Here is a 57,671-nt window from a genome sequence, read left to right as displayed (position 1 = left end):
AGCTGGAGATCGTCGGACGCCTGGGCGGCCGTGGTGGTGGTCGCGGTGCTCATGCCGCCCCCTTCTTGTCGGTCAGGGCGAGGAAGACCTCGTCCAGGCTGGGCTGTCCCAGTGCGAAGTTGTCGACGGTGATGCCGGCGCGGGCCAGCTCGGCGAGGCCCCGGGCCGCCTGCTCGGCCGCGCCCTGCTCGGTGCCGTGGCCGTCGACCCGGGCGGTCAGGGCGACCGGGTCGGGGTCGAGCAGCACCTCGGACCGCAGCGCCGCGGCGAGCACCCGCTCGGCCTCGGGCCGCTGGGCGGCGTCGCGCAGCCGCAGATGGATAGCGCCCGAGCCGACCGACGCCTTCAGCTCGCCCTTGGTGCCCTCGGCGATCACCCGGCCGTGGTCGATGACCGCGATCCGGGAGGCGAGCTGATCGGCCTCGTCCAGATACTGCGTGGTCAGCAGCACGGTGGTGCCGTGGGCGACGACCGCGCGCACGATGTCCCACACCTGATTGCGGCTGCGCGGGTCGAGTCCCGTGGTCGGCTCGTCCAGGAAGAGCAGATCGGGCGTGTTGAGGATGGAGGCGGCGATGTCGATGCGCCGCCGCATGCCGCCCGAGTAGTTCTTCACCTGGCGGCCGGCGGCCTCGGTCAGCCCGAAGGCGTCGAGCAGCTGCTCGGCGCGCTGGGCGGAGGCCCGCTTGGAGTGCCCCAGGAGCCGTCCCAGCAGGATCAGATTCTCGGTGCCGGTGAGGTCCTCGTCCACCGAGGCGTACTGGCCGGTGAGGCTGATCCGGCCGCGGACCTCGGCCGCGTGCCGCTGGACGTCCTTGCCGAAGACCCGTGCCTCGCCGCCGTCCGGCCGCAGCAGGGTGGCGAGCATCTTCACGGTGGTGGTCTTGCCCGCGCCGTTGGGGCCGAGGACTCCGTAGACGGAGCCGGTGGGCACGGTGAGATCGACGCCGTCGACCGCCCGGTTCTCACCGAAGACCTTCACCAGGCCTCGGGTCTCGATTGCTGGTTCTGTACTCATTCAGCCAATTTTCCTTCGAACGGATCTTCGGTATTCACGTCGTGGTGGGTCGACTCCGCCCGTCGGCGAAACTCATCGGACCCGGAGCGGGCGATCTCGGCGCACCCGCGCGGGCGGCCGCCCCCGGGAGCGGCCGCGTGGTCGTCGCCCTCAGGAGACATAGGGCCGCACGGCGCGTGCCTCCCGCAGCGCGAGGCCCCACCAGCCGAGCTGGTCGAGCAGCAGCCGGACGGAGCTCTCCCGCTCCTCCCAGCCGTCTTCGAGGAGATTGAGGCCCACGGCGTTGCGGAGGGGCACGGTGTGCAGCTCGGTGAAGACCGAGCGCAGCTGCTCGACCGCGTACAGCCCCCGGGAGCCGTGGCCGTAGCTCACGAAGGCGACCGGCTTGGCCTGCCACTCGTCGTAGGCGTAGTCGATGGCCTGCTTGAGGGAGGCGGGGAAGGAACGATTGTACTCGGGGGTGACGACGACGAAGGCGTCCGCGCGGGCCACCCGGTCGGCGAAGTCGGACATATGTTCGGTAGGGCGGTCGGGATAGCGGGCGGGGAAGTCGAAGTCGATCAGATCGACGAGCGACAGCTCCAGCTCCGTCCGTCCGCCGGCCTCGGCGGTGAACCAGCGGGCGACCTCGCCGCCCGCGCGCCCCTCCCGCGTACTCCCCACGATGACGGCGACGCGCAGCGGCGGGCAGCGCTCCGGCGGCTCCGGCAGCTCCGGCCCGCCCGACCCGCCCGACCGGTTCGACCCGGCGGGTCCGGGCCGCCCGCCCGGTCCGGACCGCCCGTCGCTCCGCTCGCGCATCGCAACCGCCTCCCGCATCACAACCGCCCCCCGTCGCGGCGGGCTCCCCCGCCGTCATGGAGAAGGCGCGAGACCGTCTCGCGCGGCCGCCAGATTCGATCTCGCGACCGCGCGGGGAGGGGCTGCGGGGCGGGGCGCGGGCGTCTCCCGAGGGGCCCGGGGGCCGGGGCCTGGCTTCCCGGGCCCGGTCCGGCCCGGCTCAGGTCTCCCGGGTGTAGAAGGCGTAGAACGAGACCACCAGCATGGCCGCGGCGAAGAAGAGCCCCATCCCCACCGAGCGCAGCACGCTGGCCCCGGTCAGGCTGTGCAGAAAGCCGATCGCCACCCCGCACAGCGCGGCGTACGCGCCGGCGCGCAGCTCGCGCGGCAGGGCCCCCTGGATCCTGCCCAGCCCGAAGGCGAGCGCGATGAAGATCAGACCGGCGACCACTCCGTACAGGACGTCCCCCCAGCCGACGGCCTCGCCGGTGCGGCGGAGGAATCCCGCGTAGAAGCCGAAGAGTGCGCCCAGGGCGACCGGTATCGCCCAGCCGAGTGAACCGTGCGCCCGTGCGGGCGTCGTCGCGTGAACGGCCATGGCCGGGGCTCCTTCCTCTCGTCCTTCCTCCCAGGGCACACCCCGGGGAGGGCCCCGGCAACTCGGCGGGGTGGCTCCGCCCGCCCGGTCGGCGCACAGCGCTCGCGCCCGCGCCGGGGCGCGCGTTCCCTTGGAGACGTGCGGAGACTTCTCTCAGCGGTGTCGGCGGTGCTGATCGCGCTCGTGGCCGTGCTGACGCCGCTGAGCGTGCTCGCCGTATGGGCCGAGCGGGAGATCGGCGACACGGACGGCTATGTCACCGCCATGGCCCCGCTCGCCGGGGACGCGGCCGTCCGGGGCGCGGTCGCGGACCGGATCACCGACGAGGTGATGGGCCAGGTCGACGCGGGGCCGCTGACGGGGGGCGTACGGGACCTGGTGCGCGAGGCGGTGGTGTCGTTCGCCGGGACGGAGGCGTACCGGACCGCCTGGGACACGGTCAACCGGGCCGCGCACACCGCCGTGGAACAGTCGCTGACCAGCGACGAGGGGGACACCGCGAGTATCGATCTCGCACCCGTGAGCGAGCAGGTGAAACGGCAGCTGAGTCTGGAGGGGGTGCCGCTCGCGGACCAGATCCCGGTGGTGGGGACGAGCATCACGGTGGTGGAGTCCGGGCGGCTGGGGGCGGCCCGTGAGGTGTTCGACGCCCTTCAGGTCGCCGGGGTGTGGCTGCCGGCGGGGACGCTGCTGGTGGCCGCCGTCGCGCTGCCGCTCGCCCGGCGGAAGGCTCGCGCGCTGACCGGGCTGGGGCTGGCGTTCGCGGCGGGCGGGGCCCTGCTCTTCCTGACCGTGCTCCTCGGCCGCGCCCCGGCCCTCGCCGATCTGCCCCCCGATGTGGACCACCGGGCGGCCGGAGCGGTCTTCGACGCCCTCACCACGACCCTCCGCCAGGCCTCCGGATGGCTCGTCGCACTGGGCCTCGCCCTCGCCCTCACCGCCCTGCGCGCCCACCGCCGCGACGAGACCCGGAGCCCGGTCCCGGCCCTCCCGCCGGGGCCCGGGGAGGAGCCGCCGGGGCCGGAGGCGCGGATCGCGTCCGAGAAGGAGGAGGAGTGGGCGGCGGTGGAAGAGGAGGCGCGGTCTGCGGAAGGGTCGCTCCGGTACGGGGAGGAGCCGCCGGGGTCCGCGGGAGACCCGGGCCCGGCGCAGCCCGTGCGTCCCGCCCGTCCCACGGGTGACGCCTCGCCCACAAGCCGCTGAATCGATTCCGTACCCGCCCGGAGGAGCGGTCAGCGCATGGCGCGCGCCCTCCCCGGTGAGCCGCGCGAACTCCTCCGCGTCGTGCGAGGAGAAGATCCGGACCGCCCTCGGATTCGCCCGGAGCAGCTCCCGCAGCCGTTCCAGCCGGTCGAGCCGCTGCCCGTGGTCGGCGGCGGACATCCGCTGCCGCGGCGCCACCGCGCGCGGGCGGTGCGGCCGGTCCGGGTCGAGTTCGCCGTGGAAGCCGTACGCGTCTCCCGTGTGCAGCAGCCGGCGCCCGGCCGCTGGACGGCCGCGGCGCAGTGCCCCCGGGTGGGTCCGGGCAGCGGGATCAGCAGGACGTCGGGGGAGGGGTACGGCCCGGGTCGCGGCCCCGGAGCGGGGCCGCGACCGGAGGTCTCGGGAGGGGCCTTGGCCAGGGCATACGGCCGGGGCTGTTCCGGTTATGGCGAGTTGACGCCACGGCGGCAGGGGCCGGAACGATCGTGAGGGGAGCGACGTCATGTCAGTGAGGCGTCCCGGCCGGGGCTCCTCACCGACCAATCCGACCGACCGACCGGCCCGACCGGCCCGACCGGCTTGGCCGAGCGGCTCGACCGACCGATCCGACCGGCTCGACCAGCTCGACCAGCCCGACCTGTCTGACCTGTCTGACCTGTCTGACCTGTCTGACCTGTCCGACCGACCAGCCCGACCGGTTCGCCCGACCCGACCCGCCCGACCCATCTATCTGACCGACCCGACGCGACCGGTTCGAACCGGTGGGCGTCCACCTCACGCACGGAGGCAGTTTTGGACAGCGCGACCTCGACCGCGGCTCCGGCCGCCGGGCCGGAGGCCCCCGCGCGCCGCCCGGGCCGCAGCCGCGGCGCCGTCTCGCTCGGCGTGCTGCTGCTGATCGTGCCCACGGCGGTCGCGGCCTGCCGGGTCGCCGACGTCGACGCGATCACCCCCTTCCCCCAGCTGCTCGCCTTCCTCCCGTGGCTGCTGCTGCCCGCCGGAGCCGCGCTGCTGGTGGCGTTCCTGGGGCGCTGGCGGGCGGGGATGGCGTGGGCGGCGGCGGTGCTCGCGGTCACCGGCTGGTTCGTCCGGCCGTACGACACCGGTCTCGCCGACACCCCCTCCGGCCACGTGACGGCCCAGCTCGAAGTGCTCACCTCCAATGTGGAGTTCGGCCAGGCGGCCGACGGTCTGGTGGCGGCGGTCCGGCGCGAGAAGCCGGATCTGGTCTTCGTCCAGGAGTGCGCGGCCCGCTGCTCGGACGCGCTCGCCAAACGACTGCCCCGCGCCGACTATCCGTACCGCAATGTGGTCGAGGGCGAGATGGCCTCGGGATCGGCGATCCTCAGCAAGTACCCGCTGCGCGACACCCTGGGGATCGACAGCACCCTCGCGATGCCGGGCGCGGTCGCGGAGATAGCGGGCGAGGAAATCCACCTCCAGCTCGCGCACCCGCTGCCGCCCATCCCCGGCGGAGTGGACGCGTGGCAGCGCGAGCTGGGCCTGATGCGCGAGTACGCGGCGAAGGTGAAGGACGCCCCCGCCATCGTCGCCGGCGACTTCAACGCCACCCCGGACCACGCCGCCTTCCGCCGAATACTGGACGCGGGAGCCCTGCGCAACAGCGCCGACCTCGGCGGAGCCTCCCGCACCCCGTCCTGGCCGACGATGGTGGGCGCACCGCTGGGCGCCCAGATCGACCATGTGCTGGTGAGCCCGGAGTTCTCGGTCCGCGAGGCCCGCTTCCTGGAGCTGGGCGACACCGATCACCGCTCCCTGCTGGTCGGTCTGGACCTGCACGACGCCCGCTGACGCCCCTGGACCGACCGGATACGTCGCACCCGCCCCGGGCGGGAGGCGACTTGCCCCCGTACGCCCCGATGAGGCATGTGTGGACCATGGAGACCCGATCGGGACGACTGTCCCCACCCGAGTGGCTGCTCAACACGCTGCGCCCGCGCTCCGCCCCCGTCCCCTGGGCGGCGGTCGCCCGCGCCGGGCTGGCGCTCTCCGCGCCGCTCGCGGCGGGCATCGCGCTGGGCCGCCCGGAGTACGGGGCGCTGGTCTCCATGGGCGCGCTGAACGGGGTCATCGGCGACACCGCCGACGCCTACCGGATGCGGATCTTCAATATCGCGGTGCCCCAGCTCTTCGGAGCGATCGGAGTCACCCTCGGGACCCTGGTGTACGGGGACGGCCGGCTCGCGGTCCTGGTGCTGGGCCTGGTCGCGCTGGCCTCCGGAATGATCTCGTCGATCGGCGCGGTCGCCTCCGTCTCCGGACTGCTGCTCCTGCTCAACGCGGTGGTGGGCGCGGGCCTTCCGATGCCCCAGCCGCTGTGGATGCCCGCGCTGCTGCTCTCCCTCGGCGGGCTGCTCGTCCTGGTGCTCACCCTGCTGGGGTGGCCGCTGCGCGGCCGGATGCCGGAACGGGCGGCGGTGGCCGGCGCGTACCGCAGCGTCGCCGAACTCCTGGCGGCGGCGGGCACACCCGAGTACGGCGTGAGACGCCAGGCCGTCACCGACTCGCTCAACAACGCCTATGACCTGATTCTCGCCCTGCGCACCCGGGACCACGGCCGGCGCAGCCCGCTGGTGCGGCTGCTGGCCCAGCTCAATGTGCTGATCCCGCTGCTGGAGGCGGCCGCGGCGGCGCATCTGTACGGCAGGGCGTCCCGCCGCCCGCCGATCGCCGCCGCCGTCCGGGACATGGCGGACGCGGTCGCCGTGCGCGGGGGCCGGGAGATCGTCGATCTGTCGGGGCTGCCCGAGCCGGAGGGCCCGGCGGACCGGGCCGTGGACACGGCGCTGCGGCACGCGGCGGCCGTGGTGCACCATCCGGACCTCGATCCCTACCAGGGGGACGACGCCCTCGGCCGTCCGGCGGCGCTGCGGGTCCGGTTCCGGACGACGGCCCGGGCCGTGCTGCTCTCGGGAGCGTCCTGGCGGTACGGCGTACGGCTGGCGCTCTGCGTGGGGCTCGCGCAGGCGCTGGTCTCCCTGGTGGAGGTGCCCCGTTCGTACTGGGTCGCGCTCACGGTCACCTTCGTCATGAAGCCCGACTTCGGCTCGGTGTTCTCCCGCGCGGTGCTGCGCGCGCTCGGCACGGCGGCCGGTCTGCTGATCGCCGCCCCCGTTCTCGCCGCCCTGCCGCGCGGCTGGTGGGACATCCCGGTGATGGCGCTGCTCGCGGCGCTGATCCCCTGGTTCTCCGCCAAGGGGTACGCCTTCCAGACGGCGGCGATCACCCCGGTGATCCTGCTGCTCTCGGACACGCTCAACCACGAGGGCTTCGATCTGGTGCTGCCCCGGCTGATGGACAGTCTGATCGGCTGCGCCATCGCGCTGATCGCCGGGTATCTGCTCTGGCCGGAGAGCTGGCACACCCGGATCGGCGACCGGCTGGCCACGGCGGTGGACGAGATCGCCGGGTATGTGGGCTGCGCCTTCGACGCGGAGGCGGACCCGGGGGAGCAGGTGCGCGGCCGCCGCCGGATCTACCGGGAACTCTCCTCGGTGCGCTCCGAGTTCCAGCGGGCGCTGACGGAGCCGCCGCCGACGGGAGCGCGGGCGGCGGCCTGGTGGCCCCTGGTGGTCGCGGTCGAACGGATCGTGGACGCCACCACGGCGGCCAGGGTCCGTGTCACCCACGGCGCGAGCCCGCCCTCCCCCGACGAGGTGTCCGGCGTCGAGCGGGAGCTGCGCGAGCTGGCGGTGAATCTGCGCAGCAGCGATGTGCTGGTGGAGGTGCGCACGGCGCTGGAGGGCGATGAGGACGGCGTCCTCGCCCCGCTCCGCCGCGAGGTGACGGCCGCCCGGGCGATCGCCTCCCCGGCGGGGCGGGAGCGGTGACCTCCCGCGGGGGTCACCGCCCGGGGGTTCCCCGCCGGGGCGGGCGGGCTGCGGCCGGCCGGGCGCGGTCACAGGTCACCGGTCACCGGTCACCGGTCGCGCGCGGCGTCCGCCGTCAGGCAGGGCCTACTCGGGGCGTCCACCGCCGGATGTCGTCACCCGCACCCATGCCCACACCCACGCCATGCCCACGCGCCGGATCGGCTGTTCGGGATCCGGAAACACGACGTACGCGCGGCGATCCGGTCCGGGGGGAACGTGGTGAGGCCGGTCGCGAAGTGTGTGGGTAGCCGGAACATTCCCCATCAGCCTCTCACCCTCCGGTATAACGTGGACACGTTCCGTGAGGCATGGAGTTGCGGGGGTGACCACCGTGCGACAGACCAGCGGCGGCGAGGACGGCGAGGGCCGGCCGGACCACGGCGCGCCAGGACGAGGAGCGGGACCCGGCGGCGGGCGCACCGGCCCCGGGAGCCGCGACGAAGAGGAGACCCCGGAGCCCCGGCGGCGTTCCTGGATCCGCCGTCATGGGCCCGAGTCACTGCTCGGCGCGCTGATCGTGGCCGTCGCGGCGGCCCTCGTGCCGCTGCTCGTCTCCACGCTGCTGGAGGGCGACGACTCCTCGGCGTCCGGCAAGCCGTCGACCTCGGCGGTGGACTCCGTCTCCGCCTCCGCCGACACCCCTCCCTCCTGCAAGGGCGAGACCTGCGACGGACTCGACCCCGAGAAGGCCGGCTGCACCCGGGGCACGGTGACGCTGCGGGACGACTGGGCGGGTCTGATGCGTCTGGAGATCCGCTACAACCCCCGGTGCGAGACGGTGTGGGCCAAGCTGACCGGAGCCCGGCCCGGCGACACGGTGTCGATCACCACCTCGCCGGGGCGGCGGCAGTCGACGTCGGTGGAGTGGGGCAGGACCCAGTACACCTCGATGCTCGCCGCGTCCCGCGCCGACTTCTCGGCGCAGGCCACCGCGGTCTCGGTCAAGGGCGTCCCGGAGCAGGAGATCCCGAAGGGGTACGAGCTGCGCATCGGAGCGAACGCGAGCCATCTGCCGTCCCCGGCTCCGACCGCCGCCCGCACCTCGTCCTGACCGCCCTGACCGGCCGGGCCGCCCTGACCGGCCGGACCGACGGCACCGCCGCCGGGCCGGACGGCGTGCGGCTCACTGGCCCGTGCGCTGCTGGAGCCGTTCCAGATCCCTGCGGTCGCGCTTGGTGGGGCGGCCCGCGCCCCGGTCGCGCACCGCCGCCGGGGCGGTGAACTCCTTCGGCGGGGGCGGCGGGCTGTGGTCGACGTAGCACTGGACCGCGACCGGCGCGCCCACCCGTTTGCGGACGATCCGGGAGACGACCACCACACGCTCACGGCCCGCGTGGAAGAGCCGTACCTGATCGCCCGCGTGCAGGGTGTGCGCGGGCTTGACCCGGGCGCCGTTGACCCGGACATGGCCTGCCTTGCACGCCGCCGCGGCCTGCGAGCGGGTCTTGGTCAGCCGGACCGACCACATCCAGGCGTCGACCCGTACCGACCCTTCTGCCCCTTCGGTATCCATGCGTCCGACTCTACGGCTCCGCCGCCGCCGGCACCGGAGAGATTTCCGGCGCCGACGGCGGCGTGAGCGGGAGTACGACTTGGGCGGGCCGGGCCCGTCGAGCCGGGTCGGATCAGGTCGATCAGGGCCGGATCAGGTCGACCGGGGCCGGGCCGGGGTCAGACGCCGATGGGGCCGCCGTCCTTGCGCCAGACCGCGACGACGGACGGGCGCACCAGCCGGCCCGGTCCGTCGGGCCAGGTGCTCGCGGGCTTCTCCACCGTGGCCCCGTCGACCTCGCCCGGGTGCTGCACGGCGACCAGGACGCGCCGGTCCTGGATGACCGGGCCGCAGGTCTCGGCCCCGGTCGGGACGGTGAGGAACTGCTTCAGCTCCCCGCGCCGCTCACCGTGGACGGCGACCCCGAACAGCCCGTCATGGGTGCCGAGCTTGTTGCCGTCGGTGGAGATCCACAGATTGCCGTGCGGGTCGAACGCCACATTGTCCGGGCAGGAGATCGGGCTGACCCGCTCCTTCGGGAAGCCCGCGAAGTAGGTGGACGGGTCCTTGGGGTCGCCCGCGACCAGGAAGAGCCGCCAGGCGAAGCCGTCGCCCGCCGGGTCGTCCCAGTTCTCCGCGAGTTCCAGGATCTGGCCGTGCTTGTTGCCGTTGCGCGGATTGGACTCGTCCGCGCCCGGCTTGCCGGGCTTGCCCCGGTCGGTGTTGTTGGTGAGCGCCACATACACCCGGCCGGTGCGCGGCGAGGGCTCGACGTCCTCGGGGCGGTCCATCTTGGTCGCGCCGACCTTGTCCCCCGCGATCCGGGTGAAGACATAGACCTCGTCGGCGGTCATCCCCGGGACATGGGAGACGTCGCCGGTGGCGAGCGGGATCCAGACGCCGGAGCCGTCGAACTCGCCGTCGTTCGGCAGCTTTCCGGTGCCGTCGACGTCCTGGGGGCTGTCGCCGCTCAGCTTGGCGACGTACAGCGTGCCCTCGTCCAGCAGCGTGCGGTTGTGCTCCCGGGCGGCCCGGGAGTTCCCCTGCTTCATCCGCTTGGACGAGACGAACTTGTAGAAGTAGTCGAAACGCTCGTCGTCGCCCATGTAGACGACGGGACGGCCGTCGGCGGTCAGCCGGGGCTGGGCGGCCTCGTGCTTGAAGCGGCCGAGCGCGGTGCGCTTGCGGGGCGTGAAGTCGGGGTCGTACGGGTCCAGCTCGACCACCCAGCCGAAGCGGTGGGACTCGTTCGGCTCGCGCGCCACGTCGAAGCGCCGGTCGAACCGCTCCCACTTGCGCTCGGTGGGCCCGTCGGCGATGCCGTAGCGCTTGTCGGTCTCGCTCGTGCCGTTGGCGAAGTACTGGTTGAAGTTCTCCTCGCCGTGGAGCGTGGTGCCCCAGGGGGTGGTGCCGCCCGCGCAGTTGTTGAGCGTGCCGCGCACCCGTACGCCGCTGCGGTCGGCGGAGGTCCGCAACAGCGGGCTGCCCGCGGCCGGGCCGGTGACCTCGAAGAGGCTGGTCGCCGTGAGCCGGCGGTTGAGGTGGTGGCGGGTGACGGGGGTGAGCCTGCCGTTGCCGCGCTCCTCCTGGACCACGACGACGGAGAGCCCGTGCGCGGCCCAGGCGATCTCGACCTGCTCGCGGGTCGGGTTCTCCGGGTCGTAGTTCCGGAACATCAGCATCTCGTCGGTGTACTCGTGGTTGGCGACGAGGACTTGCCGGCCGCGCTCGCCCCGCAGGGGGAGGAGGGAGAGGAAGTCGTTGTTGTAGCCGAACTGGCCCGCCTGGGCCTTGGCGCTCTGCCGGTCCGCCTTGAAGGCGGGCGCGCCGCGCAGGATCGGGTCGCCCCAGCGGATGACCACGTTCTGGCCGTAGCCGGTGGGGATGGTGACCTTGTCGCGCACGTTCGGGGCGACCGGGGCGAAGCGCAGACCGCGCGCTCCGTCGGTCCGGCCGTGGCCGCCGCGCCGGTCGGGCAGGGCGGCGGGGGCGGCGTGCGCCTGGCCGCCGCCGCCCGACGCCGCCACGGCCGCGGTCCCGGCGGCGGCCGCCACCGTCACCACGGCGGTGGCCCGCACCATCGACCGGCGGGAGAGGGCCCCGGCGATGATGTCGCCCGCGTACTCGTTGTCGCTGGTGTTCGGCACCTCCTGGAAACAGGCGTCGCCACAGCGGTAGCGGCAGGTCAGCGCCGAACGTCCGCCCGCGTGCGGCTTGGTGCTCAAGAGCGGCAGCAGTCTGCGCACTTTGTCCTCCTCCGGCGCACACCGCGCCGACAGTCTGTCGGAATCTCTCCGGGCCCGACGTTAGGGGGGAAGCCGTGCGCGGCGGCGGACACCGAGTGAACGGCCGATGAACCCGGGGAGTGGGGCGGGGATTACCGGCCAGGGGCCGGCCGGGGCGGACGGCGCGGCGGCGGGTCGTGAACACGCCGTGGACGACTCGTGGGCACGGCGCGGACAGTGCGCCGCCGGGCCGCCCCCGCAGGGGTGCGCGCCAGGTGGCGGCTAACCTTACGTGTCCGCCCTGGCCAGGACATATCACGGACAACCTGGCCCAAAAGCGGAGGAATACTCCACCCAACTCATGCGAAAGGCCTCGCACATGGGCATTCGGAGCCTGCTGCGCAAGATGTTCGGTCGCGATCGTTCGGAGCCCAGCGAGTCGGCGGCCGCACCCTCCGTACCGCCCCAGTCCGAACGCACGGAACCGGCCACCACCACCACGACGGAGCCGGCCGTCACTCCCACCGTCCCGCCGCCGGCCGAGGCCGAGGCAGAGGTCACGACGAAGGCGGAGGCCGAGATCGAGGCCGAGGCCCCGGCGAAGGTGCCGGCGACGTCGGCGCCGACGCCGACGCCGACGCCCGAGGTGCGGGCGACGGATCTGGTGTCGGCCGCGTTCGACAACCCCCAGTCCCGCCCGCAGACGGCCACGGTGCCGTCCCAGACGCGCACCGAACCGGAACCGGAATCGAAGTCGAAGTCGAAGTCGGAACCGGAATCGGAACCGGAGTCCGCCGCGGTCGCCGGGACGGCGTCGGAGAAGGAGCCCGCCCCGGCGGAGCCGAAGCCCGAGGCGGCCGTGACGGTCGTCGACCGGGACGCGGACAAGGACGCGGACACGGACACGGACACGAGTGCGGACGCTGTCGCGGAGACGGAGACCGTCACGAAGGCCGTCGCCGAGCCGGAGCCGCAGTCGGAGCCCGCCGCGTCGGGCGAGGCCGCGCAGCCCGCCGCCCCGGCCGAGGCGATCGAGCCCCCGGCGGCCCCGGAGCCGGACCGGGCCCAGGACACTGCCCCGGCCCCCGTCACCGTCGCGGAGGAGCCCCCGGCGGCGACGCCCGCGGCCCAGGAAGACCCCGTCGTGGCCGACGAGCCCGCCGAGACCCCGGCGGCCGCTCCGGCGCAGGAGCCGGAGCAGGTCGACGCCGCCCCCGCGCCGGTGGCCACTCCGGACGAGATCCCGGCCGCCGCCGAGACCGAGCCGTTCACCACCGTCACCGCCGTCACCGCCGTCGCCGACGAACCGGCCGCTGCCGATGCGGGGTCCGGGTCCGTGGCAGAGCCCGCGACTGCCGAGACCGCTTCCGAGCCGGTCGCCGAGACCGTCGCCGAGGTAGAGGTCCCGGACACCGCCCCCGACACCGACGCCCCCAAGGCCGAGGCGCCCGCCGAACCGGTCATCGAGACCGCCGACGCGACGCCCGCGGCCCAGGAAGACCCCGTCGCGACCACCACCGAACCCACCGAGACCCCGGCCGTCGAGCCGGTGGCCGCCCCCGACGAGACCCCGCTCGCGGAGACGGTCGAACCGGTCACCGCCGTCGCCGACCCGGTCGAGGAGCCCGTGGCCCTGGAAGACCCCGTCGTGGCCGCCGCCGAAACGACCGAACCGACCGAACCGACCGAGACCCCGGCGGCCCCCGAGGCGAACGCGGCAACGGCCCTGGACACCCCCGACACGGCCCCGGTCGCCGAACGGGAAGAGCCCGCGGCTGCCGAGACCTCTCCCGAGCCGGTCGCCGAGACCGTCGCCGAGGTCGAGGTCCCGGACACCGCCCCCGACACCGAAGCCCCCCAGGCCGAGGCGCCCGCCGAGCCGGTCACCCCCGTCGCCGACGCGGTCGAGGAGCCCGTGGCCCTGGAAGACCCCGTCGTGGCCGCCGCCGAAACGACCGAACCGACCGAGACCCCGGCGGCCCCCGAGCCGGTCGCCGAGACCGTCGCCGAGGTCGAGGTCCCGGACGCCGAAGCCCCCCAGGCCGAGGCACCCGCCGAACCGGTCACCCCGGCCGCCCCGGCCGCCGCCCCTGTGGCCGCCGCCCCGGAGAAGGCCGCCGAGGCCGAGACCCGCGTCACCACCCACCACACCGCCGCGCGGGACGCGGTGGCGCGGGCCGGGCTCGGGGAGGCGCGGGCGCGGGTCTATCTCGTACTGGACCGGTCCGGATCGATGCGGCCGTACTTCAAGGACGGCAGCGCGCAGCGCCTCGGGGAGCGGACCCTCGCCCTCGCCGCGCAGCTCCAGGACGACCCGAAGGTCACCGTGGTGTTCTTCTCGACGGAGATCGACGGAACCGGAGAGCTGACCCCGGAGACGTACGAGGGCCGGATCGACGAGCTGCACGGCTCGCTCGGGCGGATGGGGCGGACCAACTACCACCTCGCCGTCGAGGAGGTCCTCTCCCTCCACGCGGCCTCCGCCCCCGGGGCCCCCGCGCTGGTCGTCTTCCAGACCGACGGCGCTCCCGAGTCCAAGACCGCCGCCACCGCCGCGCTGACGGCCGCGGCGGCCTCGAACCGGAACGTCTTCTGGCAGTTCGTCGCGTTCGGTGAGCACGACGCGAAGGCGTTCGACTACCTCCGCAAGCTCTCCGCCGACAACGCCGCCTTCTTCCACGCCGGGCCGGCGCCCAGCGACCTGTCCGACGACGCGTTCTACGACGGGGTGCTCACGACCTGGCGGCCGTGAGGGACACCGGCAGCGACACGGTGACGGTCAGGCCGCCCTCCGGGCCCGGCCCGGCCGTCACCCCGCCGTCGTGGGCCAGCGCGATCGAGCGCACGATCGAGAGCCCCAGCCCCGCGCCGGCCCCCATCCGGTCCCGCCCCTCGCCCCGCCGGAACGGCTCGAAGAGCGCCGGAATCTCCTCCTCCGGGATCACCGGCCCGGTGTTCTCGACCGTCAGCACCCCGTCCTCGACCCGGACGGAGACGGTCCCTCCCGGCACGTTGTAGGCCACCGCGTTCGCCACCAGATTGCCCACCAGCCGGTCCAGCAGCGGCCGGTTGCCCCGGACCAGCGAGCACCCGGTCACCTCGGCGGTCACCGAGTGCCGCCGGGCCTCCTCCACCGCGACCTCGCCCAGATCGACGTCGTCGCGCCGCTCCAGTCCCCGCTCCCCGCGCGCCAGCGTCAGCAGGCCCTCGATGAGCCGCTCGCTGTGGCGATTGCTCTCCAGCAGGATCTCCCGGGTGGCCGCCACCTCCGCCTCGGCGCACCCCTCGGCCAGCCCCACCTGGATCGCGGTGCGCTGGGTGGCCAGCGGGGTCCGCAGCTCGTGCGAGGCGTTGGCGATGAAGCGCCGCTGGCTGTCGAAGGCCTTCTCCAGCCGTGCCAGCAGCGCGTCCAGGGTGTCCCCCAGCTCCTTCAGCTCGTCGTCCGGCCCGCTCGCGGAGATCCGCTCGTGCAGCGTCCGCTCCGACAGCTTCCGGGCCTTCGCCGTCATCGCGTGCACCGGACGCAGCAGCCGTCCCGCGATCCACCACCCCACCAGCACCGCGAACAGGGCCGTGACCAGCAGCGCGGTGAAGGACCAGAAGAGCAGGATCTCGGAGGCGGCGTCGCTGACATGGCCGGTGATCAAGGACGCGCTGAGCTGCTCGGCGTCCTCCCCGTATCCGGCCGCCGGCTCCGGGAACGACTGCCGGGCGATCTCCGCCGCCTTGGACTCCGTGGCGTCGGTGGAGAGCAGATAGACCACCCCGAGCAGCACGCCGCCCAGGATCATGAAGACCGCCCCGTAGACCAGGGCGATCCGGATCCGGATGGTGGATCCGGGCCCCAGCCGCCCGGGCCCCATGTGCACGGCCCGCCCCGGCCGCGCCGCCCCCACCGCCCCGGAGTCCAGCAAAGCTCCGGAGCCTCCGGAGCCTCCAGAGCCGCCGGAGCCCCCGACCACCCCTGACGCCCCCACCGCCCCCGCACCCCCATCGCTCACAGCGCGTACCCCACGCCCTGCACCGTACGGATCAGCGCCGGCTCCCCCAGCTTCCCCCGCAACTTGCTCATACAGACCCGCACCGCCCCCGTGAACGGGTCCGCGTGCGCGTCCCACGCCCGCTCCAGCAGCTCCTCCGCCGAGACCGCGGCCCCGTCCGCCTCCAGCAGGATCTGGAGCACGGAGAACTCCTTGGGCGACAGCTCCAGCCCCCGCCCGTCCCGCTCGGCCAGCCTGCGCACACTGTCCAGCCGCACCCCGCACCGCTCCAGCAGCGGCGGCACCGGCCGGGCGCTGCGCCGCCGCAGCGCGCGGACCCGGGAGACCAGCTCGGGGAAGTCGAAGGGCTTGCCCAGATAGTCGTCGGCCCCCAGGTCGAGCCCCTCCACCCGGTCCTCCGCGGCCGCCGAGGCGGTCAGCATCAGAATCCGGGTGCGCGCGGCGGCGGCGACCAGGGTGCGCGCCACCTCGTCGCCGTGGACCCCCGGCAGATCGCGGTCGAGGACGACCACGTCGTAGTCGTACAGCTCCAGCCGGACGAGCGCGTCGTCCCCGCCGTGGACGGTGTCCACGGCGAATCCGGCCCGCCGCAGACCGGTGGCGACCAGCTCGGCCAGGACCCGTTCGTCCTCGGCGACCAGTACTCGCATGGCGTTCTCTCCTCCCGCCCGCCGCGTCCGGCGGGTCACCCCAGGTCCCCATACCTACGCCATACGGTGTTTCGCCGGGATCTCCGCCCGGCCCGGCCCGCGCATATCGCGGTGAGAAGGGCATCCCCGGGCCAGTAGGATTTCGCCATGGCGGCCACTGGATCCGAGAAGCAGGGGGCGGCGGCGTACTACGTCTCGACCCCCATTTACTACGTCAACGACGCTCCTCACCTGGGCCACGCCTACACGACCGTCGCAGGCGACGTGCTCACCCGCTGGCACCGTCAGCGCGGCGAGAAGGTGTGGTACCTCACCGGCACGGACGAGCACGGTCAGAAGATCATGCGCACTGCCGAGGCGAACGGAGTCACTCCCCAGGAGTGGTGCGACAAGCTCGTGGAAGAGGCGTGGAAGCCCCTCTGGGAGCATTTGAACATCGCGAACGACGATTTCATCCGCACCACCGAGAAGCGGCACACGGACCGGGTGAAGGAATTCGTCCAGGATCTCCACGACAAGGGCGAGATCTACAAGGGCGGATACGAGGGCCCGTACTGCGTGGGCTGTGAGGAGTACAAACTCCCCGGCGATCTGATCGACGGCGAGGGCGAGTACGCCGGGCAGAAGCTCTGCCCCATTCACAAGAAGCCGGTGGAACTCCTCAAGGAGGAGAACTACTTCTTCAAGCTGAGCGCGTACGGTCCCAAGCTGCTGGAGCTGTACGAGGCCGACCCCGGCTTCATCCAGCCCGAGTCGGCCCGCAACGAGGTCGTGAACTTCGTCAAGCAGGGCCTTCAGGACCTGTCGATCTCCCGGTCCACCTTCGACTGGGGCGTGAAGGTGCCGTGGGACGAGAAGCACGTGATCTACGTGTGGATCGACGCGCTGCTCAATTACGCCACCGCCGTCGGCTACAACGAGAACCCGGCGAAGTTCGACGAGACCTTCCCCGCCAATGTGCATCTCGTGGGCAAGGACATTCTGCGCTTCCACGCGATCATCTGGCCGGCGATGCTGATGGCGAACGGGCTGCCGGTGCCCGGCCGCGTCGCCGCCAACGGCTGGCTGATGGTCGGCGGCGAGAAGATGTCGAAGTCGAATCTGACCGGCATCAAGCCGCAGGATCTGACCTCGCACTTCGGCGTCGACGCCTATCGCTGGTACTTCCTGCGCGCGATCGCGTTCGGGCAGGACGGCTCCTTCTCGTGGGAGGACTTCACCGCCCGCTACACCAGCGAGCTGGCGAACGACTACGGCAATCTCGCCTCCCGGGTCGCCGCGATGGTCGGCAAGTACTTCGGCGGCGCGCTGCCGGAGGCGACCGCGTCCGGCGACGCCGAGACGGCGGTGCGGGAGGGTCTGGCGCAGGCCGCCGCGACGGCGGACCGGAAGATCGGCGACGAGCTGGACTTCCAGGGCGGCATCCTGGCGATCTTCGACTTCGTGAAGCAGGTCAACGGCTATCTGACCGAGCAGGAGCCGTGGAAGGTCGCCAAGGACGACTCCCCGGAGGGTCAGGCCCGGCTGGCGACCATCCTCTACACGGCCGCCGAGGCGCTGCGCGGTGTCGCGGTGCTGCTGAACTCGGTGATGCCGGAGACCTCGCAGGCGCTGTGGGACTCGCTGGGCGCTGACGCCGCGCTCGGCGCGCTCGCCGACCAGCGGGTGCAGGACGCCGGGACCTGGGGTCTGCTGCCGGCGGGCTCGACGGTCACCAAGGGCGCGGTGCTCTTCCCGCGTCTCGAGGAGAAGAAGGACCAGTAGGTCCCCGCGGACGGCCACGACACGGGCCGCCGGCTCCCCGAGGGGAGCCGGCGGCCCGTGCGCGTACCGGCAGCGGCGCCTGTCCGTCCCGGCGACGGCGCGCCGGGGCCGGGCGCGCACCCGCCGCGCGTGTCCGTGCCGTACCGCCCGTGCGCGTACCGTACGGGCCGACGCGGGTGCGGGCCGGCGGCCCGGGCGCGTGCCGAACGGGCCGCTCAGCGGGCCAGCGTCGCCTCGGGCCCCATCGCCACCACCGGGCGCGCCCGCGGGTCCAGGCGCTTCAGCAGTTCGGCGACCCGGGGTCTGGCCAGCCCCACGCAGCCCTGTGTCGCGCCGCCGTGGTCCACGTGGATCCAAATGCCGCCGCCCTTCGCCTCGCCGAGCGGGCGCGTCCAGTCCAGCGGGGTCCGGCCGGGCTCGCGGTTGTAGTTGACCGCGACCACGTGGTCGAACGCGCCCTCCAGGGACTCCCCGTCGAAGTTGCGCCCCTGGGCGGTGAACGCCGGACCCCGGTCGTACGGCAGCTCGGTGCCCGGGTCGGCCAGCCGGCCGCCCGCGTCGGTGAGTCCGTACACCCCGCTCGGGGTGCGCAGATCGCCCAGTCGGTGATCGTCGGTCCAGCCCTTCAGACCGTTGCGGGCGGGCCAGGGGCCGACGGCGCGCCGCCAGCCGCCGTCCGCGCCGCGTTCGTAGAGCGCCGCCGTGCCGCGGTTGGCGTCGGCCCCGCCGCCGGTCACCACGAAGACCTGGCGGGTACGGGAGTCGATCTTCGCCCGGGTCTTCGGTCCGAGGCCGGGGATCTCGCGCGGCGTCTCGGGCCGGGCCTCCTGCGACCGCGCCCCGGCGGGGGTCGCGGTCGCCGGGGCCTTGGCGTCGGCGGCGGGCCCGGCGTCCGCGGCGCAGCCGGTGAGGAGCGCGCCGAGAGCGAGCGCGGCCACGGGAAGGGCCGGGGCCCGGCCGGCGCGCGCGGAGGCACGGACCGGGACGCGGGTGCCGACGCGGGCACAGATACGGAGACGGGTACGGACAAGGACGCCGATACGGGTCATCGAGGGGCCTTTCACCGCGAGGCGCGGGGGCGCTGCTGCTCGGCCAGTTCGGCCGGCAGGGGGGCGGCGGGCGCGGGCAGGTCGGAGAACCCGGCGCTGTCGAGGATCTGCTGTGCCGTCTTGAGGGTCTTCTCGGAGACGCCACCGGCGACGCAGACGGTGAAGGCGGTCCGCGGGTCCGGGGCCTTGACCTGGCGCGAGACGGAGCCGCCGACCAGCTCGCAGAAGCCGTTCACGGCGGAGACCGGGTTCGGGCCGCGGACGGCGGCGTCCGTCGTCTTCTGTCCGGCGCTCAGTCTGATCAGCACATCGCCCGGCCCCAGCTTCTTCACCGGGGCGCAGTCGATGGGCTTGGCGGATCCGCAGGGACGGACGAAGCCGGTGAACTTCTGGGTGCCCGCGAATCCGAGCGCGGGCGACTTCAGGGCGGCGTCGGCCGGCACGGCCACCACACCCCAGGAGCGGGGCAGGGCGATCTCCACGCCCCCCAGCCCCGGGAAGCCCACGGAGCTGACGTTCCCGTCCAGGGGCGCGGGGGAGGGCGTGGCGTGGGCGGGGGGCCCCGACTCGCGCACGGGGGCCGACGCGGCGGGCGGGACCGGCCCCGGGCTCTCGTTCCGCAGCGCGGCGGGCAGCACCGTCGTCCCGGCGACCGCCAGCGCGCTCACGGTGAGCACGGCCGCCCCGGTCCTGCGCCGTCGGCGGCGCAGGACCCGCAGCCGTACCTCCCGCAGCCGTCCCTCCGGCGCGGCGAGCCTCGGCGTCGCCCGCTCCAGCAGGACGCGCAGCTCCTCCTCGCCGTGGTCAGCAGGCTTGCGCATGAAGATCACTCCCATACCTCCGGTGCTCCGGGAGCAGCTCCCGCAGGGTGCGCAGGGCCTTGGCCGACTGGCTCTTCACGGTGCCCGGCGCACAGCCGAGGGTGGCCGCGGTCTCCTCGACGCTCAGATCCTCGAAAAAGCGCAGCACCACGACCGCGCGCTGCCGCACCGGGAGCGCCCTGACGGCGGCGGCGAGCGACTGTTCCAGATCGACACTGGCGTACGCGTCCCGGGAGGCGGTCGTGTCCGGCAGTTCGCCGTGCGGCAGCTCGCCGCGCCAGCGTCTGCGCCACCAGGAGGCGTGGGTGTGCACCAGGGCCTTGCGGATGTACGCCTCGGGATGGTCCTCGGCGATCTTGCGCCACTTGGGCCAGACCTTCGCCAGCACGGTCTGGAGCAGATCCTCCGCGAGGTGCGCGTCGCCCGTGAGCAGCCAGGCCATCCTCAGCAGGCGCGGGCCGCGCGCGGCGACGAACGCCTCGAAGTCGCCTTCGTCTGCCCCGGAGCCCATCTCGCCGATCCCGTCCTCGAATTCCGTCGTCCACGCCAGTGGAACGCTCCGGGTCCGGGTTCTGGTTGCCCCGGGGCGGTGACCGGCGCGAGAGGGCCCGGTACGCGATGGCGTACCGGGCCCTCTCGGCGGTGGATCGGCTGCGGTGGATCGGCTGCGCGGGACGACGCCCGGCGCGGGGCGCACGGCGCACAGGCGGCGCGGGGCGCGTCCCGGCCGGCTATTCGGCCGGCTTGGCCACCGGCTTCCGCAGCTGGATGTTCAGCTCGCGCAGCCGGGTCTCGTCCAGCTCGGACGGCGCGCCCATCATCAGGTCCTGCGCGTTGCCGTTGAGCGGGAAGGCGATGGTCTCGCGGATGTTGGGCTCGTCGGCGAGCAGCATCACGATGCGGTCGACGCCCGGGGCGATGCCGCCGTGCGGCGGGGCGCCGAGGCGGAAGGCGCGGAGCATGCCCGCGAACTCCTGCTCGACGGTCTCGCGCTCGTACCCGGCGATCTCGAAGGCGCGGAGCATGATCTCGGGCTCGTGGTTCCGGATCGCGCCGGAGGACAGCTCGATGCCGTTGCAGACGATGTCGTACTGCCAGGCCAGGATGTCCAGCGGGTCCTTCTCCTCCAGGTCCCGCATCCCGCCCTGCGGCATGGAGAAGGGGTTGTGAGAGAAGTCGATCTTGCCGGTCTCCTCGTCCCGCTCGTACATCGGGAAGTCGACGATCCAGCAGAAGCGGAACTCGCCGTCGACGAAGTGGCCGGCGCGCTTGGCGGCCTCGACGCGGACCCCGCCCATGATCTTGGAGACCTCGTCGAACTCGCCCGCGCCGAAGAAGACGCCGTGCCCGGCGGCCAGGCCCAGACGCTCGGTGAGGACCTTGACGTCGTCCTCGGTGAGGAACTTGGCGATCGGGCCGGTGAGCGAACCGTCCTCGGCCACCCGGACCCAGGCCAGGCCCTTCGCGCCGAGCGAGACGGCGAAGTCGCCGAGGCCGTCGAAGAACTTCCGGGACTGGCCCGCGACGTCCGGCACCGGCAGCGCGCGCACGTGCTTGCCCGCGAACGCCTTGAACTCCGAGCCCTCGAAGACGTCGGTGATGTCGACCAGCTCCAGCTCGGCCCGCAGATCCGGCTTGTCGCTGCCGTACTTCAGCATCGACTCGCGGAACGGGATGCGCGGGAACGGCGAGGTGACGTGGCGGCCGCCGCCGAACTCCTCGAACAGCTCGGTCATGAGCTTCTCGATCGGCCGGAAGACGTCCTCCTGCTCGACGAAGCTCATCTCGACGTCGAGCTGGTAGAACTCGCCGGGCGAGCGGTCGGCGCGGGCGTCCTCGTCGCGGAAGCAGGGCGCGATCTGGAAGTAGCGGTCGAAGCCGGAGATCATCAGCAGCTGCTTGAACTGCTGCGGGGCCTGCGGCAGCGCGTAGAACTTGCCCGGGTTCAGCCGGGAGGGGACCACGAAGTCCCGGGCGCCCTCGGGGGAGGTCGCGGCCAGGATCGGGGTCGCCATCTCGTTGAAGCCGAGGGCGGTCATCTTGTGCCGGATCGCGGAGATCACGGCGGTGCGCAGCATGATGTTGCGGTGCATGCGCTCACGGCGCAGGTCGAGGAAGCGGTACTCCAGCCGTCGCTCCTCGTTGACCCCGTCATCCGTGTTGATGGTGAACGGGATCTGGGCGGCCGCGCCCAGCACCTCGACGTCGGAGACCTCGATCTCGATCTCACCGGTGGGCAGCTCGGGGTTGACGTTGTCCGCGCCCCGGCTGACGACCGAGCCGTCGATCCGGACGACGGTCTCCTTGGTCAGGTGGCTCAGCGCCTCGTTGGCGGCGGTGCCGGGCCGGGCGACCAGCTGGGTGATGCCGTAGTGGTCGCGCAGATCGATGAAGAGGATGCCGCCCAGGTCTCGGCGATTGTGCAGCCAGCCGCTCAGCCGGACGTCGGTGGAGACGTCAGAGGCGCGGAGCTCGCCGCACGTGTGTGACCTGTACCGATGCATCGTCGTTCATCCAGTCTTGGTGATTTTGGGATGGGGCGGGCCCGTCAAGGTTACCGCCCGGACCTCCTAAACCTCATTGGCATAGACACGCCACCGTTTGTCCCCCGGTAGTGGTCTCGCGGCATTCGGGTGCCACGGATCGGAATAAAGTGAGGCAATGCGCACCGAGGAAGTCCTGGCCGCCATCGCCACCGGCCTGTGGCGATGGGACAACGCGGCGGGCACCGTCACCCTCGACTCCGAGGCCGCCCGACTGCTCGAACTGCCTCCCACCACCCGCACCTTCCCCGAGTCCGTCGTCCGCGCCCGCTTCCACCCCGTCGACTGGAACGAGATCAACGGGGTGGTCTCGCTGGCGATCGCCGAGGGCACGCTCGCCGAGGGCCGGCTGCGGGTCGTGGACGACGAGGGCCGGGTCCTCCGTACGGTGCGGAGCCGGTCCAAGCCGGTCCTCTTCAACGGGGCGTATCTGCTGGACGGGATGCTCCAGCAGGTCGCCGAGCCGACCGAGGGGACGGCGGCGCGCACCCCGATCACCGGTGACTGGCGGCGCTCGCGCGAGGCGTTTCTGCTGGACGCGGGGCGGGCGCTGGCCGAGGCGCGGTCCACCGCCGAGGTGCTGCGGGTGGCCGCGTCGCTCTCCATGCCCGGATTCTCGCCGGACGGGCTCGCGGTCTTCGGCGCGGCGGGCGAACGGCTGACGATCATCGGCCACCACGGACACCAGAGCGCGGGCGACGATCCCTTCAGCGATATGCGGCTGGACACCGACCATCCGGCGGCGGAGGTGGTGCGCGGCGGGCGGGCGGTGTATCTGCCGAGCCCGGAGGAGTACTGCCGGCGCTATCCGACCAGCTGGCCGCTGGCCCAGCCGCTGGGACGGCAGTCCTGGGCCTATCTGCCGCTGATCGTCGCCGGGCGCACGATGGGCGCGTGGATGGCGGCTTTCCGGCATCCGGTGGCCTTCACCCCCGACGAGCGCTCGGTGCTGACGACGGTCGCCCGGATGCTGGCGCAGGCGCTCACCCGGGCCGGGGTCGCCGAGTCGGAGCGCGAGCTGTCGCTCGGGCTCCAGCGGTCGATGATGCCGGTGCTGGGGCCCGCGATCCCGGGGATGACGGTGGCGGCGCGGTATGTGCCCACCGGCGGCGGCCTCCAGGTCGGCGGCGACTGGTACGACATGATCCCGCTGCCGACCGGACGGATCGCCCTGGTCATCGGCGACGTCCAGGGCCACGATGTGCGGGCCGCCGGGCTGATGGGCCAGCTGCGGATCGCACTGCGGGCGTACGCGTCGGAGGGGCACCGGCCCGACGCGGTGCTCTCCCGGGCCTCGCGCTTCCTGCACGGGATCACCGACACGTACGAGAAGGCCGACTACTCCAGCCCGCGGTTCGCGACCTGTCTCTATCTGGAGGTCGACCCGGTCGGCGGCGGGATCGAGCTGGCCCGGGCCGGTCATCCGGAGCCCGCGGTGCGGACGGCCGACGGCACGGTCCTGATGCGGCCCACCGAGGGCGGGCTGCCGCTGGGCATCGACCCCGACTCGGACTATCCGACGACCCGGCTCACCCTGGAGCCCGGCGAGACGATGATGCTCTGCACCGACGGGCTGCTGGAGACCGGCGGGCACGATCTGGACACCGGGTGGGCGCGGCTGCGCGAGGTCCTGGAGGACCACACCGACCAGGGCTCGCTGGAGGAGCTGGCGGACTCCCTCGTCCAGGCCGTGCACGGTCCGGTGTCCCACTACACCACCGGCCCGCTGGCCGACCGGCGCGAGGACGATGTGGCCCTGGTGCTGCTCGCCCGGGACGGCGCCGCCGCGCGGGAGGCCCCGAGGCGTACGGCGATGACGGTGGCCCAGGCCGAGCCGGAGCGGATCTCGGCCGCCCGCCGGCAGGTGCGGGAGCTGCTGCACGACTGGGCCGACGCCGAGCAGGTCGACTCGGCCGTGCTCATGGTCTCCGAGATGGTGACCAATGTCCTGGTCCACACCGACGGCCACGCCCTCCTCGCCGCCGAGGTGACCTGTCCCGGCGGCAAGGGACCGCGCCGGCTGCGCGTCGAGGTCGCCGACTCCAGCGACGACCTCCCCCACAAGCGCCGCCCGGGCGAGATGGCCTCCTCCGGACGCGGCCTGATGCTCATGGAGATGCTCGCCGACGCGTGGGGCGTCGATCCCCGCGGCGAGGGCAAGTCCATCTGGTTCACCCTCCACGAGCCCGGCAAGCCCATCGACGACTCCCTCGACTCCCTCGACTCCGGCCCCGACTCCGACTCCGGCCTCGACGGCTGAACGGCGCTCGGTCTCTCCCGCCGTAGCGCCTGCTCTCGCCCTCGCCCTCGCCCTCGCCCTCGCCGGACCGGCGGTGCGGCGGTGAGCCGGTGAGCGAGGCCGAAGCGGCCTCGGCGTATCGGCGCCGGTTCGACCACGAGGAGGGGGCCGCGAGCCGCGGGGATCCCGGCGTCTTCGTTCCAGGACCGTGCTGTCGCAGACGGCTGACACGATCACGAAGCGGGAGGCCCCGGCCACTGCTCAGGGCCCCGGGCTCCCGGGCTCCCGCGCTCAGGGACCGGCCGCGCCCGACGCGCCCTTGGCGCCGTCCGGCCCCGCGCCCGCGCTCCCGTACCGCGCCCTCAGCTCGCCGATCACCCCGAACGCCGCCGCCACCACCGGCACCGCCAGCAGCATCCCCAGAATCCCCGCCACTCCCGCCCCGGCCGTGATCGCCAGCATCACCACCGCCGGATGCATCTGCACCGTCCTGCTCTGGATCACCGGCTGGAGCACATGCCCCTCCAGCACCTGCACCGCCAGCACCACGCCCAGCGCCCAGAGCGCGATCACCCACCCCCGGTCCGCGAACGCCACCAGGACCGCCACCGCGCCGGAGAGAAAGGCCCCGAGGTACGGGATGTACGCGCCGACGAAGACCAGCGCGCCCAGTCCGACCGCGCCGGGCACCCGCAGGATCAGCAGGCCGACGGTGATGCAGACGGCGTCGATCAGCGCGATGAAGGTGGTGCCGCGCATAAAGCCCTCGACGGCCTCGAAGGCCCGCCGCCCCATCGCCTCGACGACCTCCCCGCCGGGCCCCGGCGCGATGACGTGGGCCAGGTCGGACGCGCGGTCGGAGTCCCGGAGGAAGAAGAAGATCAGCAGCAGGGCGAGCACGGCGGTGGCGATCGCCTGCCCGACCACGCTCAGCCCGCTGATCACCCCGGAGGCGGCGGTGCCGCCGAACTTCTCCAGCAGCTCCCGGGCGTTGGAGGCGAGATCGTCGAGCGAGGTCCCGGCCGCGCCGAAGTGCTCGGTGAGGCCCTGGGCGGCCTCGCGGAGCGAGGCGGTGATCTGGTCGCCGGTGTCGATCAGGGCGCTGACGATGATGTACAGCGCCCCGCCGACGACCGCGAGGACGGCGACGCAGGTCAGACCGGCCGCGAGCGACCGCTGCACCCCCATGGCGACGAGCCGGCGGTGCAGCGGGCCGAGGAGCGCCGTGCCGAGGAGCGCGAGCAGCACCGGGGTGACGGCGATCCGGAAGACGCCGAGCAGCCAGATCGCCGCCGCGCCGACCCCGGCGACCAGCAGGACGACGACGCACCAGGCCGCCACACGCCGTACGGGCTCGGGGAGAAGGGTCAGCACCCCCTCAGCCGATCACGCCCCCGCCGGGGCGGCCCGCCGTGCGCGGCCGGGCGGGTGACCGGGCGCGGGCGCAGCCCCGGGAGCGTACGGCGGGGACGTACCGCCGGGGCGTACGGCGAAGGGCCCGACGGCAGCGGACTGCGGTCGGGCCCTTCGGCCGGGGACGGGGCCCGGTCTCACATGCCGTGGACCGCGGGAACCGTTCCGAGCCGGCCGGCCTGGAAGTCGTCGAACGCCTTCTTCAGCTCGGCCTGGGTGTTCATCACGAAGGGGCCGTAGTGGGCCATCGGCTCCCGGATGGGACGCCCGCCGAGGAGGACGATCTCCAGGTCGGGGGTGTGGGAGTCCTGCTTCTCGTCGGCGCGGACGGTCAGCGAGCCGCCGTCGCCGAAGACCGCGGTCTGGCCCTTGCGGACGGGCCGGCGCTCGGCGCCGACCGCGCCGCTGCCCGCGAGGACATAGGCGAGACCGTTGAACTCCTCCCGCCAGGGGAGGGTGATCTGCGCGCCGGGCCGCAGGGTGGCGTGGATCATGGTGATGGGGGTGTGGGTGATGCCGGGGCCCTCGTGGCCGTCCAGCTCACCGGCGATGACCCTCAGCAGCGCGCCTCCGTCGGGGGAGGTGAGCAGCTGGACCTGGCCGCCCCGGATGTCCTGGTAGCGCGGGTCCATCATCTTGTCGGCGGCGGGCAGATTCACCCACAGCTGGAGCCCGTGGAAGAGTCCGCCGGACGTCACCAGCTCCTCCGGGGGAGCCTCGATGTGGAGCAGTCCGGAGCCGGCGGTCATCCACTGGGTGTCGCCGTTCTGGATGGTGCCGCCGCCGCCGTTGCTGTCCTGGTGGACGAAGGTTCCGTCGATCAGGTACGTGACGGTCTCGAAGCCCCGGTGGGGGTGCCAGGGGGTGCCCTTCGGCTCCCCGGGGGCGTACTCCACCTCTCCCATCTGGTCCATCATGATGAACGGGTCGAGGTACTTGTAGTTGATCCCGGCGAATGCGCGCCGCACCGGGAAGCCCTCGCCCTCGAAGCCGGTGGGCGCGGTGGTCACGGCGAGCACGGGACGGTGTGCGGCCTCCACGGGCGCGGAGACGCGCGGCAGGGTGAGCGGATTCTCGACAGTCACAGCGGGCATGGGGAGTACCTCCTTGTGCGGACAAGTTTAGTTGAATTCTGAACTTTCCGCTACCCACAACGAGAGGCGCCCGGGAGGTATTCCCCCCGAGCGCCTCGAAGCCTCGATTCCGGCCGCGCGGACCGTGCCCGCACCCGCCGCAGGACCGTATCCGTACCGCCCGCGGCCCGGACCGAATCCGTACCGGACCGGATCCGCCGCCCGCCTCGGCTCAGCCGCGCGCCGCCGCCGTCATCCGTACATCCGCCGCATCGCGAAGTCGACCATCTGCTCCACCGCCTTGGCGTCGAAGACCATCCGGTGCTCCCCCTCCATGTCGAGGACGAAGCCGTACCCGGTCGGCAGCAGATCGATCACCTCCGCCCCCGTGATCACGAAGTACTTGGACTCCTTGCCCGCGTATCTGCGCAGCTCCTTGAGGGAGGTGAACATCGGGATCACCGGCTGCTGGGTGTTGTGCAGCGCCAGGAACCCGGGGTTGTCGCCGCGCGGGCAGTAGACCTTCGACGTGGCGAAAATCTGCTGGAAGTCCTCGGCGGCGAGCGATCCGGTGGTGAAGGCGCGCACCGCGTCGGCCAGCGACGGGGGCGACGGCTCCGGATAGAGCGGCTGCCCCTGCGACTGCCCCCCGTAGGGCTGCTGGGGGGCGTACTGCTGGTGAGCGCCCTGACTCTGGTCATAGCCGTACATGAGCGCAAGGGTAACGAGTCACACTTGGCCGATTGGGGGTTGCGCCTTATTACTGGTGGGTAGCATCATCGTAGCTACTAGCTGGTAGATGGGTAAGCCAACAGACTCCCGAACCTACGGAGCCGTCGCCATGGGGCACTACAAGTCGAATCTCCGCGACATCGAGTTCAACCTCTTCGAGGTCCTCGGACGCGACAAGCTGTACGGCACCGGCCCGTTCGCGGAGATGGACGTCGACACCGCCAAGAGCATCCTGGAAGAGCTGGCCCGCCTCGCGGAGAACGAGCTGGCCGCGTCCTTCGAGGACGCCGACCGCAATCCGCCCGTCTTCGACCCGAAGACCAACACCGCCCCGATACCGGAATCCTTCAAGAAGAGCTACGAAGCCTTCATGGAGTCCGAGTACTGGCGGCTCGGCCTGCCCGAGGAGATCGGCGGGACCACCGCGCCCCGCTCCCTGATCTGGGCCTACGCGGAGCTGCTGCTCGGCGCCAACCCGGCCCTGTGGATGTACTCCTCGGGGCCCGCCTTCGCCGGACTCCTCTTCGAGGAGGGCAATGAGGCCCAGAAGAAGATCGCCGCGATCGCCGTCGAGAGGCAGTGGGGCTCCACCATGGTCCTCACCGAGCCCGACGCGGGCTCGGACGTGGGCGCGGGCCGGAGCAGGGCCCTCCCGCAGGAGGACGGCTCCTGGCACATCGAGGGCGTGAAGCGCTTCATCACCTCCGGCGAGCACGACATGTCGGAGAACATCTTCCATTACGTCCTCGCCCGCCCCGAGGGCGCCGGCCCGGGCACCAAGGGCCTCTCCCTCTTCCTCGTACCGAAGTTCCTCTTCGACTGGGAGACGGGCGAGCTGGGCGAGCGCAATGGGGTGTACGCCACCAACGTCGAGCACAAGATGGGCCTCAAGGCCTCCAACACCTGCGAGATGACCTTCGGCGACCGCCACCCCGCCAAGGGCTGGCTGATCGGCGACAAGCACGACGGCATCCGCCAGATGTTCATGATCATCGAGTTCGCGCGGATGATGGTCGGCACCAAGGCCATCGCCACCCTCTCCACCGGCTACCTCAACGCGCTGGAGTACGCCAAGGAGCGCGTCCAGGGCCCGGACCTGGTGAACTTCGCGGACAAGACCGCGCCCAAGGTCACCATCACCCACCACCCGGACGTCCGCCGCTCGCTCATGACGCAGAAGTCGTACGCCGAGGGCATGCGCGCCCTCGTGCTGTACACCGCCTCCGTCCAGGACGAGATCGCCGCCAAGGAGAGCGCGGGCGAGGACGCCGCCGGGCTCACCGCGCTCAACGACCTGCTGCTGCCGATCGTCAAGGGCTACGGCTCGGAGACCTCGTACGAGCAGCTCGCCCAGGCCCTCCAGATCTTCGGCGGCTCGGGCTATCTCCAGGAGTACCCGCTGGAGCAGTACATCCGGGACGCCAAGATCGACACCCTCTACGAGGGCACCACCGCCATCCAGGGCCAGGACTACTTCTTCCGGAAGATCGTCCGCGACCAGGGCCAGGCGCTGAACACCCTCTCCGAGGAGATCAAGAAGTTCCTGGCCGTCAACACCGGCGGCGAGGAGCTGTCCGGCGCCCGGTCCGCGCTCGCCGGGGCGGCGGTGGACCTGGAGGCGATCGTCGGCTCCATGACGAACGACCTCATCGCCACCGGCGAGGACGTCCGGAACATCTACAAGGTCGGGCTGAACACCACCCGGCTGCTGATGGCCTCCGGCGACGTGGTCGTCGGCTATCTGCTGCTGCGCGGCGCGGCGGTGGCGGCCGAGAAGCTGCCGACCGCCTCCGCCAAGGACGTGCCGTTCTACCAGGGCAAGATCGCCGCGGCGAAGTTCTTCGCCGCGACCGTGCTGCCGCGCGTCTCGGTCGAGCGCTCGCTCGCCGAGACCGTGGACCTCTCGCTGATGGACCTGGACGAGGCGGCGTTCTAGGGCCCGGCCCGCGCCCGATCGCCCCTGTCGCGGACGGCCCGCTCCCCCTCCGGGGAGCGGGCCGTTCGCGCGACCGTCAACACGGCGCCCCCGCCGCGCGCGCGGCCGGCGCCGCCGCCGTTCGGCACGGGCGGCCTGATCACCCGGCGCCCGAGGGCCGGGAGCGCGAGCCCATTCCATGCGCCCCCACCGCGCGCCCCTCGTTAAGGTGGCCCCATGAGCACCAGCGCATCCGGCCGGTTCGACCGCGGACACACCGACGACCTCATGGCCTTCCTGGCCGACGCCCCCTCGCCGTACCACGCGGTGGCCGTCGCCGCCGCGCGGCTGGGGAAGGCCGGATTCCGGCAGGTGGGCGAGACGGACGTCTGGGACGGGTCCGCCGGCGGCAAGTATGTGATCCGCGGCGGCGCGCTCATCGCCTGGTACGTCCCCGAAGGGGCCGACGCGCACACCCCGTTCCGGATCGTCGGGGCGCATACCGACTCCCCCAATCTGCGGGTCAAGCCCCAGCCCGACGCCGGATCGCACGGCTGGCGGCAGATCGCCGTCGAGGTCTACGGCGGACCGCTCCTCAACAGCTGGCTCGACCGGGACCTCGGCATCTCCGGACGGCTCACCCTGCGCGACGGCTCCCACCGGCTCGTCAGCGTCGACCGGCCGCTGCTGCGCGTCCCGCAGCTGGCGATCCATCTGGACCGCACGGTCACCTCCGACGGGCTCAAGCTCGACAAGCAGCGCCATATGCAGCCCATCTGGGGACTCGGCGACGCCCACGAGGGCGATCTCGTCCAGTTCCTGGAGGAGGAGGCGGGCATCGACGAGGGCGAGGTCGCCGGCTGGGACCTGATGACCCACTCCATCGAGCCGCCCGCCTATCTCGGCCGGGACAACGAGCTGCTGGCCGGGCCCCGGCTGGACAATCTGCTCTCCGTGCACGCCGCCACGGCCGCCCTCGCCGCCGCCGCGGCCTCGCCGGACCTCTCGTACATCCCCGTACTGGCCGCCTTCGACCACGAGGAGAACGGCTCCCAGGCCGACTCCGGCGCCGACGGCCCCCTGCTCGGCACGGTCCTGGAGCGTTCGGTGTTCGCCCGGGGCGGCGGCTACGAGGACCGGGCGCGCGCCTTCGCCGCGACGGTCTGCCTCTCCTCCGACGTCGGCCACGCGGTGCACCCCAACTACCCGGAGCGCCACGACCCGACGCACCACCCGCGTCCCAACGGCGGCCCGATCCTCAAGGTCAATGTGAACCAGCGGTACGCCACCGACGGCAGCGGCCGGGCCGTCTTCGCGGCGGCCTGCGAGCGGGCCGGTTCGCCCTGGCAGTCCTTCGTCTCGAACAACGCGATGCCGTGCGGCACCACCATCGGGCCCATCACGGCGGCGCGGCACGGGATCCGGACCGTGGACATCGGCGTGGCCTGTCTGTCGATGCACAGCGCGCGCGAGCTGTGCGGCGCGGACGACCCGTATCTGCTGGCCAATGTGCTGACGGCGTTCCTGGAGGGCTGAGCCGAGGGGCCCGGGGCTTTCGCCGGGAGCGGCGCCCGGGAACGGGCGCCCGGAAGCCGTCGCGCGCGAAACATCCGCGAAAGGCGGTCTCCGGCAGGCTGACGGCATGGTTCTGCTCGATCAGCAGTCGCTCGTCCGCCACCGCGGCCCGTCCCGCCGCGCCCTCCTCATCGCGCTCACCGTCGCGGCCGCCGTGCTCTTCGGCGGCGGCTGGCTGCTGGTCGGCAAGCACACCGACCGGCCGCCGTTCGCCGAGGACGTCGCGTACGAGGCGGGCTTCCTGCACGCCTCCCGGGTGCTCAAGCACGACCGCGACGGCCTGCTCGCCGCCGGGCTGCGCTCCGGCGGCTGTGAGCGGCTGGGGCGGAACAGCGAGAACGATCTGAAGATGTCGTACGACCCGGGGCTCTGGGTCAAGGGCTGTCTGGACGGGGCGTGGGGCCGCCCGCCGGTCGGCCAGGGCATCTTCGGCTAGCGCGGGTCCGGCGCGAGGTCCGGCGCCGGAAGGCCGGCGCGGGCGGCGGAGGGCACGGGGGCGGCCGGTGCCGGTACGGGGCGTCCCCGGCACCGGAAGGCCCGGCTCCGGGGACGCCCCGAGGCCGGCGAGTCCCGTACCGGAAGGCCCCGTACCGGAAAGCCTCGTACCGAAAGCCTCGTACCGGCAGGCCCCCGCCCGTCAGGAAGGCCCCTCGTCCATCCCCGCGAGCACCAGCGGAAGCCGTGAGACCCCGCTCTCCGCGACGACCCGGACCGGAACTCCCCAGTCCTGCTGGTGCACATGACAGGCCGGATACGGGTTCTCCGGATCGTCGTCGCAGGAGGCGGCCATCGCCGAGACGTGCAGCACGCCCTCGCCGACCGCCGGATCGATCTCCAGCTCCCGGAAGAGATCGCTGCCCGCGCCCTCGCCCCCGGCCAGCAGCCCGGGCGGCGTCGCGGAGACCAGCAGCCGGGTCGACGGCCCGTAACGGGTGTCCAGCTTCTGGCCCGCCGGGGCCTGGAAGACCACGTCCAGCCGCAGCCGCCCGGGGGCGACGTCGGTCGCGTCGCGCCGGGTGCGGTGGGCGACCGCCTCGACCCGTACCGCCTCCTCCGGCAGCCGCAGCCGGGTCAGCCGGTGCCGCGCCGACTCCACGACCACGATGTCCTCGCCGACCAGCACCGCGCCCGAGGGCTCCCGCAGATCCGTGGCGAGGGTCGTCACCTCGCCGCTCGCCGGGTCGTACCGCCGCAGCGCGTGGTTGTACGTGTCGCTGACCGCCACCGAGCCGTCCGGCAGCACCGTCACCCCCAGCGGATGCTGGAGCAGCGCCTGCCCCGCCTCGCCGTCCCGGTGCCCGAAGTCGAAGAGACCGGTGCCCACCGCCGTGCGCACCACCCCGTCCGGACCGATCCAGCGCAGCGCCGAATTCTCCGAGTCGGCGATCCACAGCCGCTCGCCGTCGGCCGCGAGCCCGGAGGGCTGCGCGAACCAGGCCTCGGCGGCGGGCCCGTCGACCAGCCCCTCGTTGGTGGTGCCCGCCTCGGCCCGGACCGTGCCGGTCTCCGGGTCGTAGCTCCACAGCTGATGGACGCCGGCCATGGCGATCCACAGCCTCCCGTCCCACCAGGCCACGTCCCACGGCGACGACAGCGCCGTCTCCAGGGCGGGCCCGGAGTCCGGCGCGCCCTGCCACCACTGGCCGCCGGTCCCCGCCAGCACCTCGACGCCGCCGGTCGCCGGGTCGTACGCCCGGATCATGTGATGGACCGTGTCGGCCACGGCCACCCGCCCGTCGGGCAGCGCCGCCAGCCCCTGCGGCTCCAGGAACTCCCCGTCGCCGCCGATCCGCCGCACCACCGTCTCGCCGTCCGGCTCCAGCTCGACCAGCTGATGGCGGGTGGTGTCCGAGACCAGCAGATTCCCCGACGGCAGTACGAGCGCCTTCCCCGGGAAGCGCAGATCCCCCGCGACCGGCTCCGGCGGCACATACGGCCCGTCCCCGCGCCGCAGCGTCCCCTTCAGCTCGTGCTCGACCTCCAGCTCCGCCACGAGCGCGGCGATCGCGTGGGCGTGCCCCTCGCCCGCGTGCTGGGCGACCACATACCCCTCGGGATCGATGACGACCAGCGTCGGCCACGCCCGTACCGCGTACTGCTTCCACGTCGCCAGCTCCGGATCGTCCAGCACCGGGTGGTGCACCCCGTACCGCTCGACGGCGTCGAGCACCGCCGTGTGATCGGCCTCGTGCACGAACTTCGGCGAGTGGACCCCGATGATCACCACGGTGTCGCGGTGCTTCTCCTCCAGCTCGCGCAGCTCGTCCAGGACATGCAGACAGTTGATGCAGCAGAAGGTCCAGAAATCCAGGATCACCGTGCGGCCCCGGAGGTCCGCGAGCTTCAGATCCCTGCCTCCGGTGTTGATCCACCCGCCCTTGCCGATCAGCTCGGGAGCACGGACACGGGCACGGCGGGGCACGGGCGCGGGGAGGGGCGCCGGGGCGGCATCGTTCATGCTTCCAGGGTGCCATCCCCGCGTGAACGTCCCGTCACGGCCGTACGAAACGGACGGACGGCACGACGCCGCTCCCCGCGCCCGTGCCCGTGCGCGGCGGGACGGGCGCGGTCAGGCGCCCGTGTAGGAGGCGAGGTGTTCGCCGGTGAGGGTGGAGCGGGCGGCGGCGAGGGCGGCGGGGGTGCCCTCGAAGACGACGCGGCCGCCGTCGTGGCCCGCGCCGGGGCCGAGGTCGATGATCCAGTCGGCGTGCGCCATGACCGCCTGGTGGTGCTCGATGACGATCACGGACTTGCCGGAGTCGACGAGCCGGTCCAGCAGGCCGAGCAGCTGCTCGACATCGGCGAGGTGCAGACCGGTGGTCGGCTCGTCGAGGACGTAGACCGGGCTCTCGCCGCCCTTCTCGGCCATGTGCGTGGCCAGCTTGAGCCGCTGGCGCTCGCCGCCGGAGAGCGTGGTGAGCGGCTGGCCGAGGCTGAGATAGCCGAGGCCGACGTCGGCGAGGCGCTGGAGGATGCGGTGGGCGGCCGGAGTGCGGGCCTCGCCGGTCCCGAAGAACTCCTCGGCCTCGGTCACCGACATCGCGAGCACCTCGCTGATGTCGCGCCCGCCGAGGCGATGGTCGAGCACCGACGCCTGGAACCGCTTCCCCTCGCAGTCCTCGCAGACGGTGGCGACCCCGGCCATCATCGCCAGGTCGGTGTAGATGACGCCGGCGCCGTTGCAGGCGGGGCAGGCGCCCTCGGAGTTGGCGCTGAACAGCGCGGGCTTCGCCCCGGTGGCCTTGGCGAACGCCTTGCGGATCGGGTCGAGCAGCCCGGTGTACGTCGCCGGGTTGCTCCGCCGCGAGCCGCGGATCGGGCTCTGGTCGATCGACACCACGCCCGCGCCCGCCGGGACCGACCCGTGGATGAGCGAGCTCTTGCCGGAGCCGGCGACGCCGGTGACGACGGTGAGCACCCCGAGCGGCACGTCGACGTCGACGTCGCGCAGATTGTTCGCGGACGCGCCGCGGATCTCCAGCGCGCCGGTGGGCTCGCGGACCGTCTTCTTCAGGGAGGCCCGGTCGTCGAAGTGGCGGCCGGTGAGGGTGCCGGCGGCCCGCAGCCCCTCGACGGTCCCCTCGAAGCAGACCGTGCCGCCGCCCGTGCCCGCGCCGGGGCCGAGGTCCACGACATGGTCGGCGATCGCGATCACCTCGGGCTTGTGCTCCACGACCAGCACCGTGTTGCCCTTGTCGCGCAGCCGCAGCAGCAGGGCGTTCATCCGCTGGATGTCATGGGGGTGCAGACCCGTGGTGGGCTCGTCGAAGACATAGGTGGTGTCGGTGAGCGAGGAGCCGAGGTGGCGGATCATCTTGACGCGCTGCGCCTCGCCCCCGGAGAGGGTGCCCGCGGGCCGGTCGAGCGAGAGATAGCCGAGCCCGATCTCCACGAACGAGTCGAGCGTCTGCCGGAGGGCGGAGAGCAGCGGGGCCACCGACGGCTCGTCGAGGCCGCGGACCCAGTCGGCGAGATCGCTGATCTGCATCGCGCACGCGTCGGCGATGCTGGTCCCCGCGATCCTGGAGGACCGGGCGCCCTCGCTGAGCCGGGTGCCGTCGCACTCGGGGCAGGCGGTGAAGGTGACCGCCCGCTCCACGAACGCCCGGATGTGCGGCTGCATCGCCTCCTTGTCCTTGGACAGGAACGACTTCTGGATCTTGGGGATCAGCCCTTCGTAGGTGAGGTTGACGCCGTTGACCTTCACCTTGGTCGGCTCGCGGTGCAGGAAGTCCCGCATCTCCTGCTCGGTGTAGTCGCGGATCGGCTTGTCCGGGTCGAGGAAGCCCGACTCGGCGTAGACGCCGACGGTCCAGACGTTGTCCGACTTCCAGCCGGGGATGGTGAACGCGCCCTCGGCGATCGACTTGGAGTCGTCGTAGAGCTGGGCGAGATCGATGTCGGAGACCTTGCCCCGGCCCTCGCAGCGGGTGCACATGCCGCCGGTGCGGTTGAAGGTGGCCTTGACCGTCTTCTTGGCCCCGCGCTCGACGGTGATCGCGCCGCTCGCCCTGACCGACGCGGTGTTGAAGGAGTAGGCGCTCGGCGGGCCGATGTGCGGGTCGCCGAGCCGGCTGAAGAGGATGCGCAGCATGGCGTTGGCGTCGGTGGCGGTGCCGACGGTGGAGCGCGGGTCCGCGCCCATCCGCTGCTGGTCGACGATGATCGCGGTCGTCAGCCCGTCGAGCACATCGACCTCGGGGCGGGCGAGGGCGGGCATGAAGCCCTGGACGAAGGCGCTGTAGGTCTCGTTGATCAGCCGCTGCGACTCCGCGGCGATCGTGCCGAACACCAGTGAGCTCTTGCCCGAGCCGGAGACTCCGGTGAACACCGTCAGCCGGCGCTTGGGGATCTCGACGCTGACGTCCTTGAGATTGTTGACCCGCGCGCCGTGCACGCTGATCAGGTCGTGGACGTCGGCGGCGTGCGGCGCGGCGGACCGGGCGGCGGCGTCTCTGGTGTCCATGCTGGTCGTGTCTCCATCCGTGCGGAAGGTCTCGGGGACCGTGGGGGCGGTCCGTGGGGGCGGGCGCCGGCGCGGGGGAGACAGCACCTCGCGGTGGATCATCGGCGACGGGCGGGCGACCGCACAGCGTGGGCCGGGGCGCGCCGGGCGGCGTCCCCGCCGACCGCGCGGCGGCCGCCCCGCCCATGGTACGAACCGGCGCGCCGAAACCCACCATGCCGCCGGGAGCCCCCGGCCGGGCGGGTCCTCCGGGCCCGGGAGGCGCGGACCGCGGAAGGTTTGTTCGGGTCTGTCGCGGTCTGCGGCGGGCGCGGGCGTCCGGGGGCGGCGGCCCTGTAGGTGAGGACGGGGTCCGGGCCTACGATCGTCATACGAAAGCACTGCCGGGGCGCCGCCCGGCAGCGTAACTTAACTGCCGAACCTCCCACGCAGCCGAGCCGTCGCCCGCCATTCGCCAGCCCGCGTCCCGCAGAACCGCCGAGGGGTCCCGTGACCGTCCATCCCAGCCTCCAGAACTACGCCGATGCCTGGACCCACGCCATCGAGGCGATAGCCGAACTGGTGCAGCCTCTCGTGGAGGGGGAGTGGAATCGGGCGACTCCATGCCCCGCCTGGTCGGTACGGGACGTGGTCTCGCACGTCATCGGCATGGAGACCGAGATGCTGGGCGACCCCCGGCCCATCCACACCCTGCCGCGCGATCTTTACCATGTGAAGAACGACTTCGCCCGGTACATGGAGATGCAGGTCGACGTCCGCCGCCATCACACCGCTCCGGAGATGACCTCCGAGCTGGAGTACACGATGATCCGGCGGGCCCGTCAGCTGCGCAACGAGACCCGCGCGCCCGACACCATGGTCCGCGCCCCGCTGGGCGCCGAGCAGACCCTGGAAGTCGCCATGCGGATACGGGCGTTCGACACCTGGGTCCATGAGCAGGATCTGCGGTACGCGCTCAACCAGCCGGGCAATCTGGACTCGCCCGGGGCCCACATCACCCGGGACGTGCTGCTGGAGGCGCTGCCGAAGGTGGTCGCCAAGGACGCGGGCGCGCCGCCGAACTCGGCGGTGGTGATCGACGTCAGCGGGCCGGTGGAGTTCCTCCGTACGGTACGGGTGAACGCCGACGGGCGCGGGTCGGTCGACGGCTCGCCCTCGCTGGGGCCGATCGTCACGCTCGCGCTGGACTGGGAGACGTACTACCGGCTCGCCTGCGGGCGGGTGCGGCCGGCCGCGGTGGCGGACCGGGTGAAGATCGACGGGGATCAGGAGCTGGCCGCGGCGATCCTGCGCGCGTTCGACGTGACTCCCTGAGCCCGGCGGCCCCGGCCGGGGCGAAGGAGAGCCGGGCCGTGCGGTCGCCCGGCGCCGCGCGCGGGTACGTTCCCGAGCGCCGTCCCCGAGCGCCGTCCGCCAGTGCCGTCCCCGATCACGCCGGGACGTGCACCGCCTCCACCCTGCTCGCCACCAGCCGCTCCCGCTCCAGACGCACCGCGCGTCCCTTCAGCCGCAGGATCTGGGCGACGCCGAGCGCCTCCAGGACGAACACGCTGGAGAACGCGATCCGATAGTTCCCGCCGGTCGCGTCCAGCAGCACGCCGATCGCCAGCAGCGTGGTCATCGAGGCGGTGAAGCCGCCCACATTGACGATCCCCGACGCCGTGCCCTGCCGCTGGAGCGGATTGGCCGGACGGGCGAAGTCGAAGCCGATCATCGACGCGGGCCCGCACGCCCCGAGCACCACGCACAGGGTGATCAGCAGCCACATCGGGGCCCGGTCCGCCGGGTACGCCAGGGTCGCCGCCCACACCAGCGCCGTCGCCCCGACCGTGCCGAGCGCGAGCGGCAGCCGCGCGGCGTGATGACGGGCGATCACCTGCCCGTACACCAGCCCCACCACCATGCTCACCAGCACCACCAGAGTGAGCAGGGAGCCCGCGCTCCCGCGGTCGAGGCCCTGGGCCTCGATCAGGAACGGCATGCCCCACAGCAGCAGGAACACCATCGCGGGGAACTGGGTCGTGAAGTGCACCCACATACCGAGCCGGGTGCCCGGCTCCCGCCAGGAGAGCGCGATCTGCCGGCGGACGAAACCGGCGCCCGGCTGCCGCGGCGGCGCGGACTCGTGCCCGCCCGGCTGGTCCTTGAGGAAGAAGACCACCAGCAGCGCGACCACCGCGCCCGCCGCCGCGCTCCCCGCGAAGGTCGCGGTCCAGCCGATGCCGTGCAGCAGCCGGGCGATCAGGATCGTCGACACCAGATTGCCCGCCATCCCGAAGAGGGCGGCGATCTGCGCGATCAGCGGCCCGCGCCGGGCCGGGAACCAGCGGCTGCCCAGCCGCAGCACGCTGATGAAGGTCATCGCGTCGCCGCAGCCGAGCAGCGCCCGGGCGGCCAGGGCCGTGCCGTACGAGGGGGCGAGCGCGAAGCCCAGCTGTCCGGCGGTGAACAGCACCGCGCCGATGACCAGCACCTTCTTGGTGCCGAGCCGGTCGACCAGCAGACCCACCGGTATCTGCATCCCCGCGTAGACCAGCAGTTGCAGGATGGAGAAGGTGGAGAGCGCGGAGGCGTTGACGCCGAACCGGTCGGCGGCGTCGAGCCCGGCGACCCCGAGCGAGGTGCGGAAGATGATCGCGACGAAGTAGACGCTGACGCCGATGGACCAGATCGCGACGGCGCGCCTGCCGCCCGGCGGGGAGTCCGCTATGCAGCCGGGGGCGCTCACCGGACCTCTCCGCGGGCCAGTGAGCTGAACCAGCCGACGTGGCGGTGGACGAGGGCCGCCGCCCGCTCCGGGTCCCCGGCGCGCAGGGCCTCCAGGATCTCGCTGTGCTCGACGACGTTCTTGGTGATCCGGTCGGGGTGTGCGTGCATGATGGCGACCCCCATTCTCAGCTGTCGGTCGCGGAGCTGGTCGTAGAGGCGGGAGAGGATCTCATTGCCCCCGCTGCGCACGATCTCCGCGTGGAAGAGCCGGTCGGTGACGGCCACGGCGGCCAGGTCACCGGCCTCGCCCTGGCGTTTCTGCTGTTCGAGCAGGTCTTCGAGACGGGCGAGCAGCCGGGGGGAGGCGGGCACCGCCTTGCGGGCCGCGTGCTCCTCCACCAGCAGCCGGGTCTCCACCACATCGGCGATCTCCTGCGCGGACACGGCGATGACCAGGGCGCCCTTCTTGGGGTAGAGCTTGATCAGCCCCTCGACCTCCAGTTTGAGCAGCGCTTCGCGCACGGGGGTCCGGGAGACGCCCACCGCGTCGGCGAGTTCGCCCTCGGTGAGCAGGGTGCCGCCCTCGTAACGGCGGTCGAGCACCGCCTGCTTGACATGGGTGTAGACACGTTCGGCGGCGGGGGCGGCGAGAGGCATGCACACAGCTTAGATACAAGCAACATACATCCACAGGGGGCTGTCCACGATGCAGGACGGGGGCGGGGCGGCTCCGGGCGCGCGGGCGGGGCGCGTCCGGGGATCGCCGGCGGTGTCCGGGGGCCCTCGGCGCGTGTCCGGAATGCGCTCAGGGTCCGGGGCTGACGGAGCAAGATGTTCCGAAAAAGGATGTCCGCCACTCCGTACATCCTTTTGGCCTCTTCGTCCGTCACATCTGGGGGCGCTTTGCTCTCTTGAGGCACCCCAGACACAGACCTTGACGACGCACCTGCCTATTTCGGAGCGTTTCCCTTGATACTCAGTAAGACGAGCGTCCGCAGAGCCACCACCCTTGTCCTCTCCGGCGGTCTGCTGCTCACCGTCTCGCCGCTCGCCACACCGGCGCAGGCGGCGGCCAAGCCGAAGCCCAAGCCGTCCATCAGCTCCAAGGGCGGCTATCTGCTGGACCAGAAGACCGGCAAGGCTCTCCTCGCCAAGAGCGAGAACACCCGCCGGGAGATGGCCAGCACCACCAAGATCGCCACCGCGATCACCGTCCTGGACACCAAGGGCGTCAATCTCAACCGCAAGGTGACGATCAAGCAGTCGTACCGCGACTACGTCACCCGGGAGAAGGGCAGCACCGCCGACCTGAAGACGGGCGACAAGGTCACCGTCCGTCAGCTGCTCTCCGCTCTGCTGCTGCCCTCGGGCTGTGACGCGGCGTACGCCCTGGCCGACACCTTCGGCAAGGGCTCCACCTCCTCGGCGCGCACCAAGTCGTTCATCGGCATGATGAACAAGAAGGCCGCGTCGCTGAAGCTGAAGAACACCAAGTTCGACTCGTTCGACGGCATCTCGCCGGGCGGGAAGAACTACACCACCCCGTCCGACCTCGCCAAGCTCGCGCGGCACGGCTTCAAGAACAAGACCCTGCGCGATGTGGTGAAGGCGAAGTCGTACAAGACCACCGCGCCCACCAGCAAGGGCAGCAAGCGCACTTACACCTGGTACAACTCCAACAAGCTGCTGGGGTCGTACAAGGGCGCGGTCGGCATGAAGACCGGTACGGGCAGCAAGGCCGGGCCCTGCCTGGTCTTCGTGGCCACCCGCGGCTCCAAGACGTATGTCGGCGTCGTCCTCAACGGCAAGGACCGCTACAAGGACGCCGCCAAGATGCTGGACTACGGCTTCGGTTCGAAGAGCTCCAAGACCATGAAGCTCCGCACCCTGCCGGCGGGCGCCCAGCAGGACTGAGGCCCGGCGAGCCACTCGCACGGAGCGGCCCGGGGCCCGTGACACTGTGCCGTGTCACGGACCCCCGGCCGTTCTCCGTACCGGGACCGTTGCGCGGGACGCGGTACGCGGGGCCGGCGGGCCGCTCAGGCCCAGGTGATCAGCCGCTTCGGGTTCTCCAGCACGGCCGCGGTGTCCGCGAGCACCCGGGATCCCAGCTCGCCGTCGACCAGCCGGTGGTCGAAGGAGAGTCCGAGGGTGGTGACGTGACGCGGCTTCACCTTCCCCTTGTGGACCCACGGCCGGAGCTTGATCGCGCCGACCGCGAGGATCGCGGCCTCGCCGGGGTTGAGGATGGGGGTGCCGGTGTCGATGCCGAAGACGCCGACATTGGTGATGGTCACCGTGCCGCCCCGCATGTCCGCCGGGGACGTCCTGCCCTCCCGGGCGGTGGCGACCAGCTCGCCCAGCGCGTCCGCGAGTTCGGGCAGGGTCTTGTCGTGCGCGTCCTTGACGTTCGGCACGATCAGCCCGCGCGGGGTGGCCGCGGCGATGCCCAGATTGACGTAGTGCTTCTGGACGATCTCCTGCCGCTCCTCGTCCCAGGAGGCGTTGATCCCCGGGTTCCGCCGGATCGCGACCAGCAGCGCCTTCGCGATCAGCAGCAGCGGATTGACCCGCAGGCCCGCCAGGTCCGGATCGTCCTTGAGTTCGCCGACGAGCTTCATCGTGCGGGTCACGTCGAGGGTGATGAACTCCGTGACGTGCGGCGCGGTGAACGCGCTGCCGACCATCGCCGCCGCCGTGGCCTTCCGCACCCCCTTCACGGGGATCCGGGTCTCCCGCGCGGCCGGGTCCGCGGCCGCCGAGGGCTCCGGGGCGACGGCCTCGCCCGACACGGCCGATTCGGCCGGTACGGGCTCCTCGGCGGGGGCTGCCGCCGCGTGCACGTCGTCGCGGGTGATGATCCCGCCCGCGCCGGTCGGGGTGATCTCGGCCAGATCGACGCCGAGGTCCTTGGCGAGCTTGCGCACCGGGGGTTTGGCGAGCGGGCGGGGGCCCCCGGGGCGGTCGCCGTGACCGTTCACCGGGGGCGCGGCGGCCTGGCCGGGCAGCAGGCCCGAGGCCGGAGCTGTCGGGGCCGAAGCGGCCGGCGACGGCTGGGCGGGCGGTACGGGCGACGCGGACCGCGCCCGGTCCCCGGCGGGCGGCGGCGTCTTGCGGGGCCGGCGCTTGGTGGAGCTCTCGGCCACCCCGTAGCCGACCAGGACCGGCTGCCTGCCCTTCGGGGCCTCCTCCTCGGTCTCCTCGGCCGCCTCGGCCTGTCCGGGAGCGGCCGCCTCCGGCGCGCCGGGGGCGGCGGCGACGGGCTCGGCGGTGTCGTCCCCGCCCACCGCCACCGAGATGATCACCTGGCCGACGTCGACCGTCGTCCCCTCGGCGTAGACCAGCTCATGCACCACACCGTCGTACGGAATGGGCAGTTCCACCGCCGCCTTGGCGGTCTCGACCTCACAGACGACCTGTCCGTCGGTGACCGTGTCGCCGGCCCGGACGTACCACTTGAGGATCTCGGCCTCGGTCAGTCCCTCGCCCACGTCGGGCATCTTGAACTCGCGGATCACAGCAGACTCCTCAGTACGCGAGCGAGCGGTCGACGGCGTCGAGCACCCGGTCCAGGCCCGGCAGGTACTCCTCCTCCAGACGGGCCGGCGGATAGGGCGAGTGGAAGCCGCCCACCCTCAGCACCGGAGCCTCCAGATGGTAGAAGCAGCGCTCGGTGATCCGGGCGGCGATCTCCGCGCCGGAGCCGTAGAACACCGGCGCCTCGTGGACCACGACGAGCCGGCCCGTCCGCTCCACCGACGCCTGCACGGCGTCGAAGTCGATCGGGGACATCGAGCGCAGATCCAGCACCTCGACCGACTTGCCCTCCTCGGCCGCGGCGGCCGCCGCCTCCAGACAGACCTTCACCATCGGCCCGTACGCGGCCAGGGTGAGATCGGAGCCGTCCCGGACGACCCGGGCGGCGTGCAGCGGACCGGGGATGGCCTCGGTGTCGACCTCGCTCTTGTCCCAGTAGCGCCGCTTGGGCTCGAAGAAGATCACCGGGTCGTCGCTCTGGATGGCCTGCTGGAGCATCCAGTACGCGTCCGAGGAGTTGGACGGCGAGATCACCTTCAGGCCCGCGACATGCGCGAAGAGGGCCTCGGGCGATTCGCTGTGGTGCTCGACCGCGCCGATTCCGCCGCCGTAGGGGATCCGGATGACGACGGGCAGCTTGATCTTCCCGAGCGACCGGGCGTGCATCTTGGCGAGCTGGGTGACGATCTGGTCGTACGCCGGGAAGACGAATCCGTCGAACTGGATCTCCACCACCGGCCGGTAGCCGCGCAGCGCGAGACCGATCGCGGTGCCGACGATGCCGGACTCGGCGAGCGGGGTGTCGATGACCCGGTCCTCGCCGAAGTCCTTCTGGAGCCCGTCGGTGACCCGGAAGACCCCGCCGAGCTTGCCGACGTCCTCGCCCATGATCAGGACCTTGGGGTCGTTCTCCAGGGCCTTGCGCAGGGACTCGTTGAGCGCCTTCGCGAGCGGAAGCTTGGATACCGCCATGGTCAGTTGCCTCCCTCGGCGAAGGACGCCTGGTACGCGGCGAACTGCGCGCGCTCCTCGTCGACGAGGGCGTGGCCGTCGGCGTAGATGTTGTCGAAGATCGCGAGCGGCTCCGGGTCGGGCATCGCGCGCACCGACTCCCGCACCCGCCTGGCGAGGACGTCGCTCTCCTCGTCCAGCGCGGCGAACCACTCCTCGTCGGCGTGGCCCTCCTTGCGGAGCAGCGCGCCCAGCCGCAGGATCGGGTCCTTGGCCTCCCAGGCGGCCCGCTCGTCGTCGTGGCGGTACTTGGTGGGGTCGTCGGAGGTGGTGTGCGCGCCCATCCGGTAGGTGAACGCCTCCACCAGCGTCGGCCCCTCGCCCCGGCGGGCCCGGTCCAGCGCCCACCGGGTCACGGCGAGACAGGCCAGGACGTCGTTGCCGTCGACGCGGACGCCGGGGAAGCCGTAGCCCTGGGCGCGCTGGTAGAGCGGGACCCGGGTCTGGCGCTCGGTGGGCTCGCTGATCGCCCACTGGTTGTTCTGGCAGAAGAACACCACGGGGGCGTTGTAGACGGCGGAGAAGGTGAAGGACTCCGCCACATCGCCCTGGCTGGAGGCGCCGTCGCCGAAGTACGCGATGACCGCGGAGTCCGCGCCGTCCTTGGCGACGCCCATGGCGTAGCCGGTCGCGTGGAGGGTCTGGGAGCCGATGACGATGGTGTAGAGGTGGAAGTTGTTGCTCGCCGGGTCCCAGCCGCCGTGGTTGACGCCCCGGAACATCCCGAGCAGCTTGGTGGGGTCGACGCCGCGGCACCAGGCGACGCCGTGCTCGCGGTAGGTCGGGAAGACGTAGTCGTCCTCGTGCAGGGCCCGCCCGGAGCCGATCTGCGCGGCCTCCTGGCCGAGCAGCGACGCCCACAGGCCCAGCTCGCCCTGGCGCTGAAGAGCGGTGGCCTCGGCGTCGAAGCGGCGGGTCAGGACCATGTCCCGGTACAGTCCGCGCAGCTCTTCGGCGGTCAGCTCGATCTGGTAGTCGGGGTGCTGGACGCGCTCGCCCTCGGGCGTCAGCAGCTGCACGAGCTGCGGCTCGGAACTCTGCGGCTTCTTCGCGGCACTCACCCGCTTGCTGCTGCGTCGCGGCTTGCGCGCGGCAGTGCTCTCCACGGTCACGATGCGTGCTCCTCCGTCTGTCCGGTCTCCCGGGATTGCCGGGAGCCTGGGGTCGCCCCTGTCGATGACAGGGAGAGGCTCGCCCGTTCTCGTACCCGTGCACGGGGTGTGTGCGGCCGGACCGGGAACAGGCGTGACAGGCGCCCCCGACGAGACCCTGTCAAAAAGCACGTTACCCAGTGCGACGCATTACTGCGAAACCCCTATTGACCTGCGATTTTGCTTGGATTTCCAAGTAAATCGAGAAATAGGGGAACACTTACTGGTCACAGCGCTGGTCACGGCCTTGCGGACCGCCGAGGACACGGGCACGTTATCCCGGGCACCCGGGGCACGGGAAGAGCCGGTGTGTGAGACTGCATTCGTGCGCGAAGAAGGAAAAATCACCGTATTCCTGCTGGATGACCATGAAGTCGTCCGCCGCGGCGTCCATGAGCTGCTCTCCGTCGAGGACGACATCGAAGTCGTCGGCGAGGCGGGCACGGCCGAGGACGCCATGGTCAGGATCCCCGCCACCCGGCCCGATGTCGCCGTGCTGGACGTACGGCTGCCGGACGGCAGCGGAGTGGAGGTCTGCCGGGAGATCCGTTCCCAGGACGAGAGCATCAAATGCCTGATGCTGACCTCGTTCGCCGACGACGAGGCGCTGTTCGACGCGATCATGGCCGGTGCGTCCGGTTATGTCCTGAAGGCGATTCGCGGAAATGAGCTGCTGACGGCGGTACGGGAGGTCGCGGCCGGGAAGTCGCTGCTCGATCCGGTGGCGACCGCGCGGGTGCTGGAGCGGCTGCGCGACGGCAATACCCCGAAGGGCGACGACAAGCTGGCGGGTCTCACCGAGCAGGAGCGCAAGATCCTGAATCTGATCGGCGAGGGGCTGACCAACCGGGTCATCGGCGAGCGGCTGCACCTCGCGGAGAAGACCATCAAGAACTACGTCTCCAGCCTGCTGTCGAAGCTGGGGATGGAACGGCGGTCCCAGGCGGCCGCGTTCGTGGCGCGGATGCAGGCGGAGCGACAGCACCACTGAGGGCGGGCGCGGGCGCGCCGGGGGGCGTGGGCGTCACGTGGGCGGCCCAGGGGGCGCGGGCGTCGCGTGAGCGGGCCGGGGGCGCGTGCATCGCCTGAGCGTGAGCGCGGGCGCGGACGCCCCCGAGCGCGCCGGGGGCGCGCACACGGGCCGCGGGGGCGCTCCCGGCGGCCGGGGCTAGGGACTTACGTCCCCGGCGACGAGGGGCCGCCGCCCCTTCCGCGGGACGGGCCGGGTCGCCCAGAGTGGACCCCATGCCCACCGAGGAACTCCGCGCCACCGCCCGCGACGCCGGCGCCGCCACCGGCCCCGAGGAGCCGCGCGCGGACGCCCCGGGCGGCCCGGCCGCCTCGGAGACCCCGCTCGGCGCACCGGAGAAGACCCCGGAGGACGCCTCGCGCAACGCCCCGGAGGCCCGGGCGAACGCCTCGGAAGCCCGGACCGCCGGGGACGCCCTCGACGCCATGGAGCTGCTCGGCCGGGTCTCGTACGGCCGGCTCGCGACGAGCATGCGGGCCATGCCCTTCGTCGCCCCCGCCCGGCACATCGTCCGCGACGGCGGGGTGGTCCTCCGCATCCACCGGGGCTTCGGCTATCACCGCGCGTGCAACGGCGGGGTGGTCGCCTACGGCGCGGACAACTTCAACTCCGGCGGAAAGGCGATGTGGTCGGTCCAGTTCACCGGCACCGCCGACATCGTCCGGCCGACCCCCGACGATCTGCGGCTCTTCGGCGACGAGCCCTTCCGGGCCGACGGCGAACGGTTTGAACCGGTATATATGCGTATCGAACCCCAGTTCGCCACCGTGCATACCCTGGACTATCTCGCAGAGCAGCCAAACCGACACGTTGCGTGATCTACCATTTGGTGAGTGCCGCGCTCATCTGTCATCACGCCGCCGGTCGATGCCCTGCTGAACCGCTACGAGGACCCGGGCGAGCCGCTCTCCTGCGAGCGGGTCACCGAAGGACTCCTCAATCGCGGCTACCGCCTCGCCACCACCCGCGGAGCGTACTTCCTCAAGCATCATCTCGACGGCGACCACGAGTCCATCGCCCACCAGCACCGGGCCACCCTGCGCCTCCAGGCGCTCGGGGTGCCGGTCGCCCCGCCCCTCGCCGACGCCCACGGCGACACGGTCGCCGTGATCGGCGGCCGCTGCTACGCCCTGCACCCCTGGATCGACGGCCGCCACCGCGACGGGGCCCAGCTCTCCACGCTCCAGTCCCGCCGTCTCGGCTCCCTCCTCGGGCTGGTGCACACCTGCCTGGAGCGGGTGATGCACCGGACGGAGCCCCGCGCGGACCTCGCGTACGAGAGCGCCGATCCCGGTGACACCTTCGCGCTCATCGACCATCTGCTCTCGCTGGCCCGCTCGGCGAGTCCCCGCGACCCCTTCGACACCCTCGCCGAACACCGGCTCCGGGAACGCCGTGAGCTGCTGGAACGCCATGCCGACCGCAGACCGCCCCCGGCGTCGGCCGGCGGCTGGGTGCACGGCGACTTCCACCCGCTGAATCTGCTCTACCGGGGCGCGGAGCCCGCCGCCATCGTCGACTGGGACCGCTTAGGCGTGCAGCCCCGCGCGGAGGAGGCCGTCCGGGCCGCGGCGATCTTCTTCGTCCAGCCGGCCGGGGAGCTGGAGCTGACGAAGGTACGGGCGTACGCGCGCGCCTACCGCCGGGCGGTCGGCGCCGACCGGGCGGAGCTGGCGGCGGCCGTGCACCGGGTGTGGTGGGAGCGGCTGAACGACTTCTGGATACTGCGCTGGCGCTATCAGCTGCACGACCGGAGGGCCGACCCGCAGTTCGCGGCGGTGTCGGCCCTGGCGGTGTGGTGGACCCGGGAGTACGACGCGGTCCGGGAGGCGTTCACGGCGTAACGCCCCCGGTCCTGGGTCCCGGCCCGGGTGCCGTGGCTGTACGCGCCTGTGACCCGGGCCCTGGGTCCCGGCCCGGGTGCCGTGCCTCGGCCCCGGGCTTTCGTGCGTCGCCTGATCCCGTCCCGCGCGGTACGCGGGGTGGGATCAGGGGCTGCCGGCCGCGTCGCCCGTCGCGCCGTCGGCGGCGCCGCCCGGGTCCGCGCCCTCGGCCGCGCCGCCCGGATCCGCGCCCTCGCTGCCGCCGGGGTCGCCGCCCTCGTTGCCGCCCGGGTCGCCCGCGCCGTCCGTCGGCTGGGTCGGCGGGGCGCTGGACTGCTGCGCCGGCGGCTCGCTGGACTGGGTGGCCGGCGCGGACGGCGTCGCGTCGAACGACGGCGAATGGGACAGCGGCGGCGGCACCGGCCTGGTGCCCGAGGTGGCCTTCCACGACGGCTTCTGGCCCGTGCCCGTGCTGGAGCCGACCGGCGGCTGCGACGGCGTCCGGGAGGCCGAGGGCGACGGCGAGGACTTGGGCGATTCCGAGGACTGCGTGGTCTTCGGCTTGTCCTCGGGCTTCTCCTCCGTCTTTTCCCCCCCGCCGCTCAGGGCGTAGGCCACGCCCGACACGACGGCCACCACCGCGAGCGCCGCGACCAGCCACACCGGCCGGCGGCCGCGCTTGCCGCCGCCCCGGCGGCCTCCGTCGTATCCCCCGTCGTCCGGGTTCATCGGCGGCAGTATCGGCCCCTGCGCGGTGTCCCCGTGGACCGGGTGCACGGCGGTCGCGCCGCCCCCCATGCCCATCGCGGTGGTGGCGGAGCCGTCGGGACCCGGGACGAATCCGGTGTCCCAGCTGCCGTTGTGGCTGCCCTGCTGCTGAAGCATCTGGAGCCCGTACTGCACCAGCCCGCGCATCTCCTCGGCGCTCTGGAACCGGTCGTCCGGGTCCTTCGCGAGGGAGCGCATCACCAGGCCGTCCAGCTCCGGCGGCACCACGTCGGAGGCCTGCGAGGGCGGCAGCGGGATGTCCTGCACATGCTGATAGACCACCGACAGCGGGGTCTCCCCGGTGAACGGCGGGCGCAGCGCGAGCAGTTCGTAGAGCAGACAGCCGGTCGCGTACAGATCGGACCGGTGGTCGACGGCCTTGCCGAGCGCCTGCTCGGGCGAGAGGTACTGCGGGGTGCCCATGACCATGCCGGTCTGGGTCATCGTCGTGGAAGCGCCGTGCAGGGCGCGGGCGATGCCGAAGTCCATCACCTTGACCGCGCCGGAGTGGGTGATGATCACGTTCGCCGGCTTGATGTCCCGGTGCACGATGCCGTGCTGGTGGGAGTAGGCCAGCGCCTCCAGCACCCCGGAGACGATGATCAGCGCCTGCTCGGGCGGCGGCGCGTCCGCGTTGATCAGCAGATCGCGGATGGTGCGGCCCTCGACCAGCTCCATGACGATGTACGGCACGGACTGGCCGTTCACCACGTCCTCGCCGGAGTCGTAGACCGCGACGATCGCATGGTGGTTGAGCCCGGCGACGGACTGCGCCTCGCGGGTGAAACGGGCCTTGGAGACCGGGTCCTCGGCGAGGTCCGCGCGGAGCAGCTTCACCGCGACGGTGCGGCCGAGCCGTACGTCCTCGGCCGCGAAGACCTCGGCCATGCCGCCGCGTCCGAGGCGGTGGGTCAGGCGGTACCGGCCGTCACCGACCAGCCCGCCGGCGCCGACGCCCCAGGAGTCCGCCGCATCCGGCACTCCGCCGCTGCCGGCCTCGGGTTCGGGTGCCATCAGTCCTCGCCGTCGTATCTGTGTATCGGGTGCCGTGTGGCCTCACGCTACAGCCTTCATACGGCAAGGCCGGCGTGAGATGGACCGGCCGTCAGGCCTCTGTGAGCACGGCCACGCACATTTCGTGGCACTCCTGTGACGCTGACGAGTCGCTACCTGTGCGTAGGGTCACCCAGGCGCGTGTGCGCAGGGTCACGGATCGGGCGCCCGGCTTGACGTGCCGTACCCCTCGGGCACACTTGCCCGGTAACAGGGACAACGGATCACTCCGGGCCATCGGCGTCCGGGGCGGCCCGTGAGACCGGTCTTCGCGCCGAGGGGGAAGCACAGTATGAGCCAGGACGGCGCACGGGGCCGCTATGCGGGCGGTTCCCTGGCCGGTGGCCGGTATCAGCTGCGCGATCTGCTGGGCGAAGGCGGCATGGCCGCCGTCCATCTGGCGTACGACACCGCGCTGGACCGCCAGGTCGCGATCAAGACGCTCCACACCGAGCTGGGGCGCGAGCAGTCCTTCCGCGAGCGGTTCCGGCGCGAGGCGCAGGCCGTTGCCAAACTGTCGCATCCCAATATCGTCTCGGTCTTCGACACCGGCGAGGACACCGTCTCCTTCCCGGCCTCCGGCGGCTCCCCCTCCGGCCCGGACTCCGGCGCTCCGATGCCGTACATCGTCATGGAGTACGTGGAGGGCCTGCCGCTCGGCTCGGTGCTGCACGCGGATGTGCGGCAGTACGGCGCGATGCCCGCCGACAAGGCGCTGAAGGTGACGGCCGATGTGCTGGCCGCGCTGGACACCAGCCATGAAGTGGGGCTGGTCCACCGGGACATCAAGCCCGGCAATGTGATGATGACCAAGCGCGGGGTCGTCAAGGTGATGGACTTCGGCATCGCGCGGGCCATGCAGTCGGGGGTGACCTCGATGACCCAGACCGGCATGGTGGTCGGCACTCCGCAGTACCTCTCCCCCGAGCAGGCCCTGGGGCGGGCGGTGGACGCCCGCTCCGATCTCTACTCGGTCGGCGTGATGCTCTTCCAGCTGCTCACCGGGCGGCTGCCGTTCGACGCGGACGCGCCGCTGGCGATCGTGTACGCGCATGTGCAGGAGGAGCCCGTCGCTCCCTCCGCCATCAACCGCTCGGTCAGCCCGGCGATGGACGCGCTGGTGGCGCGGGCGCTGCGGAAGAACCCGAACGAACGCTTCCCCAGCGCGGCGGCCATGCGGGACGAGTGCGCCCGGGTCGCCTCCGCCGGGCAGACGGCCGCTCCCGTGATCATCTCGGGCGGTCCGCCGGCGAGCGGCGCGGGGGTGGCGTCCGCGGTCTTCCCGCCGCTGGACCAGCCGTCGCCCGCGCAGCAGCAGGTGCGTACGCCGTATCCGCAGACGGGGCCGTACGGTGCGCCGACGCCCGGGCCGCAGTACGGATACCCCCAGGGCCCGGCCCCGGTCGGCGGCCCCGGGCCGCAGCACCACCAGGGGCCCCCGCACCCGGGACCGGCGTACGGGGCGACCGGGCCGATCGGCCGGCCCTCGTACACGATGTCTCCGGCGCCAGGGACTCCCAGCGCCGGACCCGGCCGCAAGCGGAACCGGAAGCTGGCCTACTGGATCGTGGGGCTCGTGGCGCTGGCGATCGCTGTCGCGGCGGTGAACCAGGTGGCCAAGGGCATGCGTGGACTGAGCGGCGAGGAGCCGACCGGCGGCGGCTCGGCGAGCCAGTCCGCCGATGCAGAAGCCGGAAGCGGAAGCGAAAGCACTCGGGGGAGCGAGGGCGAGGCGCCTGCGCTGGCCCCGGACCGCACCCGGACGATCGAGTCCTCCAAGTGCACCGAGGCGACGGAGGACGGTACGGACCCGGCGAAGGTCCAGGCCCCCGCGCTGCTGCACAAGGACGTGCTCTCGGTGAAGGACTGTCTGCGGGCGGCGGGCTGGACCTGGACAGTGCGCGAGGTGGACAACCCGCAGTGGCCCAAGGACAGCGTGATCAGCCAGTTCCCCACCCAGGGGGCGGCCGTGGCTCCCTCGAACCAGGAGTTCGAGCTGCAGATCTCCACGGGCAAGGCCGGCTGAGCGGCTCCGCCGCGCCCGCGCTGGTCCCGTCGCCCGTGTCCTTCTCGTACGCGGGCCCGCCGCCCGCGGGCCTGCCACCCGCGGGCCTCTCGCCCGCGCGCCTTCCGCCCGTGGCCCTCCCGCCCGTGCCTCTCCCGAGATGCCGGATGGCATCGGTCGTGTGACGCTGGGTCCGTCGCCGGGACGGGGCGGTTTCGGGTTCTGTTTCTGTTTTTCCGCGCTTCTCCCGTATACCGCCTTCGGTGCTTTCGGCACGGCAGGCGCGCTTCGGTGCGTTCTGTGCGCTTCAGCGTTTTCTGTGCGCTTCAGCGCGCTCAATACGTTTCATCACGTTCGGCAGGTTCAGTACGTTCAGCACGTTCGGTACGGGAGGGGGTCACCCGGTGGCTCCAAGTCGGCGCACCCGCTGCGCGTTGGCGGTCGTACCGCTTCTGCTGCTGGCCCCGCCCGCCGCCGCCCAGGAGACCGCGCCCCCGGTCCCGGAACCCGGACCCACCGCCTCCGGCTCCTACGCCGGCCGGCCGGCCGGTGAGGGGAGGCCGCGCCCCGGGCGCTCCCCGGACCGCGAGTCCCCCGGCCGTCCGGCGGACGGCTCGGCGCCCGCCGACTCCGCGCCGGCCGCCGCCACCCCTTCGCCGACGGCCTCCGCGTCACAGTCTCGTCCCGGTTCCGCGACCGTGACGGCCACCGTGACGGCCACCGGCGCCGCCTCCGTACCGGCCTCGGACGACGGGCGGTGGAACGACTCCGGCACGGGGCGGCAGGATCCCGAGCCTCCCGCCGGGGAGGAGGAGCCCGGCTCGGACGGCCTCGCGGAGGAGGAGGCGCCGCCGGATCCCGATCTCAGCCCGCCGCCCCCCGAAGCCGCCCGTCAGCAGCCCGCCCGGCCGGTTCCCGGCCCGGTCGCGCATCAGGTCTCACCGCTCTCGCTCGGCGTCGGCATGGCGCTCATGGGCCTCGGAATCGGCTTCCTGGGGATCCGGCTGCGCCGCCGCTGACCCGCCGCCGCACCGCCCCCCGGCCGCTTCCCCGACGGCCTCCGTCCCCCTCCCGAAGCCCCGGGTCCCCCTTGAGACGGATCCGGGCGATCCGACTCCCGGCGGTTGGCCCGGACGGGCATACCCGGTATACATACTCGGTATGTCCATCCGTCACGGGCTTCTCGCCCTCCTGGAGCAAGGCCCTCGTTACGGCTCACAGCTCCGTACCGACTTCGAATCGCGCACGGGGGCCACCTGGCCCCTCAACGTCGGCCAGGTCTACACCACCCTCAACCGGCTGGAGCGCGACGGCATGGTCGCGCAGAGCGGGGAGGACGAGGCGGGGCACGCGCTGTACGCGATCACCGATCCGGGCCGCGCCGAGCTGCTCAGCTGGTTCGAGTCCCCCGTGGACCGCAACAGCCCGCCGCGCGACGAGCTGGCCATCAAGCTCGCCATGGCGGTCGGGACCGCGGGCGTGGACATCCGTGCCGTCATCCAGTCGCAGCGCCACCACACCGTGAAGGCGATGCAGGACTACACCCGGCTCAAGGTCCAGGCGCTGGCCTCGATCGAGAGCGGGGACTCGCGGCGGGACAACGTGGCCTGGCTGCTCGTACTGGAACAGCTGATCTTCCAGACCGAGGCCGAGGCGCGCTGGCTCGACCACTGCGAGGTACGGCTCCTGCGGCTCTCCGCGCTCCACCGGCCGGAGGAGTCCTCGACCCGGCCGCCGCCGTCGCCGCCGGGTCACCCGGAGCCGGAGGAGGGCAGCCGGAGCAGTCCGGCGCGGCAGGCCGGCCGATGACTCCCCGGAGGACGCCGGGGCGGGGCGCGGTCCACCGCCGCCCGCCCCGGACGGCCGCCCCGGCCCGGCGCGCTCTCCCCGGGCGCGTGAACCGGGCGGGGGAGGCCCCGGCCCCACCGCTCGGGGCCGGGGCCGGCGGCGGCGCCGTCGACCGGGCCTCCGTCCGGGGCCCGTTCTGACCGGGGCTCCCGACCGGAGCCGCTGACCGGTCCTCTCCCGGCCGGCCCCGGGGCTCACAGACCAAGACGCACGGCCCGGGGCTCACGGCCGAGACGCACGGCCGGGACGCACGGCCCAGGACTCGCGGCCCGCTCCGGCGTCCCGCGGTTCCGGCGTCTCGCGGACGCGGGGTCCGGACCGCCGAACACGACCGCCGCACCCCCGTCCCGTACACCGGGACTCCCGTACACCGGGCTCCGCGCTCCGCACTCCTGGCGGAAGCCCCACCGCGCATCGCTCACAGCACACCGCTCACCGCTCAGTCCATCAGCCCGAGGGGGACCCTCCCATGTCCGCATCCGTGGCACAGCAGCCACTTCAGTCTCAGAAATCACAGCAGCCCGTGCTGCGACTCCAGCAGCTGGCCCGTGTCCACGGCAGCGGGGCCACGGAGGTCCACGCCCTGCGAGGCATCAATCTGGATGTCTTCCCGGGCGAACTCGTCGCCGTCATGGGCCCGTCCGGCTCCGGCAAATCCACCCTGCTCACCATCGCCGGCGGCCTCGACACCCCCACCTCGGGCCAGGTGTTCGTCGAGAACACCGACATCACCAGCGCCGACCGCAAGACGCTCGCCGCGATGCGCCGCCGCAGCATCGGCTATGTCTTCCAGGACTACAACCTCATACCGGCGCTCACCGCCGCCGAGAACGTCTCCCTGCCGCGCGAACTCGACGGGGTCTCCGCCCGCAAGGCCCGGGTCGAATCCCTCGCCGCCCTGGAGGAGATGAGCCTCGGCCATCTCGCCGACCGCTTCCCCGACGAGATGTCGGGCGGCCAGCAGCAGCGCGTCGCCATCGCCCGCGCGCTGGTGGGCGACCGCCGGCTGGTCCTCGCCGACGAGCCGACCGGCGCGCTGGACTCCGAGACCGGCGAATCCGTGCTCGCCCTGCTGCGCTCCCGCTGCGACGCGGGAGCGGCCGGCGTCCTCGTCACCCATGAGTCGCGCTTCGCCGCCTGGGCGGACCGCGTGGTCTTCCTCCGCGACGGCGCCGTGGTCGACCAGACCGTACGCAGCCAGGCCGACTCCCTCCTCACCGGCCGGGCGGCGGAACTGTGAAGACCTGGCACCACTCCTGGCGGGCGGCGATCCGGATCGCCCGCCGTGACGCATGGCGCTCCAAGGGACGCAGCCTCCTCGTCCTGGCGATGATCGCGCTCCCCATCGTCGGTGTGAGCGCCGCCGATCTGACGTTCCGCAGCCACCAGCTCTCCGCCGAGCAGCAACTCGAACGGGACATGGGCCGGGCGGACGCCCGGATGATCGACGCCAACACCGGGGGCGTGCCGATCATGCAGAGCCCCGACGGCCAGATGTACAGCGCCGTGGGCGACTACGACGACAAGCCCTACCCCGAGGGCACGACCGATGTCACCAAGGTGCTCCCCGCGGGCGCCAAGACCCTGACCGACACGGTCGGCCGGGCCAAGCTGCACACCCAGCACGGTCTGCTGAACGCCGAGGTCCGGGAGTTGAAGGCGTCCGACCCCTTGGTCGACGGCATCATGTCGCTGACCGGCGGCCGCTTCCCGAAGGACAGCGGCGAGGTCGCGGCGACCGACTACTTCCTGAAGAACAGCGGTCTGAAGGTGGGCTCCGAGCTCACCGTCCGCCACCTGGAACGCCGTTACACCATCGTGGGCTCGTACGAGCTGCCCCAGGCGCTCAAGACCGACCAGGTCAACGCGCTTCCCGGGGCCGTGCTCGCCCCGCTCGGCGCGGCTCTGGAGAAGAGCGGCATCCCCGCGTCCGGGAACGAGTCCGCCCATCTGGTGAAGTTCTCGGGCGGTTTCACGTGGAACATGGTCAAGGAGACCAACGCCAAGGGCGTCCGGGTCGAGTCCCGCGCCGTGATCCTGGACCCGCCCCAGGACTCCGCCGTACCGCTCTACCAGGAGCAGAGCTGGGAGCGCGGCGGCGGCAGGGGCGAGAGCATGGAGACCGCGGCGATCGCCGTGATCGGCGTCGTCGTGGTCCTGGCCCTGCTGGAGATCTGTCTGCTGGCCGGACCGGCCTTCGCCGTCGGGGCCCGGCGCTCCCGCCGCCAGCTCGGCCTGGTCGGCGCCAACGGCGGCGACCGCAGGCACATCCGCGCCATCGTCCTCTCCGGCGGTCTGGTGATCGGCGCCGCGGCGGCCGTGATCGGCACCGCCCTCGGTCTGCTGCTCACCCTGGCCCTGCGGCCGATGCTCGAGGAGTACGTGGGCTCCCGCTTCGGCCACTTCGACGTCCGGCCGCTGGAGCTTCTCGGCATCGCCCTGCTCGCCGTGGCCACCGGCGTGACGGCCGCCCTCGTGCCCGCCGTCACCTCCTCCCGCCAGCCCGTGCTGGCCTCGCTGACCGGCCGTCGCGGGGTCCGCAAGAGCAATCGGGTGCTCCCGGTGATCGGTCTGGTCGCCGTGGTCCTGGGCGCGTCGATCGCGCTCTACGGCGCGCTGGCCTCCGACGAGATCCTGCTGGTGGGCGGCGGCAGCGCGCTGGCCGAGCTGGGCATCGTGGCGCTCACCCCGGCCCTGGTCGGACTCTTCGGCAGGATCGGCGGCGTGCTGCCGCTCTCGCCCCGGCTGGCGCTGCGGGACGCGGTGCGCAACCGGGGCCGTACGGCCCCCGCGGTGGCCGCGGTGCTGGCCGCCGTCGCGGGCACGGTCGCGGTGGCGACGTACACCGCGAGCGCCGAGGCCGAGCAGAAGGCCCGGTACACGGCCCAGATGCCGCACGGCACGGTCGCGCTCTCCATGGACGAGTCGGGCGGCGCCCGCGATGTCCCGGCGCTGCGGGACGCGGTGCAGAAGATGCTCCCGGTGGATGTGCGGGCCGATCTGGACCGGCTGTCGGTCGGCAACGCCAACTGCGCCTCGTACGACGGCTATGACAGCGGGAGCGGCTCGAAGTGCGGCCGCTACGAGGTGGTCCTGCCCAAGGCGAACGAGTGTCCGCTGTGGGCCCAGGACCCGTCGCGCCCCGACGAGGACCCGGCCGAGAAGTACACCAAGGAGCAGAAGCGGAAGCTCGCCCAGGACTGGCGCTGCAAGGGCACCGACACCTACGGCACCGGTCTCGATGTGACGGTCGGCGACGAGAAGCTGCTGAAGGTCCTCGGCATCGAGAACCCGGCGGCCGAGAAGGCGCTCGCGGACGGCAAGGTCCTGGCGTTCAGCCGGCACCATGTCGACGCCGACGGCGAGGTCGGCATCCGGCTGATCACCGACATCGAGGCGGCCGACAAGGCCATGGCCGAGAACAAGCAGGCCCCGGGCGAGATCAAGTCGTTCCCCGCGCACCGGGTGACGGGCGAGAAGCAGTCCTGGGGTCTGAAGCTGATGATGTCGGCCGCCGCGGCGAAGGCCGCCGGCGTGGACACGGTCCCCTACGGCGCGTACTTCTCCATGGACCGGCTGCCCAGCGGCCCGGAGCAGCAGCGGATGGAGGGCGAGCTGGCCAAGACCTCCTCCGAGGCCGGGGTGCAGATCGAGAAGGGCTACACCAGCGAGAACGACATCGTCCTGCTCTCCCTGGCCATCTTCGCCGGACTGATCACCATCGGCGCCGCGGGCATCGCCACGGGCCTCTCCCAGGCCGACGCCGAGGCCGATCTGAAGACGCTGGCCGCGGTCGGCGCCCCGCCGAGGGTGCGCAGGACGCTCAGCGGATTCCAGTGCGGCGTGGTGGCCACGATGGGTGTGGTGCTGGGCACGGTGGCGGGTGTGCTGCCGGCGATCGGGCTGCGGCTCGCGGACCGGCGGGAGGCGATGAGGGTGTTCCAGGAGTCCCTCGACGAGGGCTACTCCACGGCCGCGGACGCGCCGTTCATCCCCATCGTCATGCCCTGGCCGACCCTGGTGGCGCTGCTGATCGCGGTACCGATCGGCGCGGCGCTGCTGGCGGCGCTGGTGACGCGCTCCCGCGGCGCGCTGGCCCGTCGCGAGGCCGCTTGAATCCGGCGCTGTCGGGCCTTTACGGCACAGCACGGCCTTTGTGCCCCCGTACGAGGGTGATCATCCTCGTACGGGGGCACCCCTCTGCGCGAGGCGCATGTGCGAGAGAATGGCCGCATGGAGATGCCGAGGAATGAACGGTCGCAGGAGAGCCCCCACGTATTGGTCGTGGGTCAGGACGGAATGGCGCTCGGCGGCGGTGACGGTGACAGTGAGCCGCGCGAGATCCCGGTGACGGAGATGGTCGAGCAGCCGGCGAAGGTCATGCGCATCGGCAGCATGATCAAGCAGCTGCTGGAGGAGGTCAGGGCGGCTCCTCTCGACGAGGCGAGCCGGGTCCGGCTGAAGGAGATCCACGCCAGCTCGGTCAAGGAGCTGGAGGACGGTCTCGCGCCGGAGCTGGTGGAGGAGCTGGAGCGGCTCTCGCTGCCCTTCACCGATGAGGCGGTGCCCTCGGAGGCGGAGCTGCGGATCGCCCAGGCGCAGCTGGTGGGGTGGCTGGAGGGCCTCTTCCACGGTATTCAGACGGCGCTGTTCGCCCAGCAGATGGCGGCGCGCGCGCAGCTGGAGCAGATGCGCCGGGCGCTGCCCCCGGGCAGCGGGCACGAGGACGAGGACCACCCGCAGCACGGGGCGCTCCGTTCGGGCCCGTATCTGTAGATCCCCTCGT

At 72.5% G+C, this 57,671-nt stretch carries 44 protein-coding genes (1 of these 44 only partly in view); 21 read left to right on the top strand and 23 right to left on the bottom strand.

The genetic code is table 11. The features are described from left to right. The 4 genes from ACF089_RS18900 to ACF089_RS18885 all read right to left on the bottom strand — a co-directional run. Positions 1–53, bottom strand: partial view of an ABC transporter permease gene (locus ACF089_RS18900; protein WP_392027766.1) — the 5' end (the start) only. The gene continues 814 nt to the left of window position 1, outside the view; only the first 53 of its 867 coding nucleotides appear in the window; its start codon is at positions 51–53; the stop codon falls past the left edge of the window. Further along, positions 50–1,018, bottom strand: a complete 969-nt coding sequence (locus tag ACF089_RS18895) for an ATP-binding cassette domain-containing protein (protein WP_392027763.1) — start codon at positions 1,016–1,018, stop codon at positions 50–52. The genes ACF089_RS18900 and ACF089_RS18895 overlap by 4 nt, the downstream gene beginning before the upstream one ends. Before the next feature lie 150 nt (positions 1,019–1,168). Continuing rightward, positions 1,169–1,819 carry an NADPH-dependent FMN reductase gene (locus tag ACF089_RS18890; protein WP_392027761.1) on the bottom strand — a complete coding sequence of 217 codons (651 nt, stop codon included), beginning with the start codon at positions 1,817–1,819 and terminating at the stop codon, positions 1,169–1,171. 199 nt (positions 1,820–2,018) lie between these two features. Further along, positions 2,019–2,396, bottom strand: a complete 378-nt coding sequence (locus ACF089_RS18885) for a hypothetical protein (RefSeq protein ID WP_392027759.1) — start codon at positions 2,394–2,396, stop codon at positions 2,019–2,021. Between the two features lie 138 nt (positions 2,397–2,534). Here ACF089_RS18885 and ACF089_RS18880 point away from each other — a divergent pair, with 138 nt between their 5' ends. The 4 genes from ACF089_RS18880 (at position 2,535) to ACF089_RS18865 (ending at position 8,543) form a co-directional block, all read left to right on the top strand. Beyond that, a complete protein-coding gene (locus ACF089_RS18880) occupies positions 2,535–3,599 on the top strand; it encodes a hypothetical protein (protein WP_392027756.1) in 1,065 nt (354 codons plus the stop codon). 792 nt (positions 3,600–4,391) lie between these two features. Beyond that, entirely contained in the window at positions 4,392–5,411 is a 1,020-nt protein-coding gene (locus ACF089_RS18875) for an endonuclease/exonuclease/phosphatase family protein (protein WP_392027753.1), read from the top strand. A gap of 86 nt (positions 5,412–5,497) precedes the next feature. After that, a complete protein-coding gene (locus ACF089_RS18870) occupies positions 5,498–7,450 on the top strand; it encodes an FUSC family protein (RefSeq protein WP_392027750.1) in 1,953 nt (650 codons plus the stop codon). A gap of 364 nt (positions 7,451–7,814) precedes the next feature. Then, positions 7,815–8,543 carry a DUF2690 domain-containing protein gene (locus ACF089_RS18865; RefSeq protein WP_392027747.1) on the top strand — a complete coding sequence of 243 codons (729 nt, stop codon included), beginning with the start codon at positions 7,815–7,817 and terminating at the stop codon, positions 8,541–8,543. Positions 8,544–8,615: 72 nt separating this feature from the next. Here ACF089_RS18865 and ACF089_RS18860 read toward each other — a convergent pair whose 3' ends face one another. After that, positions 8,616–9,005, bottom strand: coding sequence for an RNA-binding S4 domain-containing protein (locus tag ACF089_RS18860; protein WP_392027744.1), 390 nt, complete (start codon positions 9,003–9,005; stop codon positions 8,616–8,618). 158 nt (positions 9,006–9,163) lie between these two features. Beyond that, entirely contained in the window at positions 9,164–11,230 is a 2,067-nt protein-coding gene (locus tag ACF089_RS18855; RefSeq protein ID WP_392027741.1) for a PhoX family protein, read from the bottom strand. 358 nt (positions 11,231–11,588) lie between these two features. On the opposite strand from ACF089_RS18855, the gene ACF089_RS18850 reads away from it, so the two are divergent. Next, entirely contained in the window at positions 11,589–13,961 is a 2,373-nt protein-coding gene (locus ACF089_RS18850) for a VWA domain-containing protein (protein ID WP_392027738.1), read from the top strand. Here the strand turns inward: ACF089_RS18850 and ACF089_RS18845 are convergent. Together ACF089_RS18845 and ACF089_RS18840 are read right to left on the bottom strand one after the other, a co-directional pair. Continuing rightward, entirely contained in the window at positions 13,942–15,072 is a 1,131-nt protein-coding gene (locus tag ACF089_RS18845) for a sensor histidine kinase (protein WP_392028169.1), read from the bottom strand. The genes ACF089_RS18850 and ACF089_RS18845 overlap by 20 nt on opposite strands. A gap of 134 nt (positions 15,073–15,206) precedes the next feature. Further along, entirely contained in the window at positions 15,207–15,860 is a 654-nt protein-coding gene (locus ACF089_RS18840) for a response regulator transcription factor (RefSeq protein ID WP_392027735.1), read from the bottom strand. Between the two features lie 147 nt (positions 15,861–16,007). Here ACF089_RS18840 and metG point away from each other — a divergent pair, with 147 nt between their 5' ends. Next, positions 16,008–17,624, top strand: coding sequence for a methionine--tRNA ligase (gene metG, locus ACF089_RS18835; RefSeq protein ID WP_392027732.1), 1,617 nt, complete (start codon positions 16,008–16,010; stop codon positions 17,622–17,624). A 215-nt stretch (positions 17,625–17,839) separates the two neighbouring features. Here metG and ACF089_RS18830 read toward each other — a convergent pair whose 3' ends face one another. The 4 genes from ACF089_RS18830 to aspS form a co-directional block, all read right to left on the bottom strand. Continuing rightward, a complete protein-coding gene (locus ACF089_RS18830) occupies positions 17,840–18,562 on the bottom strand; it encodes a L,D-transpeptidase family protein (protein ID WP_392027729.1) in 723 nt (240 codons plus the stop codon). Positions 18,563–18,684: 122 nt separating this feature from the next. Next, positions 18,685–19,494 (bottom strand): hypothetical protein, encoded by an 810-nt coding sequence (locus ACF089_RS18825; RefSeq protein WP_392027726.1) that lies wholly within the window; start codon positions 19,492–19,494, stop codon positions 18,685–18,687. After that, positions 19,478–20,005 carry a SigE family RNA polymerase sigma factor gene (locus tag ACF089_RS18820; protein ID WP_392027724.1) on the bottom strand — a complete coding sequence of 176 codons (528 nt, stop codon included), beginning with the start codon at positions 20,003–20,005 and terminating at the stop codon, positions 19,478–19,480. Before ACF089_RS18820 ends, ACF089_RS18825 begins: the two co-directional genes overlap by 17 nt. Positions 20,006–20,225: 220 nt before the next feature. After that, the gene (aspS, locus tag ACF089_RS18815; RefSeq protein ID WP_392027721.1) at positions 20,226–21,998 is read right to left on the bottom strand and encodes an aspartate--tRNA ligase; all 1,773 of its coding nucleotides are present in this window, start codon (positions 21,996–21,998) and stop codon (positions 20,226–20,228) included. Between the two features lie 157 nt (positions 21,999–22,155). Here aspS and ACF089_RS18810 point away from each other — a divergent pair, with 157 nt between their 5' ends. Further along, complete coding sequence (locus ACF089_RS18810) at positions 22,156–24,297, top strand: SpoIIE family protein phosphatase (protein WP_392027718.1); 2,142 nt, start codon at positions 22,156–22,158, stop codon at positions 24,295–24,297. Between the two features lie 270 nt (positions 24,298–24,567). On the opposite strand, the gene ACF089_RS18805 is transcribed toward ACF089_RS18810, so the two are convergent. The 3 genes from ACF089_RS18805 to ACF089_RS18795 all read right to left on the bottom strand — a co-directional run bounded on the left by ACF089_RS18805 (position 24,568) and on the right by ACF089_RS18795 (position 27,473). Beyond that, positions 24,568–25,647, bottom strand: coding sequence for an AI-2E family transporter (locus tag ACF089_RS18805; protein WP_392028167.1), 1,080 nt, complete (start codon positions 25,645–25,647; stop codon positions 24,568–24,570). A gap of 179 nt (positions 25,648–25,826) precedes the next feature. Continuing rightward, the gene (locus tag ACF089_RS18800; protein WP_392027715.1) at positions 25,827–26,783 is read right to left on the bottom strand and encodes a pirin family protein; all 957 of its coding nucleotides are present in this window, start codon (positions 26,781–26,783) and stop codon (positions 25,827–25,829) included. A gap of 231 nt (positions 26,784–27,014) precedes the next feature. After that, positions 27,015–27,473, bottom strand: a complete 459-nt coding sequence (locus ACF089_RS18795; protein ID WP_392027713.1) for an SseB family protein — start codon at positions 27,471–27,473, stop codon at positions 27,015–27,017. Between the two features lie 130 nt (positions 27,474–27,603). Here ACF089_RS18795 and ACF089_RS18790 point away from each other — a divergent pair, with 130 nt between their 5' ends. The 3 genes from ACF089_RS18790 to ACF089_RS18780 all read left to right on the top strand — a co-directional run bounded on the left by ACF089_RS18790 (position 27,604) and on the right by ACF089_RS18780 (position 31,420). Then, complete coding sequence (locus ACF089_RS18790) at positions 27,604–29,430, top strand: acyl-CoA dehydrogenase (protein ID WP_392028165.1); 1,827 nt, start codon at positions 27,604–27,606, stop codon at positions 29,428–29,430. Between the two features lie 216 nt (positions 29,431–29,646). Next, positions 29,647–30,945, top strand: a complete 1,299-nt coding sequence (locus tag ACF089_RS18785; protein ID WP_392027710.1) for a M18 family aminopeptidase — start codon at positions 29,647–29,649, stop codon at positions 30,943–30,945. Positions 30,946–31,051: 106 nt separating this feature from the next. Continuing rightward, the gene (locus ACF089_RS18780) at positions 31,052–31,420 is read left to right on the top strand and encodes a hypothetical protein (protein ID WP_392027708.1); all 369 of its coding nucleotides are present in this window, start codon (positions 31,052–31,054) and stop codon (positions 31,418–31,420) included. Positions 31,421–31,621: 201 nt separating this feature from the next. Here ACF089_RS18780 and ACF089_RS18775 read toward each other — a convergent pair whose 3' ends face one another. Both ACF089_RS18775 and ACF089_RS18770 read right to left on the bottom strand, forming a co-directional pair. Further along, a complete protein-coding gene (locus ACF089_RS18775) occupies positions 31,622–33,442 on the bottom strand; it encodes an NHL domain-containing thioredoxin family protein (protein WP_392027705.1) in 1,821 nt (606 codons plus the stop codon). Positions 33,443–33,553: 111 nt separating this feature from the next. Beyond that, on the bottom strand, positions 33,554–35,950 hold the full coding sequence (locus ACF089_RS18770) for an ATP-binding cassette domain-containing protein (protein WP_392027702.1): 2,397 nt from the start codon (positions 35,948–35,950) through the stop codon (positions 33,554–33,556). Positions 35,951–36,439: 489 nt separating this feature from the next. Here ACF089_RS18770 and ACF089_RS18765 point away from each other — a divergent pair, with 489 nt between their 5' ends. Continuing rightward, entirely contained in the window at positions 36,440–37,264 is an 825-nt protein-coding gene (locus ACF089_RS18765) for a maleylpyruvate isomerase family mycothiol-dependent enzyme (protein ID WP_392027699.1), read from the top strand. A gap of 115 nt (positions 37,265–37,379) precedes the next feature. On the opposite strand, the gene ACF089_RS18760 is transcribed toward ACF089_RS18765, so the two are convergent. Both ACF089_RS18760 and ACF089_RS18755 read right to left on the bottom strand, forming a co-directional pair. Continuing rightward, complete coding sequence (locus tag ACF089_RS18760) at positions 37,380–38,678, bottom strand: nitrate/nitrite transporter (protein ID WP_392027696.1); 1,299 nt, start codon at positions 38,676–38,678, stop codon at positions 37,380–37,382. After that, a complete protein-coding gene (locus tag ACF089_RS18755) occupies positions 38,675–39,316 on the bottom strand; it encodes a GntR family transcriptional regulator (protein ID WP_392027693.1) in 642 nt (213 codons plus the stop codon). The genes ACF089_RS18760 and ACF089_RS18755 overlap by 4 nt, the downstream gene beginning before the upstream one ends. A 315-nt stretch (positions 39,317–39,631) precedes the next feature. Here ACF089_RS18755 and ACF089_RS18750 point away from each other — a divergent pair, with 315 nt between their 5' ends. Further along, positions 39,632–40,573 (top strand): D-alanyl-D-alanine carboxypeptidase family protein, encoded by a 942-nt coding sequence (locus ACF089_RS18750; RefSeq protein WP_392028163.1) that lies wholly within the window; start codon positions 39,632–39,634, stop codon positions 40,571–40,573. Positions 40,574–40,698: 125 nt separating this feature from the next. Here the strand turns inward: ACF089_RS18750 and ACF089_RS18745 are convergent, their stop codons facing one another. From ACF089_RS18745 to pdhA, 3 genes are read right to left on the bottom strand one after another with little or no spacing between them, the layout of a single operon-like run. Beyond that, entirely contained in the window at positions 40,699–42,159 is a 1,461-nt protein-coding gene (locus ACF089_RS18745) for a dihydrolipoamide acetyltransferase family protein (RefSeq protein WP_392028161.1), read from the bottom strand. A 28-nt stretch (positions 42,160–42,187) separates the two neighbouring features. After that, a complete protein-coding gene (locus ACF089_RS18740; RefSeq protein WP_392027690.1) occupies positions 42,188–43,168 on the bottom strand; it encodes an alpha-ketoacid dehydrogenase subunit beta in 981 nt (326 codons plus the stop codon). Between the two features lie 2 nt (positions 43,169–43,170). After that, on the bottom strand, positions 43,171–44,319 hold the full coding sequence (gene pdhA / locus ACF089_RS18735; protein ID WP_392027687.1) for a pyruvate dehydrogenase (acetyl-transferring) E1 component subunit alpha: 1,149 nt from the start codon (positions 44,317–44,319) through the stop codon (positions 43,171–43,173). Between the two features lie 364 nt (positions 44,320–44,683). On the opposite strand from pdhA, the gene ACF089_RS18730 reads away from it, so the two are divergent. From ACF089_RS18730 to ACF089_RS18720, 3 genes are all read left to right on the top strand, one after another. Further along, the gene (locus tag ACF089_RS18730; protein WP_392027684.1) at positions 44,684–45,349 is read left to right on the top strand and encodes a response regulator; all 666 of its coding nucleotides are present in this window, start codon (positions 44,684–44,686) and stop codon (positions 45,347–45,349) included. A 254-nt stretch (positions 45,350–45,603) separates the two neighbouring features. Next, positions 45,604–46,206: a pyridoxamine 5'-phosphate oxidase family protein gene (locus ACF089_RS18725; protein ID WP_392027682.1), complete on the top strand. Its 603-nt coding sequence runs from the start codon at positions 45,604–45,606 to the stop codon at positions 46,204–46,206. Positions 46,207–46,221: 15 nt separating this feature from the next. Further along, positions 46,222–47,232 (top strand): phosphotransferase, encoded by a 1,011-nt coding sequence (locus ACF089_RS18720; protein WP_392027679.1) that lies wholly within the window; start codon positions 46,222–46,224, stop codon positions 47,230–47,232. Between the two features lie 144 nt (positions 47,233–47,376). Here the strand turns inward: ACF089_RS18720 and ACF089_RS18715 are convergent, their stop codons facing one another. Next, positions 47,377–48,993, bottom strand: a complete 1,617-nt coding sequence (locus ACF089_RS18715) for a protein kinase (RefSeq protein ID WP_392027675.1) — start codon at positions 48,991–48,993, stop codon at positions 47,377–47,379. A gap of 331 nt (positions 48,994–49,324) precedes the next feature. Here ACF089_RS18715 and ACF089_RS18710 point away from each other — a divergent pair, with 331 nt between their 5' ends. From ACF089_RS18710 to ACF089_RS18685, 6 genes are all read left to right on the top strand, one after another. Continuing rightward, complete coding sequence (locus ACF089_RS18710; RefSeq protein ID WP_392027672.1) at positions 49,325–51,058, top strand: protein kinase; 1,734 nt, start codon at positions 49,325–49,327, stop codon at positions 51,056–51,058. A gap of 677 nt (positions 51,059–51,735) precedes the next feature. After that, positions 51,736–52,056, top strand: coding sequence for a hypothetical protein (locus tag ACF089_RS18705; RefSeq protein WP_392027669.1), 321 nt, complete (start codon positions 51,736–51,738; stop codon positions 52,054–52,056). A gap of 142 nt (positions 52,057–52,198) precedes the next feature. Then, positions 52,199–52,846 carry a PadR family transcriptional regulator gene (locus tag ACF089_RS18700; RefSeq protein ID WP_392027666.1) on the top strand — a complete coding sequence of 216 codons (648 nt, stop codon included), beginning with the start codon at positions 52,199–52,201 and terminating at the stop codon, positions 52,844–52,846. Between the two features lie 508 nt (positions 52,847–53,354). Beyond that, positions 53,355–54,125 carry an ABC transporter ATP-binding protein gene (locus ACF089_RS18695; protein ID WP_392027663.1) on the top strand — a complete coding sequence of 257 codons (771 nt, stop codon included), beginning with the start codon at positions 53,355–53,357 and terminating at the stop codon, positions 54,123–54,125. Further along, positions 54,122–57,001, top strand: coding sequence for an FtsX-like permease family protein (locus tag ACF089_RS18690; protein WP_392027660.1), 2,880 nt, complete (start codon positions 54,122–54,124; stop codon positions 56,999–57,001). Before ACF089_RS18695 ends, ACF089_RS18690 begins: the two co-directional genes overlap by 4 nt. 117 nt (positions 57,002–57,118) lie before the next feature. After that, entirely contained in the window at positions 57,119–57,661 is a 543-nt protein-coding gene (locus ACF089_RS18685; RefSeq protein WP_392027658.1) for a bacterial proteasome activator family protein, read from the top strand. Positions 57,662–57,671: the final 10 nt, after the last annotated feature.

Source organism: Streptomyces sp. NPDC014894 (genome assembly GCF_043080985.1).
Classification (GTDB): domain Bacteria; phylum Actinomycetota; class Actinomycetes; order Streptomycetales; family Streptomycetaceae; genus Streptomyces.
Note: the sequence above shows the minus strand (reverse complement) of the source record. Positions and strands in the feature narration are given on the sequence as shown.

Coding starts and splice junctions, on each gene's coding strand:
- metG (WP_392027732.1), top strand. CDS start 16,008: ATGGCGGCCACTGGATCCGAGAAGCAGGGGGCGGCGGCGTACTACGTC.
- ACF089_RS18775 (WP_392027705.1), bottom strand. CDS start 33,442: ATGAACGATGCCGCCCCGGCGCCCCTCCCCGCGCCCGTGCCCCGCCGT.
- ACF089_RS18890 (WP_392027761.1), bottom strand. CDS start 1,819: ATGCGCGAGCGGAGCGACGGGCGGTCCGGACCGGGCGGGCGGCCCGGA.
- ACF089_RS18785 (WP_392027710.1), top strand. CDS start 29,647: ATGAGCACCAGCGCATCCGGCCGGTTCGACCGCGGACACACCGACGAC.
- ACF089_RS18715 (WP_392027675.1), bottom strand. CDS start 48,993: ATGGCACCCGAACCCGAGGCCGGCAGCGGCGGAGTGCCGGATGCGGCG.
- aspS (WP_392027721.1), bottom strand. CDS start 21,998: ATGCATCGGTACAGGTCACACACGTGCGGCGAGCTCCGCGCCTCTGAC.
- ACF089_RS18755 (WP_392027693.1), bottom strand. CDS start 39,316: ATGCCTCTCGCCGCCCCCGCCGCCGAACGTGTCTACACCCATGTCAAG.
- ACF089_RS18795 (WP_392027713.1), bottom strand. CDS start 27,473: ATGTACGGCTATGACCAGAGTCAGGGCGCTCACCAGCAGTACGCCCCC.
- ACF089_RS18850 (WP_392027738.1), top strand. CDS start 11,589: ATGGGCATTCGGAGCCTGCTGCGCAAGATGTTCGGTCGCGATCGTTCG.
- ACF089_RS18845 (WP_392028169.1), bottom strand. CDS start 15,072: ATGGGGCCCGGGCGGCTGGGGCCCGGATCCACCATCCGGATCCGGATC.
- ACF089_RS18745 (WP_392028161.1), bottom strand. CDS start 42,159: ATGCCCGACGTGGGCGAGGGACTGACCGAGGCCGAGATCCTCAAGTGG.
- ACF089_RS18860 (WP_392027744.1), bottom strand. CDS start 9,005: ATGGATACCGAAGGGGCAGAAGGGTCGGTACGGGTCGACGCCTGGATG.
- ACF089_RS18725 (WP_392027682.1), top strand. CDS start 45,604: ATGCCCACCGAGGAACTCCGCGCCACCGCCCGCGACGCCGGCGCCGCC.
- ACF089_RS18740 (WP_392027690.1), bottom strand. CDS start 43,168: ATGGCGGTATCCAAGCTTCCGCTCGCGAAGGCGCTCAACGAGTCCCTG.
- ACF089_RS18895 (WP_392027763.1), bottom strand. CDS start 1,018: ATGAGTACAGAACCAGCAATCGAGACCCGAGGCCTGGTGAAGGTCTTC.
- ACF089_RS18710 (WP_392027672.1), top strand. CDS start 49,325: ATGAGCCAGGACGGCGCACGGGGCCGCTATGCGGGCGGTTCCCTGGCC.
- ACF089_RS18695 (WP_392027663.1), top strand. CDS start 53,355: ATGTCCGCATCCGTGGCACAGCAGCCACTTCAGTCTCAGAAATCACAG.
- ACF089_RS18825 (WP_392027726.1), bottom strand. CDS start 19,494: ATGCGCAAGCCTGCTGACCACGGCGAGGAGGAGCTGCGCGTCCTGCTG.
- ACF089_RS18885 (WP_392027759.1), bottom strand. CDS start 2,396: ATGGCCGTTCACGCGACGACGCCCGCACGGGCGCACGGTTCACTCGGC.
- ACF089_RS18700 (WP_392027666.1), top strand. CDS start 52,199: ATGTCCATCCGTCACGGGCTTCTCGCCCTCCTGGAGCAAGGCCCTCGT.
- ACF089_RS18685 (WP_392027658.1), top strand. CDS start 57,119: ATGGAGATGCCGAGGAATGAACGGTCGCAGGAGAGCCCCCACGTATTG.
- ACF089_RS18790 (WP_392028165.1), top strand. CDS start 27,604: ATGGGGCACTACAAGTCGAATCTCCGCGACATCGAGTTCAACCTCTTC.
- ACF089_RS18770 (WP_392027702.1), bottom strand. CDS start 35,950: ATGGACACCAGAGACGCCGCCGCCCGGTCCGCCGCGCCGCACGCCGCC.
- ACF089_RS18870 (WP_392027750.1), top strand. CDS start 5,498: ATGGAGACCCGATCGGGACGACTGTCCCCACCCGAGTGGCTGCTCAAC.
- ACF089_RS18810 (WP_392027718.1), top strand. CDS start 22,156: ATGCGCACCGAGGAAGTCCTGGCCGCCATCGCCACCGGCCTGTGGCGA.
- ACF089_RS18800 (WP_392027715.1), bottom strand. CDS start 26,783: ATGCCCGCTGTGACTGTCGAGAATCCGCTCACCCTGCCGCGCGTCTCC.
- ACF089_RS18780 (WP_392027708.1), top strand. CDS start 31,052: ATGGTTCTGCTCGATCAGCAGTCGCTCGTCCGCCACCGCGGCCCGTCC.
- ACF089_RS18820 (WP_392027724.1), bottom strand. CDS start 20,005: ATGGGCTCCGGGGCAGACGAAGGCGACTTCGAGGCGTTCGTCGCCGCG.
- ACF089_RS18840 (WP_392027735.1), bottom strand. CDS start 15,860: ATGCGAGTACTGGTCGCCGAGGACGAACGGGTCCTGGCCGAGCTGGTC.